The sequence below is a fragment of the Pseudomonas sp. MWU13-2105 genome (assembly GCF_023242315.1).
Classification (GTDB): domain Bacteria; phylum Pseudomonadota; class Gammaproteobacteria; order Pseudomonadales; family Pseudomonadaceae; genus Aquipseudomonas.
In genome coordinates this window covers 339,341-397,011 of record NZ_JALLIY010000001.1, presented here as the reverse complement: position 1 = coordinate 397,011, position 57,671 = coordinate 339,341, and the positions used below count along the sequence as shown (strand labels likewise).

The window sequence follows — 57,671 nt, the reverse complement described above, 5'->3', positions numbered from 1 at the left end:
GATCTCCGGCAGAGTCTCTGTTTTAGCCCCGCGCCGGGCTTTCGTCCAGTCTCTTGCGGCGTTTGAGGGTTATGTCGCAAAGCCTGCAAACGCCAAAGGCTTATTCCTGCTTGCTTCTGCAAGCTTTCCCACGAAGCCTATACTCGCTACAGGTAGTATCCAGGGGGCCTCTCGATGTTCGCTCTCATGCAAAGCACTCGTCTTGAGTCGCTGCACCTCAGTGTTGATCCGGTCACCGGATTGAAGGCGGTGATCGCCATCCATAATCGTCGTCTCGGGCCGGCGCTGGGCGGCTGTCGTTATCTGGCCTATCCCAATGATGAAAGTGCCATGGTCGATGCCATCCGCCTGGCCCAGGGCATGAGCTACAAGGCTGCGCTCGCCGGATTGTCGGTGGGCGGGGGCAAGGCGGTGATCATTCGTCCGCCCCATGTGGAAAGCCGCGCCGCCCTGTTCGAAGCCTTCGGTCGTTGTATCGAGCAGCTCAACGGGCGCTATATCACCGCCATCGACAGCGGGACCTCCACCGCCGATATGGACTGCATTGCCCAATATACCCAGCACGTCACCAGCACTACCAGCGCCGGCGACCCGTCGCCACATGCGGCCATGGGCGTGTTCGCCGGGATTCGCACCACTGCCATGGCGCGCTTGGGCAGCGACAACCTGGAGGGGCTACGGGTGGCCGTACAGGGGCTGGGCAATGTCGGCTATGCCCTGGCCGAGCAGTTGCACGCGGCGGGAGCGGAGCTGCTGGTCAGCGATACCGACCCGGGCAAGGTGCAACTGGCCATGGAACAACTGGGGGCGCATCCGATCGCCTGTGAAGCCTTGCTCAGTACCCCCTGCGATATTCTTGCCCCGTGCAGCGTGGGTAATGTGCTCACCAGCCAGAGCGTGGCGCAGCTGCGTTGCGCGGCGGTGGCCGGTTCGGCCAGTACCCAACTGACCCATATCAACGTCGCCGATCAGTTGGAAAAACGCGGCATTCTTTATGCGCCCGACTACGTAATCAGTTCCGGTGGCTTGATCTATGTCGCCCTCAGGCATCAGGGCGAGGAGCTGTCGACCATCACCGCCCATTTGTCCCGTATCGGTTCGCGCCTGACCGAAGTCTTTGCCCATGCCCAGGCGGAAAAGCGCTCGCCGGCACGGGTGGCCGACGAGCTGGCGGAGCGCCTGCTTTACCGGTAGGGCTATTCGGTCAGGATTGAATGCGATCTCTTGTCGGAGCCGGTTTGCTGGCGATAAGGCCGACAAGCCTGGCGTTGCCTTCAAGGATGCCATCGCCGGCAAGCCGGCTCCCACGTCATGTGGCGCGGTCTTATTCGGCAGGAACCGGGGCCGAGAGCAATTCGCTCAGTGCATCCGGCTGGCTCTTGAACGCCCGGGCGAACACATCGCGGTTTTTCGCCATGTAGATGCCGGCTTCTTCCACCTGCTGCTCGCTCAGCGAGGGCACGGCTTTTTGCAGGACTTCGGCCAACAGCTCGGCCAATTCGAGCATTTTGTCATGACGGTCAGCTTCGGCTTTATCCATGAACAAACGCTCCAGATCTCGGCTGCTGCGGTATACCACTTCGACGGCCATTCACCACCTCACATGCCTTCACGATAGTTGTGTTTTGCAATTACTGTATTTATATACAGCTAAAAGCATAAGCGAATCCCCAGGTTTTGGGTAGTGGCTTTTTAATGTAGACCTATTTCGTGGTTTGTCAGGTGGGCTGCGCTGCCTTTGGCGATCTCGCGGACACCGCTCCCCTTGAGATAGGGGATAGACAAATGGGGATGTTTATGACTGACAGCGACAATAAGGGGGAGAGCTGCTCGGCCAGGAACACGCTGACCGCGCTAGCAAATGCAAGGTCAATCCTGCTGCTCCCGCTTTGCTACGGAAAGCTGAGGATCACTGGAGACAAGCATTTGCGATCTCGCCCTGGCCGGCGTAATGCCACTCCAGGACTGAAATGCTCGAGCAAAGGAATTGGAATCATCAAACCCTAGAAGGAAAGAGATCTCAGCGCTCGACATGGCCGTGTTCCGTAGATAGTGACGCGCCAACGAAGCGCGTAGCGTATCTAATGTCTGTTGAAACGTTGTCCCTTCATCGTGCAGTTTACGCTGCAATGTGCGGGTACTGACCGCGAGCTTTCGACTGACCGACTGCATCGATACCTCGCCTGCGGGCAAGGATTCAAGCAGGACACTGCGTACCCTATCGGCCATGCCGCACGTCCTCTCCAAGTCGGACAATCGCTGACGCAGGCTAGGTTCGAAGAACAACCACATCTTGTGGTTCTCGGTCAGAAAAGGTCGTTCGACGTCTGCTGCAGCGAATACTACGCAGGCCAGGGGGCTTCTAGTCACAGGAATGCCGAAGTAAGCCTGATAGGCATCTGAATCCGACTCAATAGCTAGCGAGGGCCAGCTCACTTGCAACGGTTGCACATGGCTACGAGTCGCCAACCTTGCCAGTTGCACGAAGAACACGATTTTAAAGGCTAAGAAAACTTCTGGTGGCGGCTCGGAAGGATCTAGAAAGTCCATGGTTACCGTGGTGTGCGCGTCAGTACGAACGACCCGAATCGTCATAGGTGCTATTAGCCGCACGTACTGGGCAATCCGTTCGAGAGCGCCGCCTAAATTGGTACTGCACAATGCTGCGAAAAGCTCCGGATCAAACCAGTCGGAGGACATTACCCTCGCGATCTGCAACGGCGCAGGCAACTCTGCGCAAACAGCCGCAGCCTCAGCATCAATCGCCCGCCACAGCTTGAAAAAATGTGCGGAATCCAAGCGCACGTTCTGCCGCGTGAACAGATCGCCTGGCATCTGTGCGCGCCGCAAAACAGGTGCAGTGGCCAATCCGGCATCATGCATCAGCAATCGCCATCCGGGCCAAACAGAGAAGTCCAAAACGGAGCTGCGCTTGCCTGCCATGAAATTTAATTCCTCCTTTTTTGGGGGGTATTTCCAGTATTCAGGCACCCCAGTCTAGTGAGCCGATCACGCCACGACAACGACAGATCGCGCCAATATGCCAGAGCGATCTTGGCGGGTTCTGCAGTCATATAGGCGCGTTAGGCGAGTGTCAAATTGTGGTATCCCCAGCAGTCTATATGTCATCCGGGGGCCGGGAGCGTCCGTTCGATGAAGTCATCGATGCGACAAATCCCTACCTGCCGGAACCAACCGCGTACTTGAAGGGATGAGACCTCCCATTACTGGTAGACATATGAAAAAGACAATCCTGATCACTGGTGCATCGTCCGGCTTTGGATTGATGCTGGCGAAAAACCTGCACCAGCAAGGTTTTAATGTCATCGGCACCAGCCGTACACCCGAAAAACACGCAGCGCAACTGCCGTTCAAATTGCTTGAACTGGATGTTGATAATGATGTTTCTATCAAGCGGTTTACGGAAAATTTGTTCCAGCACATTAAGCATTTGGACGTTCTGGTAAATAATGCCGGTTACATGGTCACTGGTATCGCAGAAGAAACGCCTGTGGAGCTTGGCCGTCAACAGTTTGAGACCAATTTTTGGGGCACTGTCAAGGTGACCAATGCCTTGCTCCCCTATTTCAGACGTCAAAAGCAGGGGCAGATAATTACTGTCAGCTCTATCGTCGGTTTGATTGGTCCGCCGAATCTTTCATTTTACACAGCCTCTAAGCACGCGGTTCAAGGTTACTTCAAATCTCTGCGTTTTGAGCTGGATCAATTCAACATCAAGGTCAACATGGTTGAGCCGGTATGGTTTAAGACCAATTTGGCTGTCAATGCGATTCCTGCAACAAACAACCGCATTGCTGACTATGACGCTTATCGGACGAAAGTCAACGCTGCCACACAGAAAGGCATCGATGAAGCCGAAGAACCAGGCGCCGTTGTGGAAAGAATCAGAGCGCTCATTGAAACCAAGAGCTCCAAGTTCAGTAATCCGGTAGGGAAAATGACTGGCATGATTCTTTTTCTGCAAAGCTACATGCCTAAAATGTTTGAAGGCTCAATATTGAGGAGCGTGCAGTCGGCAAAATAAACCAATCAAAACTTAATGCCTGACATAGGCAATGCCCCCCTGGATATATAGAACCGGAGATGAAAATGAAGAAAGTTGACCAGCATACTGCACATTCTATCCAAACAGCTCGGCCACATGCGGCCGCCCAGGCAGGAATCCAGGAGTGGCATCGCATCGTTGCCGAGTCAGATTGGAAAGAGCTTTCAAGCTTGCTCGCCGAGGACGTTGTCTTTCGCAATCCATCTACCTTCGAACCCTATCAAGGTAAGGGCCCAATGCAGGTGATTCTGCCTGCGGTGTTTAGCGTTCTCGAAAACTTTGAATATCACAGGCACTTCGGTAGTGAAACAGGCTATGTACTGGAGTTCAGTGCAGCTATAGGCGATGACCGTGTAACGGGTGCCGACCTTATTGAGTTCAATGATGAGGGCAAGATTACTGACTTCATGGTAATGATGCGACCAGCAGGCGTCGTGCTGGCATTATCCGCTGAGGTGGGCAAGCGAATTGCTGCTATTCCAGTTGCTGTCGAGTGAGTAAGCTTTTTTAAAGTCGGCCCCGACAGTCTGCTCATCATATCTGGCGTGCCCCAAAGCCAGTCGGCTTGGCTTTTCAAGTCGCGACTGCACTTTTAATTTGCGAACGGCGCGGAGCGCGAGTTGTACTCCATAGCAGAACTTCGCCTGGAAAAAACTGTTTTCTATATATCACGGAACCAAGGCATGAAATATTTTTTGTGTAAATTCATTCCACCACGCGCAGACTTCCTGGCAACCATGTCTAGCAATGAGCGGGAGTGGATGAAGCAGCATGGTGTGTATATGAATGACCTGCTCAATAAAGGATTGATTGTCGCTCACGGCCCTGTAATAGATGAGGCGGGAGGTTATGGCGTCTCACTTTACCAACTTGCTGACGACCAGAATGTTATTGAGTTGACATCGCAAGACCCCATCATCAAGAACGGAGTTGGCCATTACGAGCACTACACCATGCTGCACCTGACAGCGCGTCCTTGACCCCCCCCCCCATGTACGTCGCAACACCAATTCACCATGCGACTTTATAAGCGCTAATGATTTACAGATTACAGCGCAAGACATTGTAATTATTATGAGGAGTCTTTTTATGTCGACCGCCCTTATCACCGGCGCCTCAAGCGGCATTGGTGCAATCTACGCACGCCGCTTGGCAGCGCGAGGCCATGATCTAGTGCTTGTCGCTCGCGCCACTGATCGACTCAATGCGCTTGCATCCGAGTTGTGCGATGCGCATGGTATTTCAGTTGAAGTCATCACTGCCGACTTGACCGACTCGATCCAACTCGACTCTGTTCTGAAGCGCCTGCGCAGCGCACCAGTAATCGATATCCTGGTGAATAACGCCGGGGCAGCACTGGTCGGTGACTTTGCCAGCGCTGAGCCTGACAAGATGCAAACCTTGCTGCGCCTCAACGTCATCGCTCCAACCCTGCTTGCCTCTGCCGTCATCGATAATATGCTGGCGCGTGGCAACGGCTCTATCATCAACATTGCTTCGGTGTTGGCGCTGCTACCAGAGTATTCTCATGGGATCTATGCCGCCACCAAGGCCTACGTGCTGACGCTGTCGCAAAGCCTTGCGGCCGAAGTTTCAGCAAAAGGGGTGTACGTGCAAGCCGTACTGCCTGCGGCAACGCGCACTGAAATATATGAGCGAGCGGGTGGTGACATCAGCAAGGTGCCAGACGTCATGGAAGTAGAGGCTTTGGTGGATGCTGCGTTGGTCGGCTTTGATCGCCGGGAGTTGGTGACAATTCCTCCTGTGCCTGAAGTGGCAGCCTGGGAGGCTTTCGAGCAGGCAAGGAGTGTTCTCGCTTCCGGCTTTAGCAACTCCGAGCCAGCAGAGCGTTATCGATCCTCAGTATGAATAGGTAGAACTTCATTACGTGGTGGTCGAGTCATGGATTAGCGCCGACCACCTACTATCATCTCACCCCCTGTCCCTGGCCTTTTTTCTGCATGCTTGTGCAGAGAGGGACAACAGTCATCTTCCACCCGCATCATTCGATCAAGCCGAACCAAGGAACCTGTACCGTGAAAATCAATTGGGCCGAGAACCTGCGACAAAATGTGCATCAGGTGGCCGAGTCCCTGGGCAACCTGTTGGTCGAGTCGTTTCATTACCTGGCGCTGTTCGCCATCGGCGGGGTGACTGCCTGGGCGGCGGTGATGGAGTTTTTGGTGATGATCGAAGAGGGTCATCTGAAGATCGACGACATCCTGCTGCTGTTCATCTACCTCGAACTGGGGGCGATGGTGGGGATCTACTTCAAGACCAACCACATGCCGGTGCGCTTCCTGATCTACGTGGCGATCACCGCGCTGACCCGGCTGCTGATCTCCAACGTGTCGCACCACAATCCGCCGGATATGGGCGTGGTTTACCTTTCCGGTGCGATCCTGTTGCTGGCGCTGGCGATCCTGGTGGTGCGCTATGCCTCATCGCAATTCCCATCGGTGAAGATCGAGCATCCGCAACGCAAGATCGGCGAGGGCTCCAGCGAGCATCCGGAAGTGGAGAAGGGCGAGCTTTGACACCTTGTAGGAGCGAGCTTGCTCGCTCCTACATCTACATCATCAGTTGATCCAGGCCCCTGCACGCAGATGCCAGCCATCGTTATGCCGTTCCCAGTGCGGGTGCACATAGCGATAACCCTGGCGCACCGGTTCCCAATGACCGTGCATCGCCACATAGCGCCGCCCGTCCCAATGCCAATAGCCACGGGCCCAGACGAAACCGGGGCGATAGGCCGGCTCCACTTCGATGACTTCCTGCGGCGGCGGTTGCGGTGCCACCACTTCCACGTATTGCGGCGCGGGTCGTTCGACCACCACCTGGCGCTCGTGAACCACGCGCTCCTGTACGCAACCGGAAGCCGCCACGACTACCGCTGCAAGTGCTGCGTAACGTAAAAACATGTTGCCTCCTCGGGATGGTCCGCCGACGGCGCATGCCTGGCGAACGGATCGTTGCCGTGTTTTCTCACCGGCTAGGCTTGTTGTAACAGTATGTATCTGTCCGGATCCTGAACCCGGTACAGACTTTTTCACGGCAAGAGCCGCTTGTCACAAGCCTTAGGCAGGATAGAACTGAATGCGCATTTGTCAGCATTGGTACAGCCAGTTCGACAGACACTGGGGATGAAAGGATTGCTGTCGCCCTCACCTTTGGAAGCCTCTTGATATGCCAGTACCGGGTGCTGTTCTACGTTGTCTGGGGTTGTCTGTATGCCTGGCGGTGGGCCTTCCCGTCGTTGCCATGGCGGCGCCTGCCGTGCCTTTGAGTCCCGCCGATTCGGCCTGGCTGCGGCGCGACGGTTACGACCTGGATGCGGCGAACGTCGCGCGTTTTCGCGCCATGGGCCGTGCCGGCTTGCTCGAGGCGCAGTTGACCGACCGTATTCGTGAGCCGTTGCCGCCGGGCATCGACGCGCAAGTGCGGGCGTTCCCGATCCTCGCGCAACCGTTGCAGGCGACCTTGCTCGCCTTCAAGCAGGGCCAGGAACAGCTCCAGGCAATGCCGGACGGCGATGCCAAGGCCGAGGCGAAAAAATCCCAGCAGCAACAGCTCAATGACGCCGCCGACCAGGCCCGGCAAATCACTCTGTTGCGGGCCGTCTATGGCAGCAACCAGCTCAAGGAGCAGATGGTCGGCTTCTGGCTCAATCACTTCAGCGTATTTGCCGGCAAAGGCGCGGTACGCCTGATGGCGGCGGACTACGAAGAGCAGGTGATCCGCCCGCATGCCCTGGGCAAGTTCAAGGACCTGCTGCTGGCGACCCTCAAGAGCCCGGCCATGCTCGAGTTCCTCGACAACGCGCAGAACGCCAGGGGCAAGGTCAATGAAAACTACGCCCGCGAGCTGATGGAGCTGCACACCCTGGGGGTCGGTTCCGGCTACACCCAGCAGGATGTCCAGCAACTGGCGCTGATCCTTACCGGCGCCGGGGTGAGGCCGCTGGATGGTCGGGTGCAGAAGTTCGGGCCACGGGTGGCAGCGTTGGTGGTGAATGACGGGATGTTCCAGTTCAACCCCAATCGCCACGACTTCTCCGACAAGGTGCTGCTGGGCGAACCGATCCAGGGCAGCGGTTTCGATGAGATCACCCGGGCGGTCAACCTGATCACCCGGCAGAAAGCCTGTGCGCAGTTTATCTCGCGCAAACTGGCGCAATACTTCGTTGCCGACCAGCCGCCTCAATCCCTGGTGGAGCGCATGAGCGTGACCTTCCAGCGCAGCGATGGCGATATCGCCCAGGTGCTGCGCACGCTCTTCGAGTCGCCGGAACTGCTGCAAAGCGCCGGGAAAAAATTCAAGGACCCGACCCAGTTCGTGGTCTCGGCGGTACGCCTGGCCTACGACGGCAAGCCGATCGCCAATCCGCGGCCGATGCTCAACTGGCTCAATCAGCTGGGTGAACCGGTATTCGGCCGGCAGACCCCGGACGGCTGGCCGCTGGATGCCGCCGGCTGGGCCAGCTCCGGGCAGATGTCGAAACGTTTCGAGATAGCCCGCTCCATCGGTTCGGGCTACAACAAGCTGTTTACTCCGGAAGGCAGCGACAAGGCCCAGGGCGGTTTTCCCATGATCACCACGCCGTTGTATTACGAGGCGATTGGTCCACATCTGTCAGCCGCCACCACAGCCGCGCTGAATCAGGCCACTTCGCCCCAGGAATGGAACACCTTCCTGCTCTCTTCACCTGATTTCAACAACCGCTAACGCCGTGCTCTTCAGGAAGGTGCTGTGATGAATCGTCGAGACTTTCTGCTCGCTTCAGCGGTCGCCGCGGCGACCCTGCCGACCCTGTCGTTCTCCGGCAAGCTGTTTGCCGCCCCGGCGTCGGCGCCGCGTTTTCTGATGGTGTTCCTGCGCGGCGGCTATGACTGCAACAACCTGCTGGTGCCCTATGCCAGCGATTTCTACTACGAGTCGCGGCCGAGCCTGGCGATTGCCCGGCCCGATCCGCACAACCCCAGCAGTGCCATCGCCCTCGACGGCCATTGGGGCCTCAACCCGCAGCTGCGCGATTCGCTCTACCCGCTCTGGCAGCGCAAGCAGCTGGCCTTCGTGCCCTTTGCCGGCACCGACGACCTGTCGCGCAGCCACTTCGAAACCCAGGACAATATCGAGGCCGGCCTGGCCGGCGAGCAGCACGGCCACTATGGCTCGGGCTTTCTCGCCCGGCTGGCCGGCGTCATGCCCGGCAGCGCGCCGATTGCCTTTACCGATGCCTTGCCGCTGAGTTTCCAGGGCGGCCGGGATATTCCCAACCTGTCGTTGCGCGGAATTTCGAAGCCGGTGTTCGACGAACGCCAGTCCGCGATCCTTGCCTCGATGTACAAAGGCACGACGCTGGCCGCGCCAGTGTCCGACGGCCTGCAACTGCGCCAGCAGGTGTCGAAGGACCTGCAGGACGAAATGACCAAGGCCGGGCGCGGCGCGCAGACAGCGCAGAATTTCGCCGCGGAAACCCGACGTATCGCCACCCTGATGCGCGATCAGTATCGGCTCGGTTTCGTCGATGTCGGCGGCTGGGACACCCACGTCAACCAGGGCGGCGCCCAGGGGCCGCTTTCCAACAACCTGGCGAACCTGGGGCAGGGCCTGGCGGCGTTTGCCGAGGCCATGGGCGAGCAGTGGAAAGACACCACGGTGGTAGTGGTCTCGGAGTTTGGCCGCACCTTCCGCGAGAACGGCAATCGCGGCACCGATCATGGCCATGGCACGGTCTACTGGGTGCTGGGCGGCAGCGTACACGGTGGGCGGATCGCCGGCGAGCAGGTGGCGGTGGCGCCGGGCAGCCTGTTGCAGAACCGCGATTATCCGGTGCTGAACAACTACCGCGATCTGCTCGGCGGCCTGTTGGGTCGCACCTGGGGTTTGTCCACTGCGCAACTTCAGAGCGTTTTTCCCGGCGTGCGCCCCAATGGGTTGCAGTTGGTGTAGCGGTTGCTTAACGAACTGGCAGCGTCAGCACCCTCCCGGTCGGCGTGGCCGGGCGTCCGACCCGATGGCCGGCACCGCTCCAGACCGGCGCGGGGAGGGTCGCCAGCTTGAGGCTGTCGCTGTCGGTCATGGCCGTGAGAATATCCAGCGCACTGTGCCCCTGCTCGATGGCGATGCCGAATTGCACGCTCTGGATCAGGCGTTTCAGGCGCCGCGGATCATTGCGCTGCTCGGCGCTGATCATCCGCTTGGCCACTATCCCGTCGGCGTTGGACAGGGTCAGCATGATGTCGCCGTCCAGTCCCTGGAGGCTGAGGTTGACCCGGTATTCGGGTTGGAACGCCTCGTTGATCAACTGAAAGGGGTTATCCATGTGTGTCACCACTCTGATCGAAACCTGCATTCATTGACTGCTCGCGGGCCGGGTTGGTTCGTCGGTTCCGGACCGGCGGCAGGTCAGGTGCCCTGACCTCATGTCGGGGCACAACTGCATCGATACTGCATGGGTGCGGTATTGACGAGTCAGCAAGTGCAAGGCTTGTGCCGAGTAAACGACCGTTCAGTAGAAACGCCGCGGATCGGCATCGATCAGGCTGGCCAGCTTGGTCAGGGCGAAGCGCAGTTCGTCGCGGCTGGTGGGCGACATCAGCACGACCCGCACGCTGCGGGTATGCCCCAGGCGTTCGGCCTGGAACTGCGTGCCGCTGAGCACCAGCACGCCGTTGGCCCGCGCCAGCAGGGTGAACTCGTCGCCGCTCCAGGGCTCGGGCAAGGTCAGCCACAGATGATAACTGTGGGGCTGGGTGCTGATCTGCAAACCACGAAAGACGTCGGCGGCGATGGCCTGGCGCGCGGCCGCTTCGGCGCGCTGGACCGCGACCAGGCGGGTATCCAGGCCTTCGCCGAGCATCATGCTGGCCAGTTGCGCGGTCAGCGGCGAGGGCATCCAGATGCTGCTGCGCACCATCGAGGTCAGGCGCGACAGCAGTTTCGGCGGGCTGTACAGGTAGCCGATGCGCAGTGCCGGCATCACCGATTTCGACAGGCTGGTGAGGTACACCGAGCGCTCCGGTGCGTAGCTGGACAATGGCTTGATCGACGGATCGTTGGCGAGGAAACCGTAGATATCGTCGTCGATAATGAGGAAGTCGAACTCTTCGGCAATCGCCGCGATCTGCGCCCGGCGCGCGGCGGACATGATCGCCGTGGTCGGGTTCTGGCAGGTGGCGACGCAGATCAGCAGCGCCGGTTTTTCCCGCCGGCAACGCTCGCGCAGGGCTTCGGGAATGATGCCTTCCGCGTCCATTTCGACGCCGCCGAGGCGTCGCTCCAGGCCATGGGCCAGGGAAATGATACCCGGGTAGCAAAGGGCTTCGCAGAGCACCAGGTCACCGCTGTTGCTCAGGGCACTCATGGCGACCATCAGCCCATGTTGCGCGCCGGCGGTGATCACCACCTGTTGCCATTGCGCCCCGGGCAGCGACTGGCGTAGCCACTGCGCGCCGGCTTCCCGGTGGGCCGGGTGACCGCCGTCGGGGGCGTAGTCCAGGGCGCGGGCGAAATCCGCATCGTTGGCCATGTTCACCAGGGCATCGCGCAACTCGTGTTCGAGCGGCTCGCCATGGGGCTTGATGATCGACAGGTCGAGCAGGTCGCTCGGTCCTGCTGCCAGCAGTGCCGGGGGCTGTTGCCGGGTCGGTGTCGGCGCGTCCTGTTCCAGCACATAGGTGCCGCGGCCGACTTCGCCCTGCACCAGCTTGCGCCGCTGGGCCTCGCTGTAGGCGCGGCTGATGGTGCCGGGCGTGACATCCAGCGCCTGGGCCAGTTCACGCAGCGTCGGCAGGCGGCTGCCGGTTTTCAGCGTACCGCTGGCGATATCCCGCGCCAGCGCGTCGGCGATGGAAAGATACACCGGTTGGTTGAAGTCGCTGAGCCGAGGAACCCACATGCAATGACTACCGATCCTGAAAAGTGGGGGCAAGCTTATCACAGGGTATGCAAGCCAAATTGATTCTATTGAATCGAATCAATTTTTGCGGTTATATGCGCACAAATCGATTCAATCGAATCAATGTCTCCCTCGCCCAGGTACCGACGCTTATGAGCAGCCTCAGACAGGACTTTTCGTTATCCGCGGTGATCGCCGGCTTTATCGCCGTGGTCATCTCCTACGCCGGCCCGCTGATCATCGTGTTCCAGGCGGCGTCCCAGGCGCATTTGTCCGGCGAGCAGGTATCGTCGTGGATCTGGGCGATTTCCATCGGCAGCGGTGTCACTGGCCTGTGGTTGAGCTGGCGCCTGCGGATCCCGGTGATTACCGCCTGGTCGACGCCCGGCGCGGCGTTGCTGGTGTCGATGCTGCCGACGGTATCGTTTGCCGAGGCGATCGGCGCCTATGTGGTGGCCTCGGTGATCATCCTGGTGGTGGGTTTGTCCGGGGCCTTCGACAGGTTGATGAGCCGCCTGCCCAAGGCGATTGCCGCAGCGATGCTGGCGGGGATCCTGTTTCGCTTCGGTGCCGAGCTGTTCACCTCGATCCGCCTGCAACCGGCGCTGGTATTGTCGATGATCGCCGTCTACCTGGTGTGCAAGCGCTTCTCGCCGCGCTACGCGATTCTTTCGGTGCTGATCGTCGGCTGTGGCTTGGCCGCACTGCTGGGCGAGTTGAACCAGGCGGCGATCAGCGTGGCGGTGGCGTATCCGATCTTCACCGCGCCCGAATGGAGCTGGCACGCGATCATCAATATCGGCCTGCCGCTGGCGCTGGTGACCCTGACCGGCCAGCACGTGCCGGGCATGGCGGTGCTGCGCACGGCCGGTTATACCCAGCCGGCCCGCCCGATGATTTCGCTGACGGCCGTGGCCGCGGTGTTGCTGGCGCCGTTCGGTGCCCATGGCCTCAACCTGGCGGCGATCACGGCGGCGATCTGCACCGGTCGCGAAGCTCACGAAAACCGTGACAGGCGTTATGTCGCCGGCATCGCCTGCGGGGTGTTCTACATCCTGATGGGCACCTTCGGCGCGACCCTGGCCTCGGTGTTCGGTGCCTTGCCCAAGGAACTGATCGCGTCGCTGGCCGGGTTGGCGTTGTTCGGCGCGATCAGTTCCGGACTCACGGCGGCCATGGCCGAGGAGAAGCAGCGCGAAGCGGCATTGATCACCTTTCTGGTGACTGCTTCGGGAATGAGTTACCTGGGTTTGGCGGCGGCGTTCTGGGGCCTGATCTTCGGCCTGGTGGCGCATTTCGTACTCAGCTACACCCGCGAGCGCAAGGTGCTGCCGGGGCTGCGCGACGCTTGATGCACGCGACTGCCGGGCAAGGATGTCCGGCACCGAAGGCCTTTCCAGCGGGCTCGCGATGGGGCTTTTTCCGGGAGGTTGTTGCAAGAAGTGACAGGAAAGCGATTCGACTGAACTCCCGACATTAACAGCGCTTTAGCGGCTTGTCCGGCTATTTCGTCGGATAATTATTTATCTTTTCAAAGGGCTTGAATTGTTTTTCCAACTGCCCAACTCTGTCATCAAGAGGTCATCTTCAGCACGCCTCCAGGCGTTGCCGACGAGCCTCTTGCAAGCTCGCTGAAATAAGGGAAGAACTATGCAAATCCAAGTCAATAGTGATAACCATATTCAAAGCAGCATTCGACTGGAGGAGTGGGTCCGGACGAGCGTCGAGAACGCGCTCGAACGTTATGAAGAAGACCTGACACGGGTCGAAGTTCACCTGGCGGACGAGAACGGCGACAAGCCTGGTCCCCACGATATGCGCTGCCAGATGGAAGCGCGGCCAAAAGGCCATCAACCGATTTCGGTCACCCATAAAGCCGATACGCTGGAACAGGCGATCGATGGCGCGGCGACCAAACTGGAACATGCACTGGAGCATCTGTTCGGCAAACTGCAAGCCAAACGCGCGAGCGCCATTCAGGGCGAACGCCGTGACCTGGGAGACGCACTGCTGGAAGAGGAGTTCGAAGAGAAAGAACGTGTGCGACTGGCCGCTAACGGCTGATCCTTGACGCTGACCCCGACGGGCCTGCATTTGCAGGCCCGTTTTCGTTGCGGGCCCGTTCAATAACCAGTCCGCAAGCCGCCTGATCCACCTTGTGTTTCACCCTGAACAGCCATTCGGATGACCAGTCCTGGATGCCCTCGTGTCCCTGCGGATCGTCGAATGTCTTTGCGCATGATAATTTTTATCATTAGTATTGGCGTTTTTTCCGCTGGCCCGCTGCTGCCCGGCGGCTGACTGTTGCTGGGAGTGTCGCGATGAACCTGGCCATGCGCCCCCCCGAGAGCCCGGATGCCGAGAGGACCGAGCTGCACGCCGGTCGCGCGCACTTCCTGCAAGTGTTCCTGTCCCAGCGTTCGCAGATGGAGGCGCTGGTCAGTCGGCGGGTCGGTTGCCGCGCGACGGCGGCGGACCTGGTCCAGGACCTGTTCCTGCGTTTCTGGCGTCGGCCGCTGGTGCAGGTGGAGGAACTGAGCACCTACCTGCTGCGCTGCGCCGGCAACATTGCCATCGACCATTTGCGCAGCGAGGGCGCGCGGGTGCGAGTCAATGAAGGCTGGCTGCCCGAGCAGCAGGATAACCAGAGCTTCGAGCCCGAGGCGGCCCTGGAGGCTGGCAACGACCTGCGGCATGTCGAGGCGGCGCTGCGCAGCCTGCCGCAACGCACCCGGCAGATTTTCCTGCTCAACCGCATCCATGGCCGCAAGTATGCCGAGATCGCCAAGGCCATGGGCCTGTCGCAAAGTGCCGTGGAAAAACACATGATGCGCGCCCTCGAAGCCTGCAAGGCCAGTCTGCGAGAGCCTTCAGCGGCACAGAGAGAGCCGTCCACCACACGTCTGCCAGGGAAAGCATCGTGATCCATTCTTCCAGCGTCACCGTGACACCCGCCCAGGAACAGGCCGCGCTGGCCTGGCTCAGCCTCTTGCACGATCAGCCGAGCCGGGGCGACCAGGCGTGTTTCAGTCTCTGGCTGCAAGCCGACCCGGCCCATGTCGAGGCCTATGCCCAGGCCCAGGTGCTCTGGGAGTTGAGTGAAGTGCCGGCGGCCACCCTGGCCCGGGAGGAGGCCGCGGCCCTGCAAGCGTTGCTCGCGGCCATGGCCCGGCAGCGCCCGGCATCGCGTTGGCGCTGGTCGGCGGGCCTGGCCATGGCCGCCTGCCTGCTGCTGACGTTGTCCATGGGCCTGGGCTTCGAGCCCCGGCGTTGGCTCGATGACCTCGGTGCCGACTATGTGTCGGTGCCTGGGCAGGTGCGCACGCTGATCCTGGCCGATCAATCCGAAGTGACCCTGGACACCGACAGTGCGATCTCCGTGGATTTCAGCGCGGGCGAGCGGCATGTCCGGTTGCGTCGCGGCTCGGCGTTTTTCCACGTGAGCCATACCGGCGAACCTTTTGTGGTGACGGCCGAGGGCGGCGAGGCGCGGGTGCTCGGCACGCAATTCGAGGTGCGCCTGCAACCTGGTGGTGCGCGGGTGACGGTGTTGTCCGGGCGGGTCGGGGTGCGGGCGAGCGCGGGAGCGCCGCAACAGATTCTCGGCGCCAACCAGCAGGTGGCCTATGCCGACGGTGCGGCGCAGCCGCTGCAGCCGGTGGACAGCGAGCAACTGTTGGCCTGGCGCCAGGGCTGGCTGAACTATTCGAAAGTCACCCTGGCCGAGGTGGTCGAGGACCTGGGACGCTACTATCCGGGGCGGATCCTGGTGTTCAACGACAGCCTGGCGGCACGACGGATCAGTGGCAGCTTTCCGAGCAAGGATCCGCGGGCGGTACTCGATTCGCTGCAAGGGGTGCTGGGGTTCGAACAGCATAGCCTGTGGGGCCGGGTCATCGTATTACGCTGATCCCCCAGACAACACCGTCCCGTGCAGGAGCCGGCTTGCCGGCGATGGCGGCCGAATAGGCGATGCAAGATTCACTGGCCCCATCGCTGCGGTGCGGCGTCCCGACCAGCCGGCTCCCGCAGGGGCCGTGTCAGGCCAGCGGTTTGTGCGGCGGCACCGCGGCATAAAAATATTTTCAAAATAAAGGTGAGGTAAACCCGGAGCCAATCCGTGTAGTGGTTGAAAGTGCGATTCATTCGCATTAATGGTTTCTCTACATACGGGTCAGGCACACATGAAGTCCAGGGCAAAATCGGTGGCAGGCAGTTCGGTCAAACGCTGGTTCGGCGCGTCGGCGCTGGCGGTGTCGGGGTTGGCCTCGTTGCCTCTGGGCGTGGCCCTGGCGGCCGAGTCCGCCGCGCAGCACAGCGCGCAGTTCAACTTCGCCATCGCCGCCAAACCGTTGCCCCAGGCCCTGAGCGACTTCAGCCGGGTCACCGGCCTGAGCGTGGTCTACACCGATGAAGCCGCCTACGGCCATCAAGCCCCGGCGCTCAACGGACAGATGAGCGCCGAGCAGGCCATGCAACGGCTGCTGAGCAATTCCGGCTTCACCTTCCGCCGCACCGACGAGCACACCCTGGCCCTCGAACCCTTGCCGACCGCGGGCGCCCTGAACCTCGGCGCGACCACCATCAACGGCAACCCGCAGGCCTCCGCCACCAGCTACCAGCCGCCGCAAGTCACCTCGGTATCCCGTTCCAGCGCCTCGCTGCAGGAAATCCCGCAGAGCATCAACGTGGTCTCGGCCCAGGTCCTGCGTGACCAGACCCCGCGCAACCTCGACGATGCGCTGAACAACATCAGTGGCATCACCCAGGCCAACACCCTCGGCGGCACCCAGGACGCGGTGATGATTCGCGGCTTCGGCGACAACCGCAACGGTTCGATCATGCAGGACGGCATGCCGCTGGTGCAGGGCCGCGCGCTGAACGCCAGCACCGAGCGGGTCGAAGTGCTCAAGGGCCCGGCCTCCTTGCTCTACGGCATCCAGGACCCGGGCGGGGTGGTCAACCTGGTCAGCAAGAAACCGCAGCTGGAGCAGTACAACGCCGTGACCCTGCGCGGCTCGACCTATGGCTCCGGCAAGAATGGCAGCGGCGGCAGCCTCGACAGTACCGGTGCCCTCGGCGATTCCGGGTTGGCCTATCGCATGGTCCTTGACCGTGAGGACGAAGATTACTGGCGCAACTTCGGCGCCCACCGCGAGACCCTGATCGCCCCGTCCCTGGCCTGGTTCGGCGAGACCACCAAGCTGCTGCTGTCCTACGAACACCGCGAGTTCCTGACCCCGTTCGACCGTGGCACGGCCATCGACCCGCGGACCAACCACCCGCTGGCGATTCCCAAGGATCGCCGGCTGGATGAGCCGTTCAACAATATGGAAGGACGTTCGGACCTGGTCCATTTCGAAGCCGACCACGATTTGAACGACAACTGGAAGGCCCACTTCGGCTATAGCTGGAACCGCGAAACCTACGATGCCAGCCAGGTCCGGGTGGTCTCGGTCAACCCGGCCAACGGCACCCTGGTGCGCAGCATGGATGGCACCCAGGGCGCGCTGACCACTGACCGCTTCACCACCGCCAGCCTCGACGGCAAGGTCGATGTGGCCGGCATGCAGCATGACCTGGTGTTCGGTGTCGACGACGAGTACCGCAAGATCTACCGCTCCAACCTGATCCGCCAGAGTCCGTTGACCACCTTCAACTACCTGGACCCGGTCTATGGCCGCGAAGTCCCGGGCTCCACCGTCAGCGCCAAGGACAGCGACCAGACCGACCTGCTGCGCAGCGACTCGTTGTTTGCCCAGGACTCGATCCACCTCAACGACCAGTGGATCCTGGTGGCCGGCGGCCGCTTCCAGATGTACGACCAATACGCGGGCAAGGGCCGGCCGTTCCAGGTCAACACCAACGGCAACGGCGAGAAGTTCGTGCCACGCGCCGGCCTGGTGTATCGCTACAGCGACGAGCTGTCGTTCTATGGCAGCTACACCGAATCCTTCAAGCCCAACTCCACCATCGCCCCGTTGGCGCTGACCAGCAATACCCGCCTGGTGCTCGACGGCTCGCTTGAACCGGAACAGTCCAAGGCCTGGGAAATCGGCACCAAGCTGGATATCCCCGGACGCATCACTGCCACGGCGGCGATCTTCGATATCCACAAGCGCAACGTTCTGGTGTCCGTCGCCGACGGCCTGACCACGCAATACAGCGTGGCCGGCCAGGTTCGCTCGCGCGGGCTGGAACTGGATGCCAGCGGTCAGTTGAGCGAGCGTTGGAGCCTGATCGGCAGTTACGCCTACACCGATGCCCAGGTCACCCAGGACGCCAATTACCAGGGCAACCGCCTGCAAAACGTGGCGAAGAACGCCGGCTCGCTGTCGGCGGTCTACGACTTTGGCTCGATCATGGGCGGCGGCGACAAGCTGCGCGCCGGTGCCGGGGCGCGTTATGTCGGCCATCGCACCGGGGATGCGGCCAACACCTTCGACCTGCCGGGCTATACCGTGGCCGACGCCTTTGCCACCTATGACACCCAGGTCGAAGGGCAGAAGGTCAAGTTCCAGCTCAACGTGAAGAACCTGTTCAACAAGGTCTACTACACCTCGGCGGTCAGCCAGCTCTTCGTGTCCATGGGCGATGCGCGGCAGGTGTCGGTTTCCAGCACCCTGGAGTTCTGATGAAAAGACTCAGTGCGGTTTTGTTGGCCCTGACCCTGGGCGCGGCCGGCCTGGCGGCGGCAGCCGATGACGGGCGCCTGTACCAGCGTGAGCATCAGGTCCGCTTGCCCGGCTCCGGCGACAGCTGGGGCTTCGCCGCCCTCGACCCGACCCGGCCCTACCTGTTTCTGGCCCGGCGGGAAAACGGCCTGAGTGTGTTCGACGTGGCGAAACAACGCCTGGTGAAAACTATCGGGCATTCGCAGGGTGCCAATGCCGTGGTGTTCGTGCCCGAACGCAATCGCCTGTTCGTGCTCAACACCGACGGCAGCCTCGGCGTTGTCGAGCTGTCGAGTCTCAAGCTGCTCAAGCGTATCGCGGTGGCCCGGAGCAACCTCAACAGCGCGGTGTACGAACCGCGTACCGGCCAGGTGATCGTCGTCAGTGGCCGGCGGGCGGATCGTTCGACGCTGTTTGTCTTCGATCCGAAACAGGAAAGGATCACCGCCGCCCACGAACTGGACGTGAAGAAGATCGACCCGCTGCTGGTCAAGGGCGATGGCAGTTTCTTCCTGCCGATGCGTGACGAGGGCAAGGTGGCGCGGTTTTCCGCCAGCACCTTCGAAGTGCTCGACAGCTGGAGCTTCGAGGGTTGCCCGAAACCCAGCGCCCTGGCCCAGGACCAACCGGGACAGCGGCTGTTCATTGCCTGTCGCGGCGAACAGCCACGGCTGATCGTGGCCGACCTGGAGAACGGCGCGGTCAAGGCCAGCCTGCCGATCACCCGGGACGTCAACGCCCTGGCCTGGGATGCCGGGCGGCATCGGCTGGTCATCCCCAGCGGGGTGGACGCCAACCTGACGCTGGTCGAACAGACGGATGTCGATCACTACCGTGTACTGGGCAGCATCAGCACCTTGCCGATGGCCTACAACATGGCGTTCGACCCACTGAGCCGCAAGGTCTACCTGCCGGCCATGGACTTCACCCAGGCGGCGACCGCCAAGGGCGAAGCCAAGGCCGATCCGCTGTTTCACGCCAATAGTTTTTCCGTCACCACGCTGGCGCCTTGAACTACAGATGCTGTCCCTGGAAAACCTGTAGCTTGCGCATGGATTCCCGGGGCGGGATTGCCGCATAATTCTCCCTGTCGACTCGATAAGTCCCTTGTTCCCAAGTGCCTCATGAGTGACGAGCCGCGGCTTCCGGCAGCGGCTCCTTGGTATTTTTCCGGTTGAGTTCGAGGCGCAAGATGAGTTCGGTACGCGGTTTCATGGGCAAGGGGGGCGCACTGCTGCTGTGCGCGCTGCTGGCGGCCTGTTCGAGCAAGGCGCCGCGGCCGCCCGAGCCGGTGAGAACGGTGGTCCTGCAAGCGGCGCAATTGCCCTTGCCGTTGCCGCGTTCGGCCTTTTGCGCCGGGCTCGACAGTGTCCTGCGCGCGCCGGCGTTGCAAGGTGCGATGACCTCGCTGGTGGTGCGCGAGGCGAACACCGGCAAGCTGGTCTGTGAATACAACCCGCAAAGTCGACTGATTCCGGCCTCCAGCCTCAAGCTGGTGACCACCGCCGCGGCGATGGAGATCCTGGGCGCCGACTATCGGTTTTCCACAACGTTGCTGAGTAGCGGCGTGCAGCAAGGCAACGTGCTGATGGGCGATCTGTACCTGCGCGGCACGGGGGACCCGAGCATGCGCCAGGAAGATTACCAGGCCCTGGCGGCCGGGCTGGCGCGTAAAGGCATCACGCGGATTCGCGGACGGCTGGTCCTCGATGACACGGCGTTCGACCATGAGCGGTTGGGGGCCGACTGGTCCAGTGACGATGAGCAACAGTATTTTTCGGCACAGATTTCCGCGCTGAGCGTGTCGCCGAACGCCGACCTCGATGTCGGTTCGATCCTGGTCAACGTGCGTGCCGGCGCTACCGCGCGCCAGCCGGTGCGGGTCAGTTTCACCCCGGCCAACCGTTATATGAACGTGCTCAATCGGGCCAAGACCGGCCGTGGCGGTCCGCTGGTGGTCAGTCGCGGCCATGGCGGCAACCTGCTGCGCATTGACGGCGCGCTGCCCAAGGGCGCGGAGCGTATCGCCCAGGTCAGTGTCTGGGAACCGACCGGGCTGGTGGCCGACCTGTTCAGAAGTGCCCTGGCCCAACAGGGCATCACGGTGGAAGGCGGCAGCCTGCTGGGCGTCGCCACGCCGGCTTCGGCCCGGCCGTTGCTCGAACATCAGTCGCCGGTTCTCGCGGAACTGATGCCGCCACTGCTCAAATTGTCGAACAACAATATGGCGGAGATCCTGCTCAAGTCCATGGGCCGCAAGACGGCTCAGGTGGGGACGGCGCCGGCGGGCGTGGCAGCGGTCAACGCGTTCCTGCAGGGGCACGGGGTGTCGCCGGCGGAGTTGCTGCAGTTCGATGGTTCCGGTTTGTCGCGGCGTAACCAGATATCGGCGCGGACCCTCAGCGACATGCTGCTGGCGGTGCGCAGCCGGCCCTGGTTCCAGGCCTGGTACGCGGCGCTGCCGGTTGCCGGCAATCCCGAGCGGATGATCGGCGGCACCTTGCGCAAACGCCTGCGCGGCACGGCGGCGGCGAACAACCTGCATGCCAAGACCGGCAGCATGGGCGGCGTGTCGTCGTTGGCCGGTTATGTCACCAGCCGGGATGGGCGACCGCTGGTATTTGCCATGTTGAGCAACAACTACATGGTAGGGGGGCGGCAGGTCAAGGCGGTGGAGGACCAGGTGGTGATGGCCTTGGCCAACAAGTCCGATTGAGAAAACAGGCTATTGAAAACCCCGCATAACCTGTGGGAGCGGGGGGCCACAGGGATTGTGTCTGGCTCTAGTGGGTGAAGGCCTGCCGGTATTCGCCGGGCGTAGCGCCCAGGACCTGGCGAAACCGATTGGCGAAGTGGCTGGCACTGGCAAACCCGCACGCCAGGGCGATCTCCCCAAGGGGCTGCGCGCCGCCGCGCAACAGCACCCGCGCCCGCTCCAGGCGCCGCGCCAGCACATACTGATGGGGTGGCAGGCCGAAGCTGGTACGAAACATCCGCGCAAAGTGGTATTCCGATAGCGCGCACAACCCGGCCAACTCACCCAGGCTCAACGGCTGGTCCAGGCGACTGTCGATGTACTCCACCAACAAGCGCCGCTGATGCGCGGCCAAGCCACCTTTCAGGCGCAAGCCCTGGCGCATGCCCACCTGGTTGAGCAAGGTATGTCCGAGCAACTCGTGGGCCAGGCTGCTACTGAGCAGGCGCTCCCCCGGTTCGTCCCAGTTCAGGCCGATCAGTTGGCGAAAACGCCGGGCCTGCCGCGGGTCGTCGAGAAAGGTATGTTCCTGCAATTGCAGCTCACGCGGCTCGCGGTCCAGCAGCGTCACGCAACCGACCGCGAACTGTTCGGCACTGAAGTACAAATGAGCCAGGCGGATACTGCCATTGATCACCCAACCGGACTGGTGCTCGGCGGGCAGGATGCAGAGCTTGTCCGGGCCGCCCTTGGTGTCCGGGCGATCACGGCGAAAGGTCCCGGTGCCGCCGGCGATATAGCAGGACAGGGTGTGGTGACCGGGCGCCTCGTAGTCCTGGGCGTCATGGTGGTTGCTCCACAAGGCCGCGGCCAGGCCGTCACCGAGCTCCGCGCTGTGCTCCAGGCGCGAATTGGGCGAGCGGCTCAGCGCTTGAAAGACTTGCAGGGTATCCAGTGCGGGCATGGTCTGTTCTCCAACGTCTTGCATCCTACTCCGTAGACCGGGCCCTGACAGCCCGGCGCCGACAAAAGCGCAAGTTTTTGCAAGCGCCAGACCTGCCGCCCACCGACACTGGGGCCTGTCTTCCGGAGTCCGCCGCATGAACCTGTTTCTCTACCTGCTGACCGTATTGATCTGGGGCACCACCTGGATCGCCCTGAAACTGCAACTGGGGGTGGTGGCGATTCCGGTCTCCATCGTCTATCGCTTCGGCCTGGCGGCGCTGGTGCTGTTCGTCATGCTGCTGCTCAGCCGCCGCCTGCAACCGATGAACCGCCGCGGTCACCTGATCTGCCTGGCCCAGGGCCTGTGCCTGTTCTGCCTGAACTTCATGTGCTTTCTCACCGCCAGCCAGTGGGTGCCCAGTGGCTTGGTGGCCGTGGTGTTTTCCACCGCGACCTTGTGGAATGCCCTGAACGCGCGGGTGTTCTTCAAGCAGAAGATCGCGCGCAATGTGCTGATGGGCGGCGCTCTCGGCTTGCTCGGCCTGGGCCTGCTGTTCTGGCCGGAACTCTCCGGGCACACCGCCGGCCCGCACACGCTGCTGGGGCTGGCGCTGGCCTTGCTCGGCACCATGTGTTTCTCGGCCGGAAACCTGCTCTCCAGCCTGCAACAGAAGGCCGGGCTCAAGCCGCTGACCACCAATGCCTGGGGCATGCTCTACGGCGCGACGATGCTGGCCGCCTATTGCCTGGTCCAGGGCATCCCGTTCGCCATGGAATGGAACACGCGGTATATCGGCTCGCTGCTGTACCTGGTGATTCCGGGCTCGGTGATCGGCTTCACCGCCTACCTGACCCTGGTCGGGCGCATGGGCCCGGAACGCGCTGCTTACTGCACGGTGCTGTTTCCGCTGGTGGCATTGAATGTCTCGGCCTATGCCGAGGGTTATCACTGGAGTGCGCCGGCCCTGCTCGGGCTGGTGGCGGTGATGGCGGGCAACGTGCTGGTGTTCCGCAAACCCAAGGCGGTATTGCGACCGACGCCGGCCCGGGTGGCCTGAACCGCGCCATATAAGGCACGCCACATCTATGTAGATCAGTCACGGATCAATGGCTGGATAACCTGAGGCTTTCCACGACGTATCAGGAAGGCCATGCCATGAACCTATCGGTTGAACAAAGTACGGATGTCGAGAGCGGCGACGAAACCCCGTCGCCGGCCCCCGCCGAGGTCGACGACCCCTTGTTGTCGGCTTTTCTGCGGCGCGACGCCGACCTGCTGCACTGCGAACAGAGCTGGGCGCGGCAGCAGGTCGTCGAACATCTGGCGAGCTCGTTCAAGGCGGCCATGGGGCCGTTGCATGAAGCCGAACAGCGCAGCTGGCTGGGGCGCTACCGGCAACTGATGGCGGCCAGATCGGCACTGGACGCGGAGAGCGAGAAGGTCGTCTCGGCCTTCGAGGCCGCCGGCCTGGCAACGCTGCGCGAACGTTTGAAACAGGTTTCGGGCCTGGACCTCGACCCGCACACCACCTATCTGCACACCGTGATCGACGCGCAGGCGCAGGTTCCCCAACCCAAGGGCGAGGGTCCTCTGGTCGAGGTGGAGAGCTTCGAGCGGCGGATCGGCACGGTGACCGTCTTGACCATGACCTTGTGGCAGGCCGCGTGCCTGAACTTCGCCTTTTCCGATAGCCACTACGCCAACCTCAAGCGGCGCTGGATTTCCTTCGACAAGAAGGTCGATATCAACGATCGACGCTGGTTGCTCTCGACCGAGCAATTTGTCGAGATCGTCCGCGAGCTCAATCTCGGGGCCGTGCTCAAGCCCCATGTCGAGCGGGCGCTGCACGCCGACGGGCCGCTGGAGCGGTCCATGCAGGCCTTCAGCGGGGCCGAGATCGGTTTCGGCGTGTATGACTCGGCCCGCCAGTCGGCCACCACGGGCCTGAGCTACAGCGCCTTTGTCACCCTCAGGGACGAGCTGTCGACGGCCCATCCCCGGCTCAAGGGCGGTTATGTCGCGCTGCGTTTGCCGGGGGGGCTGAAGGCCCGCCTGGACCGGGTGCTGGAATCCATCGAGAGCGAGTTGCTGCACCTCTTCGATATCGAGCATGAGCCCCTGCAGGTCATTTACCTGCCGCTGCTGGTCTTCGAGGTCGTCGGGCACCAGGGGCTCTACAGCTACTGTGTCGAGCGTCCGGAGGGCGCCTTGCGCTATCACCACTCAAAAGCGGCGTTCGAAAAGGATTTCAAGGCGCAAGTGCAAAAAGACAGCGCCCATAAGCGACTGCACTGGTTGATCTCGTCATTGGCGTTCAAGCAGCAGCATCAGTTCTGGCACTGGATCAAGGCGCACCGCAAGCCCGGGACGGTCACCTGGACCTCGACTTTTGCCGACGTCTACGAGTGGTTCTGGTCGGGGGAGGGCATCGACGAGCTGATTTTCGAGTATGGCCCGGCGCGTGCCGATTTCAGCCCCGGCCAGGCCTTGGCGGAGTTCTACGCCTGGCGTTTTCGCTTGAATACCCGGGCGATCGCGGTGTCCAAGACCGAGCACGATCTGCAAGCCGTCAAGGAGGGCGTTCTCGCCGTCATGCACCTGTTGCTCAATGTCCTGATGTTGCCGGTTCCAGGTGGCTTCGGGGTCCTGGGGCGGGTGGTGGCGACGATGATGTTCGCGCAGATGGGCCTGGAGTTGGCCGACGGTGTCCTGGCGACTTTCCAGGGCAGGCCGAAGGCGCTGGGCCAGGCCCTGGTCAGTCTCGGTATGATGATCCTGAGCGGGAGCGTGCTGGGGGCCGCGGGGCGCGCCATGGAGCGGCGTTTCCAGGCGTTGTCCCTGGAAATCGGGCGCTGGCGCAAGGTAACCCTGGGCCCAGGGACGGAGCAGCTCTGGAAGATCGACCTGAGCGGCTATGCCGTTTCCGTCACGGGATTGGCAGAGCGCTTTGTCGCGGATGAGCGGGGGCTTTTCGAGGAGGGCGGCCGGCTGTTCGGCGAGGTGCGCGAGAACGGCCGTTCGTTGCAGATACGCTTGGACTACGATGCCGCGCTCAAGCGTTATGTGGCGGTCAGGCCCGACGCGGCGGGATTTCGTCCGCCGATGCTCTATGACCCGCAGGCGCGGCACTGGCTGGCGGACCTGGATGACAGTGCCGGCCTGAGCGATGCCGGCTGGTTGGCGCGGATGATGGGCCAGGGAACCGGCGAAGAGGCCGAGGTGCTGTTGCGCATCAGCGGCATCGACCGCCAGGCGCTCCAGGTGCTCTGGTCGGGTGGCTTGCCACCGGCGTCCCTGGTCGAGGCCGTGCGCCGCCGGCAGATCGACGCCGGCCTCGACGCACTGATCGCCAGTAGCGATGCGCGGCTGAGTTTGCCGGTGGAGGCCGAACGCGTACTGTTCTGCCTGCTGCCACGGCTGCCCGACTGGCCGCAAACGGTCGGGCTGTTTATCCACGGAGCCGAGGGCGAGTTGCTCGCGGTCCATGGTCGACAGGCGCGAGCGACGGACTTCGAGCACAAGGTGACCATTCGAAGGCTGGAGGAGGGCGGTTATGTCGAGCATGCCGTCGACTCGCCGCCGAGCGCTAACGCGCTCGCCCATGAAGAGGGGGTACAGGCACTGATCCTCAGCCTGTTGCCCGACGACTGTCCGCTCAAGGGCCGCTTCGAGCCCTTTGTCCGGCGCCAGTGGAACAAGAGCATAAGGCAGCAGATCAAGGCCCTGGCCCGGCTTGAGCGGCCCGCGCTGTTCGAGATGCTCAGTGTCCATGATGGCCTGGCCCGCTCGACCTCGCAGGCGCCGGCCCGGCATTACCTGTCGCTGCTCACGCCGTCCCTGCCGCCGCTGGTGCTCAAACTCCAGGAGCTGTACCCGGCATTGTCGCTGGCGCGGATTGCCGAGCATCTGCGACGTATGCCGCTGGATTCGCGACAACGCCAGCACTTCCTGGCGAGTGCCGATCTGCCGGGCGAACAGGCTCGCGTCCTGGCCGATGCGCAGGGCTTGACCCGCCTGGGCCGGATGCTGGACGGGATCCATCAGCACCGAGCCGCCAATCGCGATACGGAGATCTGGCTGCAACTGGCCGGCGAGTTGCTGGTGCAAGAGCAATTGGGTCTGAGCCTGTGTCCGCAGGTGCGCACGAGTGCGACCCATGACGACTTCTATCGGGCGCTGGCGGGGCTGTTCAAGCCCCCCGAACTGCGCCGGCTGGGCGTGGCCGATGCCACTGACGTCAAGGTCTTGCGCAAGTGGCTCGCCGCGGTGCTGGAACAGCGCCGGGCCCGGGACGGCCGCATCCGCCTGCCGATCAAGCATTGTCAGGAGCGGTTCAGCCTGCCTGCGACCCTGCTGCCTGATGAGGCCGGTCGCTATCGGCTGGACGGCAACACCTACCTGATGCTCGAGGGGGGCCTGTACCGCATTGAAAACTGCGGTCTGCCGGAGGACTGGCGGATCAACCCTGGCGATCTGCCCGGGGCCTACACGCCGAGCCTGGAACATAACGGCGCGAGTGCCTGGTGGCATGAGTTCGAAAATCCGCTGCGCTGGGATGGCTTGACCGCGTTTCGTCGCCTGGGCGGGCAAGCCGAGTCATTTGCCGAGCCTGTCGCCCGGCAGATACTGAGCATCAGCGCGACGTCCGACAGCCTGTTGCGGCAGACGATTTTTTGCAATCGGCGGCCTCCGGCCTTGCTGACCGCGGTCATGCGGCACTTCAGGGACTGCCTGGATATCGAACGGCAGCTCGCCGCGCTGAACTGGCGTGCGAAGGCGTTGCCCGCGCTGTTTAAAACGGCCCTCGCCACGCTCGGCGAGGCCGATAGCCTGTGGCTGGCGGTCACGCCCGAGTCGACCGAGGATCAGTGGGTCGGTGCATTGCTGCGGGGCCTGGAGAGTGACGCCCGGCGAGTCAGGCGGATATTGGCCGACGGCCTGACCAGGCAGCGGGCCAGGGCCGGGGAGCCTTTGGCGAGTTCGCTCGAAGAGGTGTTCCCCGACCTGCCGGTCGGTGTGGCCGACGAGATCCTGGCGCACAGCGAAGCCTGGCAGCGCACGCTGATCCGCCAGACCGGGCGCATCCCGCTGGCGCTGGCCGAAGAAGCCCGCTGGTGGCGTGAGGAAGCGATCCTGAGCCGGGTTCTCATAGGCCTGAGTCCCGATGCGCTGGGGAATGCCCAGAGCGATCCGTTCCTGCTGCCGCTGCTCAAGGAATTGCCGGGTTGGCCAAGCCAGGCGCGCATTGAGCTGCGCGCGGCGAGCATCGACGGCGCCTTGTTGGACAGCAGTGGCAGCGCCGAGCTCGGCAAACGGCGGGTGGTGGTGAAGAGCGCTGATGGTTATGAGGCATTCATGGTCGAGGGCGAGCAGGTTTCCCGTCGGGGCACGCGGCAAAGTGACCTGCTCCTGGCCTTGTCGCGGGTGATCCAGGATCTGCCCGCGCGCTTGCCCAGGGGCGCGGCCCAGGACCCGAGAGCGCAGTTGAAGACCCTGGTCTATCAACAGGCGATTCGCCAACGTGGGGAACTGCGCCGTCGCCTCGGTCTGCGTCCGGCGCATGCCTGGGCGGCGGTGCCATGGCGTCTGGTGCGTCAGCGCGGCGGTCGGATAGGAATCGAGCTGAGCGGGCGCGGCGCGGGCCTGCCGCCGGTGGAGGTGTTCGGTACGCTGAAAAGACTCTATCGCGGCGCGACCAGTCAGGAACTGTTCGACCTGCTCCGCTCGCTGGGACGTACGAGAGTGGAGCAACGGGCGGCGGTCGAAGCCTTGGAGCATGACTACCGCAGGTTGCGCAGCGACCTGGAAGTCTGGCTCGATGTCCCGCAGGTCGAGGGCACGGACCGCAGCCTGGCGCTCAGAATGCGCAAGGCAATGGCATCCAGGATCCGCCGTTGCTGGCGCTGGGAAAGTCGTAATGTCCTGGGTGGCGTGCTGCTGCTTGAAGGCTTTTCCGTCGAGCAGATGCCGATACTCAACGTGCCGTTCAAACACGTGACCCAGCTGCTGATTCGTGACATGAACCTGGATATCCGCTATCTGAGCGCTTTCCTGCGGGCCTTTCCAGCCTTGCAGCATCTGCGCCTGTTTGGGGCCGGGTTGAAGCGCCTGCCCCATGAGATCGGCGAGATGCACGGCCTGCAAGAGCTCGACCTGGAGGGCAATCAGATTGCCCTGACGACGGCGGGCGCCTTGCAACTGGCGGGACTGCGGCAGTTGAAGTACTTGAACTTGCGTGGCAACCCGTTGAAGTTACTCCCCGACTTCGCTGCCCTGGCGGACTTGCAGTCACTGGACCTGAGCCGGACCGCGATCGATGCCTGGCCTTCGGGTGTGCTCTTCCTCAAGCAACTGGTGGTCCTGAACCTGTCGCATAATCGCATCCAACAGGTACCCGATTCCGTGCTGTTGGCCCCGCTGTCGCTCAACCGTGGTGTGAACCTGGAAGGCAATCCGCTGCTGCCCGATAGCATGACCAAACTGTCGGTGTATGCGCGGGAAAAAAAGGGCGCGGGCATTACCTTCGGGCTCACCTCGGCCGAGCTTGCCGCACCGGTCGGCATCGAGGCCTGGGGCGCGGCCATGGACCGGACCACGCATCAGAACGAATGCTGGCAATGCGTCAGGGACGAGCCGCATGCCGCTGGCTTTTTCGCCTTCCTGGAAAACCTCAGTGCCCTGGCGACGTTCTATGATCCGCAGTTCTCCAGTGCGCGCCGGAACCTGACAGAGCGGGTCTGGCGGATCATGGCGGCGGCGGCCGACAGTGCGGACTTGTGCCGGCAACTGTTCCTCCTGCAACGCACGGCGGCGGCGCAGGGCATGGAACGGTTGCGGGTCTTCAATGAACTCGAGTTCGCGGTGCTCTGCCACCAGGCACTCGCGGTGGTCGACAAAGCCGCCGCCAGGGCCCGGATACTGCGCTTGCTGAAGGGCAAGTTCCGCCTGCTGATGTTCTGGGACAAGACCATCGATCCGGCGATTTACCGGGCCTACTGGGAACAGCTGGGCGAGCGCCTGGAGTTGCCTGACCTGTGCAACGAGCGGTTCTACACGGAGCGGGTGCAGTTGGACCACACGGAGCTTGAGACGATGGTCGACTATGTCCGAGAGATGGAAACGTTGCCGCCGGAAGCGAACGGCCTGCACCGCTACCTGGTATCCCAGCCGTTCTGGTGCCGGTTCCTGTATCTGGCCTACGAGCAGGAGACCCAGTCATTGTCTGTCCAGGAGCGCGAGTCCCGGATCGGCACGCTTACCCTGGAAGTCTTGAATGGCGCCACTGAGCGGTCGCGCGCGACGACAAGCGAGGATCGGGTGGCGATACTCGACTAGCGCCGTGGGCCCGATCCGGCGGCTCAGCCTTTCCAGACCTGCGGATTGACCAGGTCGCGTGGTCGCTCGCCGAGCAAGGCGCTGCGCAGGTTGGCCAGCGCCCGATTGGCCATGGCTTCACGGGTTTCGTGGGTGGCCGAGCCGATATGCGGCAGGGTCACGGCGTTCTTCAGTTGGAACAACGGCGACTCGGCCAGCGGTTCCTTCTCATAGACGTCCAGCCCGGCGCCACGGATGGTACCGTTTTGCAGGGCCTGGATCAGCGCCGGTTCGTCCACCACCGGGCCACGGGAGATATTGATCAGGATCGCGTCCGACTTCATCAGGCCCAGTTCGCGCTGGCTGATCAGGTGGCGGGTCTTGTCGCTCAAGGGCACCACCAGCACCACGAAGTCGGCTTCGGCGAGCAGCGCGTCGAGACTGCGCAACTGCGCGCCGAGTTGCTGTTCGAGTTCCGGCTTGCGGCTGTTGCCGCTGTAGAGAATCGGCATGTTGAAGCCGAGATGGCCACGCCGGGCCACGGCCGCGCCGATATTACCCATGCCGACGATGCCCAGGGTCTTGCCGTGCACATCGCCGCCGAACAGCGCCGGGCCGACGCTGGCCTTCCACTCCCCGGCCTTGGTCCAGGCGTCGAGCTCGGCGACGCGGCGGGCGCTGCTCATGAGCAGGGCGAAGCCGAGGTCGGCGGTGCTTTCGGTGAGCACGTCGGGGGTGTTGGTGAGCATGATCCCGCGTTCGTTGAAATAGGCCACGTCGTAGTTGTCGTAGCCGACCGAGACGCTGGAGACCACTTCGAGCTTGCCGGCGTTTTCCAACTGGGCGCGGCCAAGCTTGCGACCGACGCCGATCAGGCCGTGGGCGTGGGGCAGGGCTTCGTCGAACTGGGTGTTGAGATCACCGAGCTTGGGATCCGGGACTATCACCTCGAAATCCTGGCGCAGTTGTTCGACCATGGCAGGGGTGACGCGGCTGAAGGCGAGTACGGTTTTTTTCATCGCAGGGCTCATCGAACGGCGGGAATGCCAAGCACGCTATCATTTTTCGCCGGAGTTGTGCGCCGGATTGTACTTCCGTGGAGTCACAAACCCCTGTGGGAGCTGGCTTGCCGGCGATGGCGGCCTGGCTGGTGCTGATGAGCTCAGTTGGCGATACGCACGCTTTTCAGCTCATACGCCGCCAATTCGGCCTGATGGCCCGCAAGGATTTCCGGCAAGGTACCGCGCAGGTGCTCGACCCAGGTCTTGATCTTGGCATCCAGGTACTGGCGCGACGGGTAGATCGCATACACGTTCAGCTCCTGCGAGCGGTAGCTGGGCATCATCCGCACCAAACTGCCGTTGCGCAGCCCTTCGATGGCCGCATACACCGGCAACACGCCGACGCCCATGCCGCTGATGATCGCCGCCTTCATCGCATCGGCGGAGTTGACCAGGAACGGCGAGGTGGCGATGTTCACTGCCTCCTGGCCATCCGGGCCATCGAAGGCCCAGCGGTCCAGGGCGATCACCGGGCTCACCAGGCGCAGGCAGGCATGGTTGAGCAGGTCGCTGGGCCGCTGCGCGCCACCGTTGGCTTTCACATAGGCCGGCGAGGCACAGACGATGCTGTAGGTGATCCCCAGGCGCTGCGAGACAAACCCCGAGTCCGGCAACTCGCTGGCCAGCACGATGGACACGTCATAACCCTCGTCGAGCAGGTCCGGCACGCGGTTAGCCAGGGTCAGGTCGAAGGTCACGTCAGGGTGGGTCTTGCGGTAGCGAGCAATGGCATCGATGACGAAATGCTGGCCGACCCCGGTCATCGAGTGCACCTTCAACTGCCCGGCCGGGCGCGCATGGGCGTCGCTGGCCTCGGCTTCGGCCTCCTCGACATAGGCCAGGATCTGCCCGCAGCGCAGCAGGTAACGCTTGCCGGCCTCGGTCAGGGCGATGCGCCGGGTGGTGCGGTTGAGCAGGCGGGTTTGCAGGTGGGCCTCAAGAGCCGAGACCGCGCGCGAGACGTTGGCCGTCGTGGTGTCCAGCTGCACGGCGGCGGCGGTGAAGCTGCCGGCTTCGGCCACGCAACTGAAAGCGCGCATATTTTGCAAAGTGTCCATGGAGTGCTCTCTGGGGTGACGGTAAATTGTGACACGAAGTAACGGGGTGCTGGGCATACGACCAAGGGATTATCGCGTTTACGGTAACAAAGCTTCACAGAAAGGCCATCTTATCGCCTGACAGGCCGCCCTCTAGAATTGCCCCGACCTGTGTGCACCTCCGCTCTCAAGAACACCCCGTAACCCTGTAGGAGCCGGCTTGCCGGCGATGAGGCCCGTGAGCCTCGCACCGACCTTGCGGACGCTATCGCCGGCAAGCCGGCTCCTACGGAGTGGTGTCATGCCCAACACCGTGCCCACAGGAAACCGCTTTTTTCCCCACCCCAGGAATTTGCAGCAGTGCCGCGTCGCATCAGCAGAGAGCTGAAGACTCTCAGTGTTTGGGCTTTATCCTTGGCTATCAGCGGCTGCATCGGAACCGGAGGTATTGCCCCGCAAGGTCAGACCCTCGCGGCCAACACCCTGCTCACCGATGAAGCGATCCGCGGTGCCGAGCGCGACGCCCACTGGCCCGTCGCCCAATGGTGGCAGGCCTATGGCGACCGTCAGCTCGACCAGTGGATCGAGCGCGCCGTGCAGGGCAGCCCGAGCCTGGCCATGGCCGCCGCCCGGGTGCGCCAGGCCCGGGCCCTGGCGGGGCTGGCCGAGTCGGCCGAGTCCGTGCAGATCAAGGGTGACGCCGCGCTCAAACGGCACAACTGGGCCAACGACCAGTTCTACGGCCCTGGCGAACTGGCGGGTAGCACCACCTGGGACAATAACGCCGGGCTCGGCCTGAGCTATTCCCTGGACCTCTGGGGCCGCGAAAGCAACGCCAGCGAACGGGCTGTCGACCTGGCGCATATGAGCGTCGCCGAAGCGCGCCAGGCCCGCCTCGAATTGCAGAACAGCATTGTGCGCGCCTATATCCAGCTGTCCTTGCATTACGCCGAGCGCGATATCGTCGAAGCCACCCTCAAGCAGCAGATGCAGATTCTCGATCTGGCGCAAAAACGCCTGAACGGCGGCCTCGGCACCCATTTCGAAGTCAGCCAGGCCGAGACGCCGCTGCCGGAAACCCATCGCCAGATCGACGCGCTGGACGAGGAGATCGCCCTGAGCCGCAACCAGCTGGCGGCCCTGGCCGGCGTCGGCCCGGGCGAGGGCGCGCGCCTGCAACGACCGGCGCTGTCCCTGCACACGGCCTTGAAACTGCCTTCGGCACTGCCTGCGCAACTGCTCGGCCAGCGCCCGGACGTGGTCGCCAGCCGCTGGCAAGTGGCGGCCCAGGCCCGGGGCATCGATGTCGCCCATGCCGGTTTCTATCCCAATGTCGACCTGGTCGGCAACCTCGGCTACATGGCCACCGGCGGCGGCCTGCTGGAGTTTCTCACCGGCAAGAAATTCAACTACGGCGTCGGCCCGGCACTGTCCCTGCCGATCTTCGACGGCGGTCGCCTGCGCGCTGAACTGGGCGAAGCGGCGGCCGGTTATGACCTCGCCGTGGCGAAGTACAACCAGACCCTGGTCAATGCCCTCAAGGGCATTTCCGACCAGTTGATCCGCCGCGAGTCGCTGGACAAACAGCAGGTGTTCGCCGCCGAGTCCGTGGCCTCGGCGCAGAAAACCTACGACATCGCGATGATCGCCTATCAGCGTGGCCTGACCGACTACCTCAATGTGCTCAATGCCCAGACCCTGCTGTTTCACCAGCAGCAGATCGAGCAGCAGGTCCAGGCCGCGCGCCTGAGTGCCCATGCCGAACTGGTCACCGAACTGGGTGGCGGGCTGGGCGCGGGCAACGACGTACCGGCCGAGAGCCGTACCCTGGCGAACAAACCCCCGGCCGTGCTGGCCGCCTTCGATCACTGAGAACCGCGTCATGACTCCCTTGCCCGCCCCGGTGCGCTGGCTGTACTCCCTGGAATGGCGTCGTGGTTTCTTCGACTGGGCCCGTAGCGACGGCGTGACCTGGATCTATATCTTCAAGGTCCTGGCCGCCGCGTTCCTCACCCTGTGGCTGGCCATGCGCCTGGAGTTGCCGCAGCCGCGTACGGCGATGATCACCGTGTTTATCGTCATGCAGCCGCAGAGCGGCCACGTGTTCGCCAAGAGCTTCTACCGCTTCCTCGGTACCCTGGCCGGTTCCGCGGTGATGGTGGCGCTGATCGCCCTGTTCGCCCAGTACACCGAACTGTTCCTCGGCGCATTGGCGATCTGGGTCGGCCTCTGCTCGGCCGGCGCGCAACGCAACCGCAACTTTCGCGCCTACGGCTTCGTGCTCGCCGGCTACACCGCCGCGATGGTCGGCCTGCCGGCCCTGGCCCACCCGGAAGGGGCGTTTATGGCGGCGGTGTGGCGGGTACTGGAAATCTCCCTGGGGATTCTCTGTTCGACCCTGATCAGTGCCGCGATCCTGCCGCAAACCTCCAGCGCCGCCATGCGTAATGCGCTCTACCAGCGTTTCGGGGTGTTCGCCGGGTTTGTCAGTACCGGCCTGCGTGGCAGCCACCCGCAGACCGCCTTCGAGGCCGCCAACGTCGGCTTTATCGCCCAGGCGGTGGGCCTTGAAGGGTTGCGCAGCGTCACCGTGTTCGAAGACCCGCACATGCGTCGGCGCAATGGTCGGCTGAACCGCCTGAACAGCGAATTCATGACCTTGACCACCCGCTTCAACGCCTTGCACCAGTTACTTGAGCGCCTGCGCAGCCGGGGCCGGGTCGAGGTGCTGGCGGCCATCGAACCGGGTTTTCCGAGCCTCGGCGAACTGCTCGACGACTTTGCCGGGCGGGCCCTGACCGACGCCGACGCGCAGCGCCTGGCGATCCGCCTGGCCGATTACAAACAGGGCCTGCCGGAGCGGGTGCGTAGCCTGCGGGCGAGTTTCCAGGAAAGTGAGCCGAGCGAAGCCGACCTGCTGGATTTTCACACCGCCTACGAGCTGCTCTATCGCTTTGTCGAGGAACTGCACAGCTACGCTTTGACCCATGCGTCCCTGGCCGATCACCACCACGAACGCGAACAGTGGGACGAGCCCTATGTGCCGAAAACCAACTGGTTCGCCGCCTCGGCCTCGGGGATTCGCGCCGCGTTCATCCTGATCGTGCTCGGCAGCTATTGGGTGGCGACCGCCTGGCCGAGCGGGGTGACCATGACCCTGGTCTCGGCCGCCACCGTGGGGCTTTCCGCCGCCACCCCGAACCCCAAGCGCATGGCCTTCCAGATGGCCTGCGGCACCCTGCTCGGCGCGGTGATCGGCTTTGTCGAGATGTTCTTCGTGTTTCCCCGGATCGACGGCTTCCCGCTGCTCTGCCTGATGCTCGCGCCGGTGATCGTGCTCGGTGCCTTTCTCGCTTCGCGGCCGCGGTATGCCGGTATCGGCCTGGGCCTGTTGATCTTCTTCAGTATCGGTTCGGTGCCGGACAACCTGACCATCTACAACCCCTACAGCTTTATCAACGACTACATCGGCATGGTCCTAGGCATGCTGGTCTGCGCGGCGGCCGGGGCGATCATCCTGCCGCCCAACAGCCGCTGGCTGTGGCGGCGCCTGGAACAGGACCTGCGCGAACAGGTGGTGTTCGCCATCAGCGGCAAGCTCAAGGGCCTCGGTTCGACCTTCGAAAGCGGCACCCGCGACCTGCTGCACCAGGCCTACGGCCTGGCCGCCGGGCAACCGAAAGTGCAGAGCCAGTTGTTGCGCTGGATGTTCGTGGTGCTGGAAGTCGGCCACGCGATTATCGAGCTGCGCAAGGAACAGGCGATCTTGCCGGTGCACCCGGCGTATGCCGAATCGCAGCCGTGGCGCCAGTCGATCCGGGTCATGGGCCGGGCGCTGGTGCGCCTGTTCATCCAGCCCAACGCGAGCAACCTGGAGCGTGGGCTGGTGGCGGTGGACCATGCCATCAGCCGGGTCCAGGCCACCGACGAACCCTTTGCCCGGCACTTCGACACCTCGGCCCTGCGCCGGGTGCAAAGCTACCTGCACTTTATCCGCACCTCGTTGCTGGACCCGCAATCACCGCTGGCCGACCTGGGCCGTCCACAAGGAAATCCCCATGCCCCGTGAAGTGGCCTTCCATGGTGTGTACATGCCGACCATGACCTTGATGTTCCTGATCGCGGCGGGGTTGGGCTGGGCGCTGGACCGCTTTATCGCCAGCCATGACCTGTACCGCTTCTTCTGGCACCCGGCGCTGCTGCGCCTGAGCCTGTTCTGCTGCTTGTTCGGCGCCTTGGCGCTCACTGTCTACCGTTGAGAACGACCTGATGAAAAAGCTGTTCAGCCTGATCGCCACCTTGCTGGTCCTGGCCCTTGCGATCTGCATCGGCCGGTTCCTCTGGGTGCAGTACATGGAAACCCCCTGGACCCGCGACGGCCGGGTGCGCGCCGACATCATCAATGTCGCGGCGGACGTCACCGGTGAAGTGGTGGAGGTGCCGGTGCGCGATAACCAAGTAGTGAAGAAGGGCGACCTGCTGATGCGCATCGACCCCGAGCACTACCGTATTGCGGTCAAGCAGGCGCAGTCGCTGGTGGACTCGCGCAAGGCGACCTGGGAGATGCGCAAGCTCAATGCCCATCGCCGTGCGGACCTGGATAACCTGGTGATCTCCAAGGAAAGCCGTGATGACGCCAGCAACACCGCGGATGCGGCCCTGGCTGATTACCAGCAGGCCCAGGCACAGCTGGAGGCTGCGCAGTTGAACCTGGCGCGCACCGAAGTGCGGGCGGCAGTGGACGGTTATGTCACCAACCTCAATGTGCATCGCGGCGACTATGCGCGGATCGGCGAGGCGAAGATGGCGGTGGTCGATATGAACTCGTTCTGGGTCTATGGCTTCTTTGAAGAGACCAAGCTGCCGCATTTGAAGGTGGGTGATCCGGCGGATATGCAACTGATGAGCGGGCAGGTGCTCAAGGGGCATGTGGAGAGTATCTCGCGGGGGATCTACGACCGTGATAACCCGGAGAGTCGTGAACTGATCGCCGATGTGAACCCGACCTTCAACTGGGTGCGCCTGGCCCAGCGGGTGCCGGTGCGGATTCATATCGATCAGGTGCCGGACGGGGTGCTGCTGGCGGCGGGGATTACGTGTACGGTGATTGTTAAGGCGGTGGGGGAGTAGTTGGTCTCACTTGGTGCTGAGGCAAAGCCAGGTAATGATTTCTTCTTCATTGGTATCGAATTGGGTGCTCATTTCAGCTCTCCTTTCGAGGTCGTATCGAGTCGTTCGCTCAGGGTTGACCTGAAAAACCACGAAATTCCCTTTCCAGGCGCTCCAAGCCTGATCCCAAGCCAAGCCTCGTCGCTACTGTCAGAAATGACAGTTCCGACAAGCGGCGAGGGGCCTTGCGGGCGCCCAAAGCCTCGGGACAAGCTCGGCCAGCAAGACAACTCGCTTTCCATTGAGTGAAATTTCCTAGAAAATCCCGCGCGCTTGTTTGTGCCTGATTGCGCGGCTAGGCTTGATTTCGTTACTGCCAATTCAGTGACCGGGTTTAGCAGCTCGTCGCTTTACCGTCTCCCCGAGAGCAGAAGCCGCGAAGACGCCCTCGTCAACGCCTACTCCGTCCTGCAATCGGCAGTGGCCACGGCCTGTGAACACGCCGACAACCAGACCGGTTCCAACCGCCAGGTGGCGATGGGGGTTGTGCACCTGATCGAGTTGGCTCAGCGCTGGGTGGATTCGGTGTTGGATGCGCGACCTGGCGTCGTCACGAACTGACAATGCTCAGTCAGGCCTGAAACACAAACCTGCGTGGGAGCCGGCTTGCCGGCGATGGCGTCCGCAAGACAGATGCAAGGCTCGAGGGCCCATCGCTGGCAAGCCAGCGCCTGCAGGTGACCGCGTTGGGCGCGGTGGCGGAGTAGCGGTCGAGACGATATTTGCAAGGTTCGTCTTTCAGGCCTGAGTGAAGGTCTCGTGCAAATGCCGCCATAGCACCTGTCCACCCGGCTGTTTTTCAAACACCGCCGTGGCCAGCCGATCGGTAGGCGTACCGGTGTCATCAGCCTGCCATTCGCGATAACGAACTACGGCGCCGGCTTCATGCAATGCAATCACTTCAAGCTCTCCGAGGGTAATGACACAACCCGGTCGGTGTCCGCCCGCACTGCTAAACAATTCGCCCAACCCCGCTTTGTCCAGTTGTCTGCCAGTGGGCGTGACCATGGAAAAGGTCTCCGAGAACCGTGCCAGCAACGACTCCAGCGCGTTGTCCGCCATGGCTCCGGAAAACCACTGTTCGATGGCTGTAAGGGTTTCGATCACTTCATTGAGGTACAGCGCTTTATCGTTCATGCGGATTCTCCTTGTGGCGACAGGTTAGGTCGCCACCGTTGTTTGGGAAACCGCGATTTGGCTGCTAGTTTGTCAAAATTATTTTGACAATAGAGGTGGGGACCTTTGGTCAGCCTGGATCGTTTCGAAACCTTCAAGACCGTGGTCGAGGCCGGTTCGTTGACCGCCGCCGCCGAACGACTGGGGCAAACCCGCGCCGTGATCAGCTTCACCCTCAAGCGCCTGGAGGCTGAGCTGGGTGTGACCCTGTTGGCGCGCAACACCCGGCGCCTGGCCCTGACCGAAGCTGGCGAGCGCTTTTATGGCCGTTGCCTGAGCATGCTGGAACAGGCCCGGCTGGCGATCGACGAAGCGCGTTCGGAGCACACGCAACTGCGCGGCACGCTACGGATCACCACCACGGTGGAATATGCCTTGGCCAAAGTGGTGCCGGCGCTGGAACTGTTCCGGCAGATTCACCCGGAGTTGAAGGTGCATCTGTCGACCTCCTCGACCCACGCCGATCTGATCTCGGAGCGTTTCGATGTGGCGCTCCGGTTGGGTCAGGTGTCCGATTCCAATCATCGGGCCACGCAACTCGCCACCTTCAAGATCTTTGCCGTGGCCTCGCCGGGTTTTGTCGCCGGATTGCCTGGTGGCGAATTGCACACCTTCGAGGCCTTGCAACAGGTGCAGAGCCTGGTGCATCGACGGCTGGGGGATCTTGGCCTGACCCATGTGACGAGTGGCGAGCAGTTTTTCTTTCGACCCGGCGTCGAGCAGTCACGCATCGTCGCTGACAACTCCTCGGTGCTGCTTGGCTTTGCCCTGGCGGGACAGGGGGTGGCGATTCTGCCGGATTGGCTGGTACGTGAGGATCTGGAGAGCGGGCGCCTGTGCCGCTTGTTGAACGACTACTGCTTTGTCGAGCAGGGGATCTACGCGCTGTACCCGGACACCCGGCACCTGCCGTTGAAAGTCCGGGTGTTCATCGACTTCATGAAGGACCATGCCTGAGCGCAATCTCGTTCCCTTGAAAATGTTCAATCTGGACAGCGCAAGATCATTTGTGGGAGCGGTGCTTGCCCGCGAAAGGAGCGCCGCGGTTTTTCAGGTACACCGCGTCATCGTTCTTCGCGGGCAAGCACCGCTCCCACATTGAGGTAGGTGTTCAGGCTCAAGTGAACGGCATTGCTTGCTGGCCGCTTGCTACAGGTGTGCGTTCAAGCCAAACCGCTTCATCAGCACTTTTTCCAGCAAGCCCTTGGGCAACAACCAGGCCATCAATGGCAGTGCCCGACTGCCATTGCCCAGGCGCAACAGGCGCGGCGGCCGGGTTTGCCGCACGGCCTTGAGCACGTCGGCGGCCACGCTGACGGCCGGCGTCGGATTGTTCTGCGAGGCGTTGGCCCGCGCCCGAATACCTTCGCGCAGCGGCCACCAGGGCGATTGTTCGCCAATCAACTGCTCGGCTTCATGCCCGGCGTTTTTGGCAAAGCGGGTATCGATAGCCCCGGGTTGTACTTCCATCACCCGGATCGCGAATGGCGCCAGCTCCATGCGCAGGGCATCGCTCAAGGCATGCACCGCCGCCTTGGAGGCGCAATAGGCCCCGGCGAACGGCGTCACCAGCACCCCGGAGACGCTGCCGATATTTACCACCAGGCCTCGGCTGCGGCGCAATACCGGGAGCATCGCCCGGGTCACCCCGACAATGGAGAACACATTGGTTTCGAACTGCCGGCGCATCGCCTCTACCCCGCCGTCGAGCAGCGGCCCCATGGCGCCGTAGCCGGCGTTGTTGATCAGCACATCGAGGCCGCCGCTCTGCTGGTTGATGCGTTCGCCCAGCCGCCGCAGGGTCTCGCCATCATTCACGTCAAGCTTTACCGCGGTGAAGCCGGCGTCGGCCAGCGCCGCCACATCCTCGGCCCGACGCGCCGAGGCCCAGACCTCGTAACCCGCCTGCTTGAACACATCCGCCAAGGCGCGGCCGATGCCGCTGGAACATCCGGTGATCAGGGCAACGGGCATGGCACTTCCTTAGTGGGCTTGGGATTGAGAGTCGAAGACCTCCGAGAATACCCCGTCCGAGACAAAAAGGAGCGTATCCAGGCCCTTCTTGATCTCATCCTTTTGCGTGCCGTACATGTGGCTCTGGGTGCCATGGGCATCAAGGAAGAACAAGGCCGGCACGTACTCGATCTTGATCTCCGGCTGGAACAGTTTGAAGATCGGATAGCTGATCTGATAAAACGCCACCCGTTCCCGGTAGGGGCCCGCAACCAGGGCCTCGAGCAGGGGTTTGAGCCTTTCGCACGACGGACAGTGGCGGCTGTAGACCAGCACCACGGCCGGGCGGGGTCGGATCAACGGAACCTCAAGGCTGCCCAGCTCCGCCCTGAACGCTTGTCGAGTTTTTATCTCGATAACTGTGTTCGTCCCTTTCATGCTCAATACCTTGCCGCCCTGTTTCTGTGTTGGGGGGTATTCAACGTCAAATGTGATCCAGTGTAACCTGTCAGAAATGACGGGTGTCAAAGTGATATCACAGTCGATTGGGGTCCGGTGGAACGCTCGTATTAAATATATTTTTAAATGAATTCAATGAATTACTGGCTGAAATCGTATGTGAGATGAGCGTTTTGGCCTTGATTGTCGGAAGATAATATTTACTAATTAACTCACGCTAATGTCTTGAGGGGGTGGGATATGCCCCGTTCGATGTTTTCTTATTTCGTTTATCACTAAAAAACTGTCATTTCTGACAGTAGCTCGATCCTCCGTATTGCGTCCACATTAGCTCCCAGCAGACCCGCTTGGAGCCCGGCGATGGACCAACAAGAAAGCTTCAGCATCACGCCGCCGTCGCTGCCCAAGGGCGGCGGAGCCATCCAGAGCATCGGTAAAGGCTGGGGCGAGGTCGGTTCCAGCGGCAAGGCGTCCTTTGACCTGCCGTTGCCGATCTCGCCCGGACGCGGTTTCGCCCCGCCGCTGACACTCGGTTATGGCAGCAGCGTCGGTAACAGCCTGTTCGGTATCGGCTGGGTACTGTCGCTGGGCTGCGTGGCGCGACGCACCAGCAAGGGCGTGCCGGATTACACCGATGAGGATGTCATGCTCGGTCCCGACGGCATGGTCTGGATGGCCGAGCGCGATGCCGCCGGGGCGATCATCCGTACGCCTAGGCGCTCTTATCAAGAGCTGGAGCTGGACACGGAGTACCAGGTCTCGCGTTATTTTCCACGGATCGAAGGCGCGTTCGAGCGCATCGAGCATTGGCGTTCGGCGGATGACTTTCCAGGGTTCTGGCTGGTCCACGGCACCGACGGCACCTTGCACCTGTACGGGATCAACAGCTCGTCACGCAGTACCGACCTGGAGGATCACCTGCGGGTCGGCGAGTGGCTGCTGGAAGAAAGCCTCAACGCCCACGGCGAACATATCCTCTATGAGTACGCTGGCGAAGACCACGCCGGGATGCCCGCCGATACCCCGCGCGACTTTGGTGCCCAGTGCTATCTGAGCCGGGTGCGTTATGGCAATTTCGAGGCGGACGCGCTATCGATTGACCTTTGCTGAAGAGGGAGATACGTCGTTACCTACTCAACAGTACGACATTATCTATGTTCCGCCCGGAGTAAGTTCCTATACAGAGGAGGTCTTCCAGGCGATCGAAACCTATCGTCCTGAAATAATAGAGGTTCACGCGGTCCATTGTCGCCCGGTCTTCAATCGTACGGTGGTACGGGAGCGGGTCAGTCCATCAGGCAGTGGCCGTGTGTTGCTCTTCGAGTAGCCCATCCATTTCCTGTTGGGCCATATCGATCAGGTGCACGGCGCCCAGGGCGAGTTTGCGCTGCGAGCCCTGGAGATTGTCCGCCGACTCATAGGCGGTAGCCGAAGCACTCTGGAGGATTTCGTAGATATGGAGCAGGGTTTCTTCGATGTTGCGGGTTTGATTTTTCTGAGGCCGAATGCGCGTCGGCGGCAGTTCATAATGAGCGAAGGCGCGCTCGGCGGCGAGCCGGAATGCCGGGGAAGCGAGGTCTTCCGCGACAGGCGGATTGGGGGTGATCTTGAACATGGTGTATCCCTTTTGATAAGTGGGGACCGTCACCGTTCGCTTGCACGCGAATGAGGGTGGCGGCCGTACGCAGGTGTGCAAGACCGGGGCAAAAGGTAAACCCGGCAGATCCCGAAGATCTCCCGCGCACGGCCGCCATAACACACTATTTCGGGCATAAAAAAACGCCTGGAAGTAGTTGGCGTCGCGCGCCTTTTGTCGGTCCGGACTTGCACGTCCGTATCACCGAATTTGCGGTGACACATGCAGACTAGTCGCCGGTCCCGACAGGCGCAACGGGTTGGGATTTTCTAGGAAATTTCAGTCAAGTGAAAGGGAATAGTCTTCGCTGATGCCGCTGCCAACCAGCGGCGGTACGAATAAATGGGGAGTGACTCTATCTTTAGTCCATACCCTGGACTAAGCTTGAGGCCTCAATCCATCCATGGGGGGCAACAACATGCAGACCCACAATATCCATGCGGCCAAGACGCATTTCTCGCAGCTTGTCGATGCAGCAGCGGGTGGGGAAACCATCATCATCGCCAAGGCCGGCATACCCGTCGCCAAGCTGGTCCCAATCACCGCCCCCAAGCGGCGCGGAATGCTAGCCGGTGTAACTTTCAACGCTGAGGCTTCGGATGCCCTGGATGCTGAGATCGCGGACCTGTTCGAGGGCAAGGCATGAGGCTATTGCTCGATACTCATATCCTGATCTGGGCGGCTACCGATGACGTCAAGCTATCCAAGACTGCGGCCCAGTTGATCGACGATGAGGCCAATACCCTGTATTTCAGCGCGGCCAGCCTGTGGGAACTGACCATTAAAGGCGCTGAGCGCACCGGCATGATTCCAGGTGTGCTGCGTAAGGCGTTGTTGGGGGCGGGCTATCTTGAACTGCCTATCACTTCCGAGCACGGGCTGGCTGTCGGCGCCCTGGAGAATCATCATCGTGACCCGTTTGACCGCATCATGGTGGCCCAAGCGCTGGTCGAGGGGATCAGCCTGGTAACGCACGACGGGGCGCTGCACGCCTATCCGCATACCCTTATCGTTTGACTTCATGAAAACACCTCAAAGTAGCGGGCGTCGCGTGCCTTCGGCCAGTTCCGACGCTGGGCACGATGCCCGTTAGCCAAGGCCGAACACGGTTCCTTTAGGCGCCGGCTCGCTGGCGATGAGGTCCTTGAGCCTTGCGGTGCTTATCCCTGCGCCATCGCCGGCAAGCCGGCTCCCACAAGTTGCGCGGTGTTTTCAATACCATCTATCGGACCTGTCATTTCTGACAGTAGCCAACACGGCGGATTGGGTGATTACTAGGTTGACGCCTCCTACTCAGAGCCTGAGCCATGTCGAGACTGACGGGCGGCCTTCATACTCATACACCGACGCTGGCGGTCATTGATCCTCGCGGGCTCGCCGTGCGCTCGGTTGCTTACTGCCGCTCCGTCGCGACGGCGCAAGCCGAAGAGCGGGTCAACCGCAGCGCCTATGACGCCATGGGACGCCTGGTCGAGCAATGGGACCCCAGGTTGTGGGCGCTCAGTGCCGAAGATGCGACAACACCGGCCAACCTGATCAATCGTTATTCGTTGTCAGAAAAGGTACTGAACTCACTCAGTGTCGATGCCGGCGAGCGGATCAGCTTGTTCGGCGATGGCGATCAGCTTGTTCAAACCTATCACTACGACGCGGGCGGCAACTTGCTGGAGCTGGTCCATGTCGGCCCGCAAAGCCACAGTCGCAAGCTGACGGCGGCGCGCTATAGCAATCGCTGCCTGCCAGGGCACAATGACCGGCCCCCGACCGAGGATGAAATTGCCGTCGCTTTTGATGGCAATGGCAACCTTCTGGCCCTGCAACCGGGGCAGGCGATGAGTTGGGATCTGCGTAATCAGTTGCGCGAGGTGCGACCGGTTGAGCGTGAGAGTTCTGACGATGATCTTGAGTTGTATTTTTACGGTGGCGATGGTTTGCGGCGACGTAAAGTCAGGTCTACGCAGACCAAGGCCCGTTCTCTGATATCGGAGGTCCGCTACTTACCTGGCCTGGAAATCCGCACCCGCAAAGGCACTGGCGAAGTGTTGCAGGTGATCTGCGTCCAGGCCGGACGCAGTGCCATGCAGGTGCTGCACTGGGAAACGGCACCGCCCTCCAGCATCGCCAATGATCAATACCGCTATAACCTCACCGACCATCTGGGCTCCAGCAGCCTGGAGCTGGACAGCGAAGCGCAGGTGATCAGTCAGGAAACCTATCACCCCTATGGCGGTACAGCCTGGTTTGCCGGGCGCAGTGAAGTGGAGGCCAGTTACAAGACAGTGCGGTATTCGGGCAAGGAACGGGATGCGGCAGGGCTTTATTACTATGGATTCAGGTATTACGTACCCTGGTTGCAGCGGTGGAACAACCCGGATCCCGCCGGGAGTATGGATGGATTGAATGTATATGCTTTTGTTCAGGGTGATCCTGTTAATGGTATTGATAAAAATGGCTTGTGGGGAGAGGACGATCGGAAGCTAAAATATTTTAGGCACTCTCCACCCCGTGCTATACCCGAGGGGCAGGATATTTATCAATATGCGGCGAAGCGTAATGAAACGGTAGCCGCTCATGGTCTAGATAATTTTGTTTCGCCTGAGCGAGCCGCGCTCGCCGATGCATTGTACGAGGCACCACTTGTGCTGCAGGAAGCCCGTTGGATGTTATATAACCGATCTGATTTAAGTACGCCTGTCTTGAGAAGTTTTTTTGGTCCGGAACACACACACAAGAACACCCGACCATCATCAATGCATGGGGGAAGACAGAGGGGTTGCTGCGGCAGTACCATAATACTGGGTTTGGTAGAGGGAAATTTGTAAGAGGGGGTGGGGATCAGAAAAGTGTAGCTTGGATTAATAAAAATTATTTGTTGGGGCATATATTTATTAATGATGAGTTTTTGCATATTAAACTTCAAATAGAGTGTCTGCTGTTATTCGCGAGGCGAGTCATCTTTCTGATGTCAATAGATTTTTAGGTGTCGGTGCTGCGACCAAGGATTTTTACTGCTTGGATGATGATTATGTTTTGGCGGAAAAGCAGGCTTTCAATGTTGTGGGGCTTGGAAGCATAATGCCGATAGATATTGCAATATCTGCTATACTGCTTGGTCAAACTTTCAATAGTGTCTATCGCCACAGATAAGTGTTGTGGGCTGGACTTGGGAGATTCCAAGATACATCGGTGAGTCTCTGAGGTAGCTTGAAGTACATCCAAGAAAAGCCGCCCCTAGTGGACGATAATGCCGACAATATTGCCTACCTTGTGTACACGCTAAACCATGAATATGAGCGTTTTAACGCTTCGCCGCCAACTTTTTTTGGACGCTTGAAAAGCTGGTTTCAAGGGGTGTTTTAGTCCGAAAACAGAGTTCAGGAAAGGTATCCCCGGAAAAAAACACCCCCGCACCCACCTGCTGCGGATAGGGGGTACGCAGCCAGTGGGGCGGGGGTGAGTGGAACACTGTAGTTTACTGGGCGATGTTTTTCACGACCTCCTGTTCAACCGCAGTCGAACGGCCATAGACATCTTCAAAGCGCTCGATATCGTCTTCGCCCAGGTAGCTGCCGGACTGCACTTCGATGATCTCCAACGGGATCTTGCCCGGGTTGCGCAGGCGGTGCACCGAGGCAATCGGGATGTAGGTGGACTGGTTCTCGCAGAGCAGGAACACGTTGTCGTCGCAGGTCACTTCGGCGGTGCCGCTGACCACGATCCAGTGTTCGGCGCGGTGGTGGTGCATCTGCAACGACAGGCAGGCCCCCGGCTTTACCGAGATGTGCTTGACCTGGAAGCGCCCGCCCATGTCCACCGAGTCATAGGAACCCCAGGGCCGGTAGACCTCGCAGTGGTTCTGGGTTTCGCTGCGACCCTGGGCGTTGAGGGTGTTGACCATCTGTTTCACGCCCTGGACCTTGTCTTTGTGGGCGATCATCATCGCGTCCTTGGTTTCGACCACGACTATGTCATCCAGGCCGATCACCGAGACCAGTTTGCCGTTGCCGTGGATCATGCAGTTGTGGCTGTCCTGGATCACCACGTCGCCTTTGCTGACGTTGCCGTTTTCGTCCTTTTCATGCACGTCCCACAACGATGACCAGCAGCCGACGTCGCTCCAGCCGGCGCTCAGGGGCACCACGCAGGCGCGTTGGGTCTTTTCCATCACCGCGTAGTCGATGGAGTTGTCCGGGCACTGGGCGAAGGTGGCTTCGTCGAGGGTCACGCTGTCACCGTCCTGGGTACTGCGCTCCAGGGTCAGCAGGCAGGTGTCGTAGATGTCCGGGTCGTGCTTTTTCAGTTCTTCGAGGAAGCGGCTGGCACGGAACAGGAACATGCCGCTGTTCCAGAAGTAACCGCCGGCTTCGACGAACTCGGTGGCGCGTTTTTCATCGGGTTTCTCGACGAATTGCGAGACCCGGCTGACGCCTTCCGGCAGCAGCGCATCGTTGCTCGACTTGATGTAGCCGTAGCCGGTTTCCGGTTTGGTCGCCGGCACGCCGAACAACACCATTTCACCGCGCTCGGCGGCCACGGTGGCCAGGGCCAGGGCGCGTTGCAGGGCTTTCTGGTCGTCGAGCACGTGGTCGGCCGGGAGCACCAGCATCAGTTCGTCGCGGCCTTCGTTGACCAGCAGCATCGCGGTCAGGGCCACGGCCGGTGCGGTGTTGCGGCCGAAGGGCTCCATCAGGATGCGCTGGGTGCTGAGCTGACGGTTGCGCAGCTGTTCGTTGACGATAAAACGGTGGTCGAGGTTGCAGACCACGATCGGGCTTTCCATGCCGTCGAATACCAGGCGTTCCAGGGTTTGCTGGAACAGCGTTTCCTTGCCGGTGAGGGCGAGGAATTGCTTGGGAAACTGCTTGCGCGAGAGTGGCCAAAGACGTGAGCCGCTACCACCTGAGAGGATTACTGGAATCATGGTGTTACTCCTTTAAACAGTCTATGGGTTAGAGCTACTGTGGCGAGGGGGCTTGCCCCCGTTCGACTGCGCAGCAGTCGTAAAACCAGGTGCCTCGATTTACCTGATAGTGCATGGTCACAGGTTTTGGGACCGCTTCGCGCTCCAGCGGGGGCAAGCCCCCTCGCCACAGGTAATTCAACCGGCTTGATAGGTGTATGAGTGACCTGAATCAGTGGTGAGTCGGTCAGCGCGTCGAAACCGGGCGCTTGACCCACACCGGCGACAGGTTGCTGCCGTTGCCGGTGACGTAGAGCACCGCCGCTTCGCCGCGCTCCAGGGCCACCGGCTTGAGGTCGCTGACCTTGGTGCCGCCGTCGTACAGGGCCAGGCTGACTTTCACCGGGTTGATCTCGCGTTCGCCACGGCCCTTGGCCGCCACCGCCTGGACCACGTCGGTCTTGCCGTCGGCGGTCTTCAGGGTCAGGGCCTTGTCACTCAGGTTCTGCACCCGTACCAAGGACTTCTGCTTGTTCTTGAACGGCGGCTCTTCGATCAGTTGCGGTTGGCCGCTGGTGGTGTTGACCAGGGTGTAATAGTGGTCGGCGGCGAGTTTCACCGACAGGCTCTGGCTGCCGACCTTGGCGCTGTAGTCGCCGCCGGGCATGAAGCTGAAGTCACTGCTGGCCAATGGCGCGACATCGCTCAGCGCCGTGGCACCGACGCTGGCGCTGACCTCCTGGTTGCTGGCGTTGTAGAGGCGTACGAAGCTCGAACCCTTCGGTGCGATCGGGCCATACAGGGCGGCATCGCCGGCCCAGACGGACAAGGACAACAGGCTCAGGCCCGCGGCCATGGCCAGGGTTTTGACCGCGCGGCCGTGGGTGTTTTTACGAGTAGTGTTGAAGGTCATGGTAAGTACCTCTTTCAGTTTTGCGCCTGTGCGGGCGACTCGGATTTAGTGGTGTTCTGGACCAGGTTTTGTTGACGGATGCCGTTGGCTTTCAATTGCGCGACCCACTGCGGGTCGGCATCGCCGATTTCGTTGTTGACCGGCAGGTAGCGCTCCGGGAATTCCCAGATCAGCAGCTGCGGCGGGTTGTTCTTGAAGGCGTCGCTTTCCAGGTAGGCAAGCATCGGCAGGATCGGGCCGTGGCCGTCTTCGGCGTAATTCACCACGTCGCGGTGCAGGGCCTGCTTCAGCGCGCCGACGAAGTTCCAGTTCGGGTTGGCGCTGTAGCTGGTGCCGATCAGCGCCACCGGGACTTCCTTGTCGGCAAACAACGCGTCTGCACCGGCCGGTTGATCGTCGGCGGCACGGGTGGTGCGTTTTTCCAGGGGCTCCTGGGGCGGCATCAGGTCGCTGAACAGTGGGTCCAGCGGCAGGAACAGGGTCAGGTCGCCCTTGTGCTGTTCGGTTTTCTCGGCTTCGGTGACAAAGCGCTGCGGCTCGCCGCTGAGCGGGGCGTGCTTGCCGATGGCGGCGGCCAGTTGGGTCGCGGCGATCTGCGCGCCGTCCGGGGTCCAGTGGGTGTCGGTGCGCAGGAACACTTGCTGGCCTTGTTGCTTGGCCTGTTGCAGCGGGCCCAGCAGGTCGGGAGCAAGGATCCGGTCAGCGGCGGCCCGGGCGTGGAAGTCCCGGTAGAGGTTGGCGTGGATGCTCGCCGGACGCACGTCGCCCAGGTGTTCCGGGTACAGGCGGACCTTGGCCGGAACGATCGCCAGCACCAGCTTCACGCCCTTGGCCTTGAGGGCCTGGCGCACGCCTTCGACCAGCGCGTAGTTGCCTTGCAGGTTCTGCTGCTCGCCGGCGATGGGGTTGAATTCCTCGTCGCTGTAGAGCCACTGGTCGCGGCCCAGTACCACCCCCGGACGGCCTTCGTTGAACAGCTTGAAGTCCAGCGCGGCCCAGAGGTTGGTGCCCAGGCGCTTGATCGGGAATTCACCGTCGTAGCGGGTCTCGACCGCCTTGCTCCAGCGCCCGTCGAGCAAGGTCGCGTCGGCGTTGGTGCTGAAGCCGATAAAGCTGCGCAGGGACCACAGCCCCAGCGCCAGCAAGGTGACGAGGAACAGGGCGACGTAGAGGATGCGGAGTGCTCGGGTCATGGTCGGCTCCCTCAGAACTGGAAGTAAAGGAACGGCGAGAAGCTTTGCGCCGAGAGTTTGAGAATCGAGGCGATGAACAGCAGCAGCACCAGGCAGCGCATCACATAACGCGGCCAGTCGGCGACCCAGTAAGCCGGTTGCACCTCGGCCTCGACCCCGACGCTATAGCCGGGCTCGTGGATACTGCCGGCCGCCTCACCGGGGGCGGCCTTGATCAGGCCGGGTTGCGCGCTGGCCGGGCCGTCGGCGGGTTTGGCCTTGGCTTTGGCGGCGGGCGGGTTGCGGTAGAAGTCGCGCAGGCCGAAGAACCCCAGGGTCGCGTAGGCCAGCACCAGGGTCGCCACTTGCAGGCCGGTGAGGCTGGCGCGGTTGAGTTCCGACAGCGACCACTCGCCGAAGCTGAACATGGCGCCGTACATGCGCGCGGCGACGTGGAGGTTTTCAGAGCGGAAGATCACCCAGCCCATGATCACCAGCAGGAAGGTCAGGGCCCAGCGGATCGGGTTGAAACGCCGTGGCGAGGTGTCGATGCCCAGGGCTTTTTCGATCGCCAGCCACAGGCCGTGCCAGGCACCCCAGACGATGTAGGTGAGGTTGGCGCCGTGCCACAGGCCGCCGAGCAGCATGGTCAGGAACAGGTTGCGGTAGGTGGTCAGCGTGCCTTTGCGGTTGCCGCCCAGGGTGATGTAGAGGTAGTCGCGCAGCCAGGTCGACAGGCTGATATGCCAGCGCCGCCAGAATTCGGTGATCGATTGGCTGATGTACGGCTGCTTGAAGTTCTCCATGAAGCGGAAGCCCATCATCAGGCCCAGGCCGATGGCCATGTCGCTGTAGCCGGAGAAGTCGAAGTACAGCTGCGCGGTATAGGCCAGGGCGCCGAGCCAGGCGTCGCCGGTGGTCGGCTGCTGCAGGGCGAAGCAATGGTCGGCGACCACCGCCAGGGTGTCGGCGATAAAGACCTTCTTGATAAAACCCTGCATGAACCGCGTGGCGCCTTCGGAGAATTTGTCGAGGGTGTGGGTACGGTTGTTGAACTGTTCGGCAAGGTCGCGAAAGCGCAGTACGGGGCCGGCGATCAGGTGCGGGAAGATCGCCACGAAGGCCGCGAAGTCGATCAGGTTGCGGGTCGCCGGGGTGTCGCCGCGGTAGACGTCGATGATGTAGCTGATGGACTCGAAGATGTAGAACGAGATCCCGATCGGCAACAGCACGTGGGTCAGGATGAAGGGTTCGAGGCCGAACGAGGTCATGATCGCGTTGAGGCTGTCGACACCGAAGTTGGCGTACTTGAAGTAGCCGAGGATGCCCAGGTCGATGGCCACGCCGAGCAGCAGCCAGCGTTGTGCCGGCTTGCTGCGCACGCCGGCGGCGCCGACCTTGAGGCCGATCCAGTAGTTCCACAGGGTGACGCCGGCGAACAACGCCAGGAAGTCGACCCGCCACCAGGCGTAGAACACGTAGCTGGCGATCAGCAACAGCAGGTTGCGATAGCGTTGCCCGCTCAGGTAGTACAGGCCGAGAAAGATCGGCAGGAACAGGAACAGGAACACATTGGATGAAAATACCATCCCGATCTCTCCTTGTTTCATCAACGATCAAGGGCCAAGGCCCCCCCAAACCCCCCGTGGTAATCGGGGAGCTCTACAACATTTGAATCAATCCCAACCTCCCACATAAGCTGCGTTCCCACAGGAGAGTGGGAGGACTGGTGTTACGGGCTTTTGTTGCCCTTTTCGTGCGTCGGGTCGTAGACCTTGGTCAGGTCGCCGCCCAGGCGGAAGGTCTTGAACGGTTGCATCGCATGCTTGTGTTCAAGCACTTCGGGCGCACAGGTGTAGAGCGTGCAGTAGGGTTCGAGCCAGGCGAATTTCGAGTCGACCTTGAGGTCGGTCATGTCCTGGTCCTTGCCATTCCTGGCCTGGAATTCCCCAGGGTCCTTGACCCCGGCCAGTACCCGCTCACCCAGGCGCTTCAGCGCGCCATTGTTTTCCTGGCGCAGGTCCACGCCGTTGGCCAGGGCAAAACTGGCGATCATCGCCAGCGGCGGCAACGCGTAGTTGTGATAAGCCAAGGCCCGTTGCTGGCGCTTGAGTTCGTTGGGCAGGAAACCCTGCGGGTCGATCTGGTTGGCCCCGACCTTGTATTCCTTCACCGCCCAATCGAACAGGTCGCGACGGTCGGTGGCGATCGCGGTCGCCATCACCGACCAAGCCGCCCAGTACGAGTGGTTGTTGGTTTTTTCCAGCGGCAGGTTGTCCCAGTCGCTGACCACCTGGTCGGCCATCTTGCTGAACCAGGCCTCGATCAGTTGCGCTTCCTTCTGGTGGCTCGCCAGCGGACGGGAGTCGGAGAACTTCAGGCGGATATAGGCCGAGGCCATGCTGCCCAGGGCCCATTTGCGCATGGACTTGCCGGTGTGGTTGAAGTCCTTGGACATCAGCGCGTCGGCCTGGGCCCAGGCGGTCAGCCAGTTCAGGGTGCAGCTCAACTGTTCCGGGCGCCCGTCACGCATGAACTGCATCACCCGCTTGCTGGTGCCGCGCTCCATCTTGGTGATGTCGGAAGTGGTGTCGCGGAAGGCTTTTTCCGACTGTACGTTGAGGGTCGAGCGGGCCTTGTCGGAGCCCTCGTATTTGCTGCGGAACTGCAACGAGCCGGTGTAGGGCGGCGGCATGCTGTCACAGCCGTCGCTGTTGTCGCCGCTCTTGACCTTGTCGATGGCGGCCAGGTAACCCTGGGGCGGACGCAGTGGCGCGGCGGCCTGGGTCGAGCCGGCGATGATCGCCAGGCCCAGTAGAGAAGGAGCAAGCAGTGTGCGGAGTTTCATCGGTAGGCACCTCATAGCCCGGCCTGTGCCACATGGGGCTCGGCGCTGGGGAATACGTTGCGTTTGCAGATTTTCGCCTCGACTTGCTGTGGCGCGCCGCCGGCTTCCGGGCCCTGGACTTCGACGGCCAGCAGGTTCTGGTTGGCCCAGTCTTTGTCGGTGCGCAGTTCAAAGGCGAAACGTCCGTCGGTGTCGGAGGTTTTCGGTTTGTCGATCTTGATGTCCTCGTGGCGGCCGTTCATGTACCAGAGGGTGGCGTGCAGGGTTTTCACCGAGGTGTCGGCGAAGCGGATATCGACCTGGTGCGCGCTGTTGCGCAGGTCGCGGTTGTTGCTGTTGACCAGCAGTTCGTTCTTGCCCGTCTTGACCGTGGTGCTGCTGCTCATCTCGGCGGTCTTGCCTTCGCAGCCGTTGTCGAGCAGGGCCATCATCTGCCGGTAGATGGTTTCCTGGTCCAGGCGGTACAGCGGCGAGAATTCCCAGATCAGGATCTTCGGCGGGGTCTTCTGGAATTCATCGCTGCCCAGGTACTGCAACATCGAGCCTTCCAGGCCGCCGCCGGGGAAGGCGACGTTGAGAATGTCGGCGCCGATGTACTGTTGCAGGAAGCCGGCGAAGTTGTAGTTCTTGCCACTGTGGCTGGTGCCCACCAGGGTGATCTGCGGGTTGGCGGCATCGCTGAACAGGTCGCCGTCCGCCGCTTCGCCCTTGGGCTCGGTACTGAACTGATCCATGTACTGGATCGCGTAGCTGGTGCCGCAGAGCTGGCCGGCCATGTTGTGCAGGGTGCCGGTCTTGCCCATGCGCCCGGAGATCCTGGTCTCGAATTCGCGGCGGGGAATGTCGGCAAAGCCCGGCATCTTCTTCACCGTTTCGGCGACGATCTTCGCGGTGCGCTCGGCGCCGTACGGGGTCCAGTGCTGGTCGCCACGGAAGTAGAAGTCGTGGGCCTGCTGCTCGTTGGTCAGCGGCGACAGGTCCGGTACGTGGTAGCCCATCCTGGCGAAGCGCCCGAGCATGCTCTGGTAGTTGCCCAGGGCTTTCTCATAGTCGAACTTGGCGCGTTCGGCCGGGAACAGCTTGTTGCGATCGACCAGGCCACGGGTCGGCTGGTACACCACCACCAGCTCCACGCCCTTGCTCTTGAAGGCATCGTGCAGTTGTTGCAGGCGCCGGTAGCCTTCGGGGCTGGTGTCGAACTCGGTACGCAGGTCTTCCTGGGTGCGGAACAGCCAATCACCCTGGGCCTGGACCAGAGTGGTGAAGTTCTGCTGGTAGCGGGTGGTGTAGTTCTTCGCGTCATGGGCCGCCGGGCACAGGCTGCAGCAGGGTTCGGCGCTGAAGCTCGGTGCCTGGACTTCCTCGGCCTTGAGGGTACCGCTGGCGACGAAGATCGCCGCGGCGAGGCCGGACAGGCCGAGCAGTTTGATCAGGTGTGGGTTCATAAAGGTCGTCCTCAATCCCGCAAGGGTGTCTGGCGTTCGACGGGGTCGATCAGCACGGCTTTCTGCTGGCGCACCAGCAGGTCGAGAATTTCATCCTGGCGCTCGCCGAGAATCCCGCTGAAGCTGATGCCGCTGTTTTTCGTCGGGGCGAGCATCGACACCCGGTACAGCTCGACACTCAACGGCGAGTCGATGGACAGCGGGCCGCTGCCGTTGCCGGCCAGTTCGCCGCCGACCACTATCAGCGAGACCTCGGCGTCGAACGGGTCGAGCTCGATGTCGCGGTCGGTGTCGCTCAGGTCCTTGATATGGCCGTAGACCCCGGTCAGGCCGTTGGCCATCGAGACGTTCTCGTACAGGCGGATATTCACGCTGTTACGGATCCGGATGCCGTGGCGCTGGTTGCCGATGACCTTGTTGGCGTAGATCAGGTTGTCGGCGCTCTCGTAGAGGGTGATGCCGTCGGTGTGGTTCTGGTAGATCTCGTTGTAGGCGATCAGGTTGTTGACGCTGTTGCGGTCGATCACCAGGCCCGAGAGATGGTTGTCATAGCTGCGGTTGTTGAAGATGAAGCTGTCGTTCACTTCCCGGGAAATGATGATGCCGTGCTTCTTCTTGGTACCGTGTACGGTGTTGTCGGCGATGATCAGTCCGTGCGAGCGGTCGTGCGGGTCGATGCCGTAGACGATGTTGTCGCGGTAGGTGTTGCTCTTGACCACGAAGTCACGGGTCTCATAGCAGTAGAAGCCGTACCACATGTCCGAGAACTCGGAGCCGATGATCCAACCGGTCGGCTCCGAACGCTTGAGCACCTTGGCCATGTTTGGCGTGTACTGGGAAATACTCACGCCATAGGACTTGCTGTTGGCATAGCCCAAGCTGGCCATCCGGCTGTTGGCGATATAGGTCTCGGTGCCGCCCCAGGCCAGGAGGAACGGCCGGAATTCCTTGGGCGAGCGGAAGCTCGCCGGGCCGTTGTCGGCTTCGCGCCAGCCGGTGACTTTGGTGTCACGGATAAACAGTTGGCCGTCGTTGATCAGGAACGAGCCGCCTTCCTGGGACAGCCGCAGTTCCTGGGTCTGGCCGTCGATTTCAAGGATGCCCTTGCGCCCGACCACGATCGGCAACCTGGCCAGGAATACCCCCGGCGAGGTTTCGCTGATGTACTGTTTGGGCAGTTTTCTGCTCAGATCCTTGAGGTTGATATAGCCGTCGTCGATGAAGATCGCCTGGGGAATACCGTGCTGGCGCACCACCCACTCGGCCATCTTGTTATCGCCGCCGATAAAGTCCTTCAGGGCGTCTTCTTGCATCATCCGCCGCACGCTGATCTGGCCCGGCTTGCCGCGCACGATCTTTGCCGCGACCGCCTTGCCGGTGTAGCCGCCGAGGTCCGGCAGCTTGGGCTTTTCCAGGTGCAGCGGCGCGGTCGGGGCGCTGCTCACGGTGTAGGTCTTGGCCTGTTGCAGTTCCTTGGCCAGGATCGGCGCGTGCTCGGTTTTGCCGGGCGGCGCCTCGACGCTGGCAAAGGCCGCGCTACTGGCCAGCAGCAGGGCGCCGGCCAATACGCTGAGCGAGCCTTGCATGGCGCTGTGGTTCATCTCGGTCACTCCCTTGGCGGTTTGCATCAGAAGCGCCAGATCACGTCGACAAACGCGCGGTGCATATAGGAATCGACGCTCTTGCCATAGGCATCGCCGGGCTTGAACACGCCGCCGCGAAAGCGCACCAGCGCCGAAGGTTCATCGATCGATTGGCTCAGGGCGGCCGGCAGCAGGCCTTGCTTGAAGTACTTGGTCACGACCAGGTCGACTTCCTGGCCGAGGTCCTTCTTGCCGTCCTGCAACGGCAGCGAGGCACTGGAGAGCAGCGCGCCGGTGGCGTCGTCGTAGTTGCCCTGCACGGCGTTGATGCCGTTGCTGCCGACGTCCTTCTGCCCGTCGACGCGCCAGAACTTGTGGTAGATCAGGCTGGCGTCGTAGTCCTCGCGCAGCTGCCAGGAGCCGAACAGGGTGGCGGTCTGCAGGTTGTTCATTTCGCCACGGAAGGCCTCGCCGAAACGGTGGGTCCGCGAGCGGGTACCGGTGAAGTTCGAGCGGTTGCTTTCCAGGCCGTTCTGTTCGTAATCGCCGCTGGCGCGGGCATAGGCGGCGCCGACCTGCCAGTTCGGGTCGAGGCGCAGGCGCACGCCGAGGTCGGTGGCCCAGCCGTTGATGTGGCTGCCTTGGCTGGCATCTACCGGTCGGCTGCCGTCGGCATTGAGCGGGTTGACGCTGTCGCGGTGGCCGCTCATGCCGGTCAGGCTGGCCCAGTAGTTGATGGTGTTGGTGTTTTTGAAATTGTAGGCATCGCTATTGGCTTCCACACCGAGCCAGGTCAGGTCACCGTTGGCCTTCTTGTCCAGCGGGTCGGCGGCGACACCCGGTGTCGGGTAGTCGAGCTTGCCGTCGTCGTGGCTGTGGTGGGCGCGTACGCCGAGCCATTGGCCGGGTGTCCACTGGTAGGCGACGTCGCCGTAGACATGCAGGCGGTCCTTGTCTTTCGGCGCGAGTTCGGTGAGGTCGGTGCGGTACTCGCTGAAACGCTCGGCGGCGCCCAGGTTGGCGCGCAGCAGGGTAGTGTCGAAGCTCCAGTTCAGCGCCTCGATATTGGTGTCGCGCCATTGCCCGTCGTCATTGCGCAGGCGCTGGCGACCGAGTTTCAGCATCTCCCCCGGATAAGGGGTCAGGCCCTTGTAGCCGATCCAGAATTCGCGCAGGGCTAGGTAGCTTTTATCCGGTTTGCGCGCGTCGTTGCTCGAGGTTTCCTGGCTGGCATCGGACTGCTGCAGGGTGTCGGTTTCAATGATGTCGCTGGCGGTCACGGCCTGGCCCATGGCGTAGGCGCTCCAGTTGCCGCGTTCGCCGTAGGCCCACGGCCGCAGGTCCAGGCCGATGCCGTTGACGTCGCCGCCCTTGAGGGTGCCGAGGTCGCGGTCGTCTTCCGACTGGCCGGTGATTTTCACTTCGAGGCCGAAGTTCTGGGTCTCGGTGATCGCCGCCAGGCTCGGGCAGGACCAGAGCAGGGCGCAGCTCAGGCCGATACCGGCCTTGACGAAAGGATTGAGTGTCATAAGGTTTTTTCCTCGCGGTCGCCTTCTTGCAGGACTTGTTGCAGGTCCAGCGGATTGCGGCTCAGGGTCCCGCGCAGGCGTTGCTCCTGTTGCAGCAGGCGCTGGGCATCGGCACGTCGGGCAGGCGGCAGTTGGGTGTCGAGTTGTTGGGCCAGGTCATTGCTCAGCGGGGTGTCCTGGACCTTGGCCAACTGGCTGAAAACGTAGGCGTTGAGCGGGTCGGGTCGGGTCCCTTTGCCCTGGGAAAAAAGTTGGGCGATGGTGAAGTCGGCACTGTTCTGGCCGTTGCGGGCCGCCTTGAGCAGGTGGTCGAGGGCCTTTTGCGAGTCGACCTGTCCGAGGTAGCCGCGGCGATAGATCTGCCCCAGGTAGTAATCGGCGGCGACTTCCTTGCCGAGGGCTTTCTGGAAATGCGCTTCGGCCTGTTTGGCGTCCACCGTCACCCACTTGCCTTCGTAGTAGAGCTTGCCCAGCAGCAGTTCGGCGCGGGGCTGGTCGGCGGCGCGGCCGTTGTCGAGGTATTCCATCATCTGCTTGACGTCGCCCAGGTCGGGGAAGTCGTAGAGCAGTTGCGCCAGGCTGACCCAGGATGCCGGGTAGCCGGGGGCGATCTGTTCGAGCAGCGCTTGCGCGGTCTTGGTGTCCGGTTGGCCGAGGCTCGCATCGCTGAGCACCCGGGCTACGCTGTCGATCCTTTGGGCGCCGACGGCGCCACGGCTGTGAGCGGCCTGCAGTTGTTTGAGCAGGGCGGCCTGTTGCTCCGGCTGGGCGCGCTTCTGGTACACGGTGGCCAGTTCGACGTAGCAGATGTCGAAGCTGTGGAGCGCGTTCTTGCAGATCTTTTCCACCTCGTCCAGATGCTGGTCATAGGTGTCCTGGGTGCGGTACAGCAGCACCTGGGCCACACCCGCCTCCGGGTAACCGGCGCTGCGCCATTGGCTGATCTGTTGCTGGGCATTGATCTCGGGGAAGCTCTGCGGGAATTGCAGGTAGAGCATGGCCAGGGCAATCAGGGTGTTGCCTTCGCCGTTGGCGAAGGCCTTTTTCAACAGACCTTCGGCTTCGCGGTGTTCGGCTGCGCTGGCACCGGGCTTGGCCACCAGCAAGCGACCCAGGCGGGCCTGGGCCCGCGGCGAGGTGGCGGCGGCGGCGCGGTAGGTCGCCTCGGCCTGTTTGAGCAGGGCCGGGTCGCGGC

The 57,671-nt window shown here is 62.0% G+C and carries 47 protein-coding genes and 1 pseudogene (1 of these 48 cut by a window edge); 27 read left to right on the top strand and 21 right to left on the bottom strand.

Annotated elements, in window-relative coordinates; genetic code table 11:
* Positions 1-174 precede the first annotated feature (174 nt).
* Positions 175-1,194, top strand: coding sequence for a Leu/Phe/Val dehydrogenase (locus M5B96_RS01835; RefSeq protein ID WP_248794797.1), 1,020 nt, complete (start codon positions 175-177; stop codon positions 1,192-1,194).
* Positions 1,195-1,324: 130 nt separating this feature from the next.
* Here M5B96_RS01835 and M5B96_RS01830 read toward each other — a convergent pair whose 3' ends face one another.
* Together M5B96_RS01830 and M5B96_RS01825 are read right to left on the bottom strand one after the other, a co-directional pair.
* Positions 1,325-1,591 (bottom strand): YebG family protein, encoded by a 267-nt coding sequence (locus tag M5B96_RS01830; RefSeq protein WP_248794796.1) that lies wholly within the window; start codon positions 1,589-1,591, stop codon positions 1,325-1,327.
* Positions 1,592-1,869: 278 nt separating this feature from the next.
* On the bottom strand, positions 1,870-2,883 hold the full coding sequence (locus tag M5B96_RS01825) for an AraC family transcriptional regulator (RefSeq protein WP_318654822.1): 1,014 nt from the start codon (positions 2,881-2,883) through the stop codon (positions 1,870-1,872).
* Between the two features lie 355 nt (positions 2,884-3,238).
* Here M5B96_RS01825 and M5B96_RS01820 point away from each other — a divergent pair, with 355 nt between their 5' ends.
* From M5B96_RS01820 to M5B96_RS01800, 5 genes are all read left to right on the top strand, one after another.
* On the top strand, positions 3,239-4,045 hold the full coding sequence (locus M5B96_RS01820) for an SDR family NAD(P)-dependent oxidoreductase (protein ID WP_248794794.1): 807 nt from the start codon (positions 3,239-3,241) through the stop codon (positions 4,043-4,045).
* Positions 4,046-4,110: 65 nt separating this feature from the next.
* Entirely contained in the window at positions 4,111-4,563 is a 453-nt protein-coding gene (locus tag M5B96_RS01815; protein ID WP_248794793.1) for a nuclear transport factor 2 family protein, read from the top strand.
* A gap of 186 nt (positions 4,564-4,749) precedes the next feature.
* Positions 4,750-5,046: a YciI family protein gene (locus tag M5B96_RS01810; RefSeq protein WP_248794792.1), complete on the top strand. Its 297-nt coding sequence runs from the start codon at positions 4,750-4,752 to the stop codon at positions 5,044-5,046.
* A gap of 109 nt (positions 5,047-5,155) precedes the next feature.
* On the top strand, positions 5,156-5,935 hold the full coding sequence (locus M5B96_RS01805) for an SDR family NAD(P)-dependent oxidoreductase (protein WP_248794791.1): 780 nt from the start codon (positions 5,156-5,158) through the stop codon (positions 5,933-5,935).
* Positions 5,936-6,102: 167 nt separating this feature from the next.
* Positions 6,103-6,603, top strand: coding sequence for a phosphate-starvation-inducible protein PsiE (locus M5B96_RS01800; RefSeq protein ID WP_248794790.1), 501 nt, complete (start codon positions 6,103-6,105; stop codon positions 6,601-6,603).
* Positions 6,604-6,645: 42 nt separating this feature from the next.
* Here the strand turns inward: M5B96_RS01800 and M5B96_RS01795 are convergent, their stop codons facing one another.
* Positions 6,646-6,987, bottom strand: coding sequence for a hypothetical protein (locus M5B96_RS01795; RefSeq protein ID WP_248794789.1), 342 nt, complete (start codon positions 6,985-6,987; stop codon positions 6,646-6,648).
* Positions 6,988-7,342: 355 nt separating this feature from the next.
* Between M5B96_RS01795 and M5B96_RS01790 the strand changes: the two genes are divergently transcribed.
* Positions 7,343-8,791 (top strand): DUF1800 domain-containing protein, encoded by a 1,449-nt coding sequence (locus tag M5B96_RS01790; protein WP_248794788.1) that lies wholly within the window; start codon positions 7,343-7,345, stop codon positions 8,789-8,791.
* Between the two features lie 27 nt (positions 8,792-8,818).
* Positions 8,819-10,018, top strand: coding sequence for a DUF1501 domain-containing protein (locus M5B96_RS01785; RefSeq protein ID WP_248794787.1), 1,200 nt, complete (start codon positions 8,819-8,821; stop codon positions 10,016-10,018).
* 7 nt (positions 10,019-10,025) lie between these two features.
* Here M5B96_RS01785 and M5B96_RS01780 read toward each other — a convergent pair whose 3' ends face one another.
* A complete protein-coding gene (locus M5B96_RS01780) occupies positions 10,026-10,391 on the bottom strand; it encodes a DUF3509 domain-containing protein (protein ID WP_248794786.1) in 366 nt (121 codons plus the stop codon).
* A 186-nt stretch (positions 10,392-10,577) separates the two neighbouring features.
* The gene (locus M5B96_RS01775) at positions 10,578-11,966 is read right to left on the bottom strand and encodes a PLP-dependent aminotransferase family protein (protein ID WP_248794785.1); all 1,389 of its coding nucleotides are present in this window, start codon (positions 11,964-11,966) and stop codon (positions 10,578-10,580) included.
* 152 nt (positions 11,967-12,118) lie between these two features.
* Here M5B96_RS01775 and M5B96_RS01770 point away from each other — a divergent pair, with 152 nt between their 5' ends.
* The 7 genes from M5B96_RS01770 to dacB all read left to right on the top strand — a co-directional run bounded on the left by M5B96_RS01770 (position 12,119) and on the right by dacB (position 21,356).
* Positions 12,119-13,318, top strand: coding sequence for a benzoate/H(+) symporter BenE family transporter (locus M5B96_RS01770; RefSeq protein WP_248794784.1), 1,200 nt, complete (start codon positions 12,119-12,121; stop codon positions 13,316-13,318).
* A 298-nt stretch (positions 13,319-13,616) separates the two neighbouring features.
* Positions 13,617-14,030: an HPF/RaiA family ribosome-associated protein gene (locus tag M5B96_RS01765; protein WP_248794783.1), complete on the top strand. Its 414-nt coding sequence runs from the start codon at positions 13,617-13,619 to the stop codon at positions 14,028-14,030.
* Between the two features lie 257 nt (positions 14,031-14,287).
* Positions 14,288-14,890 carry an RNA polymerase sigma factor gene (locus M5B96_RS01760; protein ID WP_412548572.1) on the top strand — a complete coding sequence of 201 codons (603 nt, stop codon included), beginning with the start codon at positions 14,288-14,290 and terminating at the stop codon, positions 14,888-14,890.
* A complete protein-coding gene (locus M5B96_RS01755; protein WP_412548575.1) occupies positions 14,890-15,876 on the top strand; it encodes a FecR family protein in 987 nt (328 codons plus the stop codon). The genes M5B96_RS01760 and M5B96_RS01755 overlap by 1 nt, the downstream gene beginning before the upstream one ends.
* A 274-nt stretch (positions 15,877-16,150) precedes the next feature.
* Positions 16,151-18,601: a TonB-dependent siderophore receptor gene (locus M5B96_RS01750; protein WP_248794781.1), complete on the top strand. Its 2,451-nt coding sequence runs from the start codon at positions 16,151-16,153 to the stop codon at positions 18,599-18,601.
* Positions 18,601-19,653 carry a hypothetical protein gene (locus M5B96_RS01745; RefSeq protein ID WP_248794780.1) on the top strand — a complete coding sequence of 351 codons (1,053 nt, stop codon included), beginning with the start codon at positions 18,601-18,603 and terminating at the stop codon, positions 19,651-19,653. The genes M5B96_RS01750 and M5B96_RS01745 overlap by 1 nt, the downstream gene beginning before the upstream one ends.
* A gap of 179 nt (positions 19,654-19,832) precedes the next feature.
* A complete protein-coding gene (gene dacB, locus M5B96_RS01740; RefSeq protein WP_248794779.1) occupies positions 19,833-21,356 on the top strand; it encodes a D-alanyl-D-alanine carboxypeptidase/D-alanyl-D-alanine-endopeptidase in 1,524 nt (507 codons plus the stop codon).
* A gap of 67 nt (positions 21,357-21,423) precedes the next feature.
* Here the strand turns inward: dacB and M5B96_RS01735 are convergent, their stop codons facing one another.
* On the bottom strand, positions 21,424-22,299 hold the full coding sequence (locus tag M5B96_RS01735) for an AraC family transcriptional regulator (RefSeq protein WP_248794778.1): 876 nt from the start codon (positions 22,297-22,299) through the stop codon (positions 21,424-21,426).
* Positions 22,300-22,435: 136 nt separating this feature from the next.
* On the opposite strand from M5B96_RS01735, the gene M5B96_RS01730 reads away from it, so the two are divergent.
* Both M5B96_RS01730 and M5B96_RS01725 read left to right on the top strand, forming a co-directional pair.
* On the top strand, positions 22,436-23,338 hold the full coding sequence (locus tag M5B96_RS01730) for a DMT family transporter (RefSeq protein ID WP_248794777.1): 903 nt from the start codon (positions 22,436-22,438) through the stop codon (positions 23,336-23,338).
* Between the two features lie 98 nt (positions 23,339-23,436).
* Positions 23,437-29,616: an NEL-type E3 ubiquitin ligase domain-containing protein gene (locus tag M5B96_RS01725; RefSeq protein WP_248794776.1), complete on the top strand. Its 6,180-nt coding sequence runs from the start codon at positions 23,437-23,439 to the stop codon at positions 29,614-29,616.
* A 23-nt stretch (positions 29,617-29,639) separates the two neighbouring features.
* Here M5B96_RS01725 and M5B96_RS01720 read toward each other — a convergent pair whose 3' ends face one another.
* Positions 29,640-30,614 carry a 2-hydroxyacid dehydrogenase gene (locus tag M5B96_RS01720; protein WP_248794775.1) on the bottom strand — a complete coding sequence of 325 codons (975 nt, stop codon included), beginning with the start codon at positions 30,612-30,614 and terminating at the stop codon, positions 29,640-29,642.
* Positions 30,615-30,757: 143 nt separating this feature from the next.
* The gene (locus tag M5B96_RS01715) at positions 30,758-31,714 is read right to left on the bottom strand and encodes a LysR family transcriptional regulator (RefSeq protein WP_248794774.1); all 957 of its coding nucleotides are present in this window, start codon (positions 31,712-31,714) and stop codon (positions 30,758-30,760) included.
* A gap of 339 nt (positions 31,715-32,053) precedes the next feature.
* Here M5B96_RS01715 and M5B96_RS01710 point away from each other — a divergent pair, with 339 nt between their 5' ends.
* The 5 genes from M5B96_RS01710 to M5B96_RS01690 all read left to right on the top strand — a co-directional run bounded on the left by M5B96_RS01710 (position 32,054) and on the right by M5B96_RS01690 (position 37,423).
* On the top strand, positions 32,054-33,565 hold the full coding sequence (locus M5B96_RS01710; RefSeq protein ID WP_248794773.1) for an efflux transporter outer membrane subunit: 1,512 nt from the start codon (positions 32,054-32,056) through the stop codon (positions 33,563-33,565).
* Positions 33,566-33,575: 10 nt separating this feature from the next.
* A complete protein-coding gene (locus M5B96_RS01705) occupies positions 33,576-35,762 on the top strand; it encodes an FUSC family protein (protein ID WP_248794772.1) in 2,187 nt (728 codons plus the stop codon).
* The gene (locus M5B96_RS01700) at positions 35,752-35,952 is read left to right on the top strand and encodes a DUF1656 domain-containing protein (RefSeq protein ID WP_191485610.1); all 201 of its coding nucleotides are present in this window, start codon (positions 35,752-35,754) and stop codon (positions 35,950-35,952) included. Before M5B96_RS01705 ends, M5B96_RS01700 begins: the two co-directional genes overlap by 11 nt.
* A 10-nt stretch (positions 35,953-35,962) precedes the next feature.
* On the top strand, positions 35,963-36,823 hold the full coding sequence (locus M5B96_RS01695; protein ID WP_248794771.1) for an HlyD family secretion protein: 861 nt from the start codon (positions 35,963-35,965) through the stop codon (positions 36,821-36,823).
* Between the two features lie 363 nt (positions 36,824-37,186).
* Positions 37,187-37,423, top strand: a complete 237-nt coding sequence (locus M5B96_RS01690) for a DUF6124 family protein (protein ID WP_248794770.1) — start codon at positions 37,187-37,189, stop codon at positions 37,421-37,423.
* Positions 37,424-37,600: 177 nt separating this feature from the next.
* Here M5B96_RS01690 and M5B96_RS01685 read toward each other — a convergent pair whose 3' ends face one another.
* The gene (locus M5B96_RS01685; RefSeq protein ID WP_191485605.1) at positions 37,601-37,999 is read right to left on the bottom strand and encodes a DUF4440 domain-containing protein; all 399 of its coding nucleotides are present in this window, start codon (positions 37,997-37,999) and stop codon (positions 37,601-37,603) included.
* Between the two features lie 105 nt (positions 38,000-38,104).
* Between M5B96_RS01685 and M5B96_RS01680 the strand changes: the two genes are divergently transcribed.
* Positions 38,105-38,995, top strand: coding sequence for a LysR family transcriptional regulator (locus M5B96_RS01680; RefSeq protein ID WP_248794769.1), 891 nt, complete (start codon positions 38,105-38,107; stop codon positions 38,993-38,995).
* Positions 38,996-39,187: 192 nt separating this feature from the next.
* Here the strand turns inward: M5B96_RS01680 and M5B96_RS01675 are convergent, their stop codons facing one another.
* The gene (locus M5B96_RS01675) at positions 39,188-40,012 is read right to left on the bottom strand and encodes an SDR family oxidoreductase (RefSeq protein WP_248794768.1); all 825 of its coding nucleotides are present in this window, start codon (positions 40,010-40,012) and stop codon (positions 39,188-39,190) included.
* Positions 40,013-40,021: 9 nt separating this feature from the next.
* Positions 40,022-40,429: a thioredoxin domain-containing protein gene (locus M5B96_RS01670; RefSeq protein ID WP_248794767.1), complete on the bottom strand. Its 408-nt coding sequence runs from the start codon at positions 40,427-40,429 to the stop codon at positions 40,022-40,024.
* Positions 40,430-40,810: 381 nt separating this feature from the next.
* On the opposite strand from M5B96_RS01670, the pseudogene M5B96_RS01665 reads away from it, so the two are divergent.
* Positions 40,811-41,539, top strand: a pseudogene (locus M5B96_RS01665) (SpvB/TcaC N-terminal domain-containing protein); the annotation flags it as partial.
* A 205-nt stretch (positions 41,540-41,744) separates the two neighbouring features.
* Here the strand turns inward: M5B96_RS01665 and M5B96_RS01660 are convergent.
* Positions 41,745-42,065, bottom strand: coding sequence for a DUF6124 family protein (locus M5B96_RS01660; protein ID WP_248794766.1), 321 nt, complete (start codon positions 42,063-42,065; stop codon positions 41,745-41,747).
* A gap of 439 nt (positions 42,066-42,504) precedes the next feature.
* On the opposite strand from M5B96_RS01660, the gene M5B96_RS01655 reads away from it, so the two are divergent.
* The 3 genes from M5B96_RS01655 to M5B96_RS01645 all read left to right on the top strand — a co-directional run bounded on the left by M5B96_RS01655 (position 42,505) and on the right by M5B96_RS01645 (position 44,908).
* Positions 42,505-42,732, top strand: a complete 228-nt coding sequence (locus M5B96_RS01655; RefSeq protein WP_248794765.1) for a type II toxin-antitoxin system Phd/YefM family antitoxin — start codon at positions 42,505-42,507, stop codon at positions 42,730-42,732.
* Positions 42,729-43,103: a type II toxin-antitoxin system VapC family toxin gene (locus M5B96_RS01650; RefSeq protein ID WP_248794764.1), complete on the top strand. Its 375-nt coding sequence runs from the start codon at positions 42,729-42,731 to the stop codon at positions 43,101-43,103. The genes M5B96_RS01655 and M5B96_RS01650 overlap by 4 nt, the downstream gene beginning before the upstream one ends.
* Before the next feature lie 290 nt (positions 43,104-43,393).
* Entirely contained in the window at positions 43,394-44,908 is a 1,515-nt protein-coding gene (locus M5B96_RS01645; RefSeq protein WP_318654820.1) for an RHS repeat-associated core domain-containing protein, read from the top strand.
* A 650-nt stretch (positions 44,909-45,558) separates the two neighbouring features.
* On the opposite strand, the gene M5B96_RS01640 is transcribed toward M5B96_RS01645, so the two are convergent.
* From M5B96_RS01640 to algK, 9 genes are all read right to left on the bottom strand, one after another.
* Positions 45,559-47,007, bottom strand: a complete 1,449-nt coding sequence (locus M5B96_RS01640) for a mannose-1-phosphate guanylyltransferase/mannose-6-phosphate isomerase (protein ID WP_248794763.1) — start codon at positions 47,005-47,007, stop codon at positions 45,559-45,561.
* Positions 47,008-47,233: 226 nt separating this feature from the next.
* A complete protein-coding gene (locus M5B96_RS01635) occupies positions 47,234-47,899 on the bottom strand; it encodes an alginate O-acetyltransferase AlgF (RefSeq protein WP_248794762.1) in 666 nt (221 codons plus the stop codon).
* Positions 47,900-47,913: 14 nt separating this feature from the next.
* Entirely contained in the window at positions 47,914-49,092 is a 1,179-nt protein-coding gene (locus M5B96_RS01630) for an alginate O-acetyltransferase (RefSeq protein WP_248794761.1), read from the bottom strand.
* An 11-nt stretch (positions 49,093-49,103) separates the two neighbouring features.
* Positions 49,104-50,660: an MBOAT family O-acyltransferase gene (locus M5B96_RS01625; protein ID WP_248794760.1), complete on the bottom strand. Its 1,557-nt coding sequence runs from the start codon at positions 50,658-50,660 to the stop codon at positions 49,104-49,106.
* Between the two features lie 143 nt (positions 50,661-50,803).
* Positions 50,804-51,919 carry a mannuronate-specific alginate lyase gene (locus M5B96_RS01620; RefSeq protein WP_248794759.1) on the bottom strand — a complete coding sequence of 372 codons (1,116 nt, stop codon included), beginning with the start codon at positions 51,917-51,919 and terminating at the stop codon, positions 50,804-50,806.
* A gap of 11 nt (positions 51,920-51,930) precedes the next feature.
* On the bottom strand, positions 51,931-53,364 hold the full coding sequence (locus M5B96_RS01615; protein ID WP_248794758.1) for an alginate O-acetyltransferase: 1,434 nt from the start codon (positions 53,362-53,364) through the stop codon (positions 51,931-51,933).
* An 11-nt stretch (positions 53,365-53,375) separates the two neighbouring features.
* Complete coding sequence (algG, locus tag M5B96_RS01610; protein WP_248794757.1) at positions 53,376-54,992, bottom strand: mannuronan 5-epimerase AlgG; 1,617 nt, start codon at positions 54,990-54,992, stop codon at positions 53,376-53,378.
* On the bottom strand, positions 54,992-56,476 hold the full coding sequence (locus tag M5B96_RS01605; protein WP_248794756.1) for an alginate export family protein: 1,485 nt from the start codon (positions 56,474-56,476) through the stop codon (positions 54,992-54,994). The genes algG and M5B96_RS01605 overlap by 1 nt, the downstream gene beginning before the upstream one ends.
* Positions 56,473-57,671, bottom strand: partial view of an alginate biosynthesis TPR repeat lipoprotein AlgK gene (gene algK / locus M5B96_RS01600; protein ID WP_248794755.1) — the 3' portion only. It continues 205 nt past the right edge of the window; the window shows 1,199 of its 1,404 coding nt (coding positions 206-1,404); its start codon lies off the right edge, out of view; the stop codon is at positions 56,473-56,475. The genes M5B96_RS01605 and algK overlap by 4 nt, the downstream gene beginning before the upstream one ends.

Coding starts and splice junctions, on each gene's coding strand:
- M5B96_RS01835 (WP_248794797.1), top strand. CDS start 175: ATGTTCGCTCTCATGCAAAGCACTCGTCTTGAGTCGCTGCACCTCAGT.
- M5B96_RS01830 (WP_248794796.1), bottom strand. CDS start 1,591: ATGGCCGTCGAAGTGGTATACCGCAGCAGCCGAGATCTGGAGCGTTTG.
- M5B96_RS01825 (WP_318654822.1), bottom strand. CDS start 2,883: ATGCATGATGCCGGATTGGCCACTGCACCTGTTTTGCGGCGCGCACAG.
- M5B96_RS01820 (WP_248794794.1), top strand. CDS start 3,239: ATGAAAAAGACAATCCTGATCACTGGTGCATCGTCCGGCTTTGGATTG.
- M5B96_RS01815 (WP_248794793.1), top strand. CDS start 4,111: ATGAAGAAAGTTGACCAGCATACTGCACATTCTATCCAAACAGCTCGG.
- M5B96_RS01810 (WP_248794792.1), top strand. CDS start 4,750: ATGAAATATTTTTTGTGTAAATTCATTCCACCACGCGCAGACTTCCTG.
- M5B96_RS01805 (WP_248794791.1), top strand. CDS start 5,156: ATGTCGACCGCCCTTATCACCGGCGCCTCAAGCGGCATTGGTGCAATC.
- M5B96_RS01795 (WP_248794789.1), bottom strand. CDS start 6,987: ATGTTTTTACGTTACGCAGCACTTGCAGCGGTAGTCGTGGCGGCTTCC.
- M5B96_RS01785 (WP_248794787.1), top strand. CDS start 8,819: ATGAATCGTCGAGACTTTCTGCTCGCTTCAGCGGTCGCCGCGGCGACC.
- M5B96_RS01780 (WP_248794786.1), bottom strand. CDS start 10,391: ATGGATAACCCCTTTCAGTTGATCAACGAGGCGTTCCAACCCGAATAC.
- M5B96_RS01775 (WP_248794785.1), bottom strand. CDS start 11,966: ATGTGGGTTCCTCGGCTCAGCGACTTCAACCAACCGGTGTATCTTTCC.
- M5B96_RS01770 (WP_248794784.1), top strand. CDS start 12,119: ATGAGCAGCCTCAGACAGGACTTTTCGTTATCCGCGGTGATCGCCGGC.
- M5B96_RS01765 (WP_248794783.1), top strand. CDS start 13,617: ATGCAAATCCAAGTCAATAGTGATAACCATATTCAAAGCAGCATTCGA.
- M5B96_RS01760 (WP_412548572.1), top strand. CDS start 14,288: ATGAACCTGGCCATGCGCCCCCCCGAGAGCCCGGATGCCGAGAGGACC.
- M5B96_RS01750 (WP_248794781.1), top strand. CDS start 16,151: ATGAAGTCCAGGGCAAAATCGGTGGCAGGCAGTTCGGTCAAACGCTGG.
- M5B96_RS01745 (WP_248794780.1), top strand. CDS start 18,601: ATGAAAAGACTCAGTGCGGTTTTGTTGGCCCTGACCCTGGGCGCGGCC.
- dacB (WP_248794779.1), top strand. CDS start 19,833: ATGAGTTCGGTACGCGGTTTCATGGGCAAGGGGGGCGCACTGCTGCTG.
- M5B96_RS01735 (WP_248794778.1), bottom strand. CDS start 22,299: ATGCCCGCACTGGATACCCTGCAAGTCTTTCAAGCGCTGAGCCGCTCG.
- M5B96_RS01730 (WP_248794777.1), top strand. CDS start 22,436: ATGAACCTGTTTCTCTACCTGCTGACCGTATTGATCTGGGGCACCACC.
- M5B96_RS01725 (WP_248794776.1), top strand. CDS start 23,437: ATGAACCTATCGGTTGAACAAAGTACGGATGTCGAGAGCGGCGACGAA.
- M5B96_RS01720 (WP_248794775.1), bottom strand. CDS start 30,614: ATGAAAAAAACCGTACTCGCCTTCAGCCGCGTCACCCCTGCCATGGTC.
- M5B96_RS01715 (WP_248794774.1), bottom strand. CDS start 31,714: ATGGACACTTTGCAAAATATGCGCGCTTTCAGTTGCGTGGCCGAAGCC.
- M5B96_RS01705 (WP_248794772.1), top strand. CDS start 33,576: ATGACTCCCTTGCCCGCCCCGGTGCGCTGGCTGTACTCCCTGGAATGG.
- M5B96_RS01700 (WP_191485610.1), top strand. CDS start 35,752: ATGCCCCGTGAAGTGGCCTTCCATGGTGTGTACATGCCGACCATGACC.
- M5B96_RS01695 (WP_248794771.1), top strand. CDS start 35,963: ATGAAAAAGCTGTTCAGCCTGATCGCCACCTTGCTGGTCCTGGCCCTT.
- M5B96_RS01685 (WP_191485605.1), bottom strand. CDS start 37,999: ATGAACGATAAAGCGCTGTACCTCAATGAAGTGATCGAAACCCTTACA.
- M5B96_RS01675 (WP_248794768.1), bottom strand. CDS start 40,012: ATGCCCGTTGCCCTGATCACCGGATGTTCCAGCGGCATCGGCCGCGCC.
- M5B96_RS01670 (WP_248794767.1), bottom strand. CDS start 40,429: ATGAAAGGGACGAACACAGTTATCGAGATAAAAACTCGACAAGCGTTC.
- M5B96_RS01660 (WP_248794766.1), bottom strand. CDS start 42,065: ATGTTCAAGATCACCCCCAATCCGCCTGTCGCGGAAGACCTCGCTTCC.
- M5B96_RS01655 (WP_248794765.1), top strand. CDS start 42,505: ATGCAGACCCACAATATCCATGCGGCCAAGACGCATTTCTCGCAGCTT.
- M5B96_RS01650 (WP_248794764.1), top strand. CDS start 42,729: ATGAGGCTATTGCTCGATACTCATATCCTGATCTGGGCGGCTACCGAT.
- M5B96_RS01645 (WP_318654820.1), top strand. CDS start 43,394: ATGTCGAGACTGACGGGCGGCCTTCATACTCATACACCGACGCTGGCG.
- M5B96_RS01640 (WP_248794763.1), bottom strand. CDS start 47,007: ATGATTCCAGTAATCCTCTCAGGTGGTAGCGGCTCACGTCTTTGGCCA.
- M5B96_RS01635 (WP_248794762.1), bottom strand. CDS start 47,899: ATGACCTTCAACACTACTCGTAAAAACACCCACGGCCGCGCGGTCAAA.
- M5B96_RS01630 (WP_248794761.1), bottom strand. CDS start 49,092: ATGACCCGAGCACTCCGCATCCTCTACGTCGCCCTGTTCCTCGTCACC.
- M5B96_RS01625 (WP_248794760.1), bottom strand. CDS start 50,660: ATGGTATTTTCATCCAATGTGTTCCTGTTCCTGTTCCTGCCGATCTTT.
- M5B96_RS01620 (WP_248794759.1), bottom strand. CDS start 51,919: ATGAAACTCCGCACACTGCTTGCTCCTTCTCTACTGGGCCTGGCGATC.
- M5B96_RS01615 (WP_248794758.1), bottom strand. CDS start 53,364: ATGAACCCACACCTGATCAAACTGCTCGGCCTGTCCGGCCTCGCCGCG.
- algG (WP_248794757.1), bottom strand. CDS start 54,992: ATGCAAACCGCCAAGGGAGTGACCGAGATGAACCACAGCGCCATGCAA.
- M5B96_RS01605 (WP_248794756.1), bottom strand. CDS start 56,476: ATGACACTCAATCCTTTCGTCAAGGCCGGTATCGGCCTGAGCTGCGCC.